Annotated in this window: 56 protein-coding genes (2 of these 56 cut by a window edge); 34 read left to right on the top strand and 22 right to left on the bottom strand. The window is 68.4% G+C overall.

All coding sequences use genetic code 11. The features are described from left to right. Both ABIC66_RS06200 and ABIC66_RS06195 read left to right on the top strand, forming a co-directional pair. A protein-coding gene (locus ABIC66_RS06200) for a NupC/NupG family nucleoside CNT transporter (protein ID WP_354068619.1) crosses the window boundary here: on the top strand, positions 1-822 show its 3' portion. 459 nt of this gene lie to the left of the window's left edge; the window shows 822 of its 1,281 coding nt (coding positions 460-1,281); its start codon lies off the left edge, out of view; its stop codon occupies positions 820-822. Between the two features lie 65 nt (positions 823-887). After that, entirely contained in the window at positions 888-1,505 is a 618-nt protein-coding gene (locus ABIC66_RS06195) for a glutathione S-transferase family protein (protein WP_354068618.1), read from the top strand. Here the strand turns inward: ABIC66_RS06195 and ABIC66_RS06190 are convergent. After that, entirely contained in the window at positions 1,502-1,954 is a 453-nt protein-coding gene (locus ABIC66_RS06190; RefSeq protein WP_354068617.1) for a PaaI family thioesterase, read from the bottom strand. The genes ABIC66_RS06195 and ABIC66_RS06190 overlap by 4 nt on opposite strands. 117 nt (positions 1,955-2,071) lie before the next feature. Between ABIC66_RS06190 and ABIC66_RS06185 the strand changes: the two genes are divergently transcribed. The 5 genes from ABIC66_RS06185 (at position 2,072) to ABIC66_RS06165 (ending at position 5,520) form a co-directional block, all read left to right on the top strand. After that, positions 2,072-2,362 carry a DUF3253 domain-containing protein gene (locus ABIC66_RS06185; RefSeq protein WP_354068615.1) on the top strand — a complete coding sequence of 97 codons (291 nt, stop codon included), beginning with the start codon at positions 2,072-2,074 and terminating at the stop codon, positions 2,360-2,362. A gap of 44 nt (positions 2,363-2,406) precedes the next feature. Continuing rightward, positions 2,407-2,991, top strand: a complete 585-nt coding sequence (locus tag ABIC66_RS06180) for a uracil-DNA glycosylase family protein (RefSeq protein WP_354068614.1) — start codon at positions 2,407-2,409, stop codon at positions 2,989-2,991. After that, complete coding sequence (locus ABIC66_RS06175; protein ID WP_354068612.1) at positions 2,988-4,058, top strand: alpha/beta hydrolase; 1,071 nt, start codon at positions 2,988-2,990, stop codon at positions 4,056-4,058. Before ABIC66_RS06180 ends, ABIC66_RS06175 begins: the two co-directional genes overlap by 4 nt. A gap of 61 nt (positions 4,059-4,119) precedes the next feature. Further along, complete coding sequence (locus ABIC66_RS06170) at positions 4,120-5,181, top strand: Leu/Phe/Val dehydrogenase (RefSeq protein ID WP_354068611.1); 1,062 nt, start codon at positions 4,120-4,122, stop codon at positions 5,179-5,181. 48 nt (positions 5,182-5,229) lie between these two features. Continuing rightward, positions 5,230-5,520, top strand: a complete 291-nt coding sequence (locus ABIC66_RS06165; RefSeq protein ID WP_354068609.1) for a UvrB/UvrC motif-containing protein — start codon at positions 5,230-5,232, stop codon at positions 5,518-5,520. On the opposite strand, the gene ABIC66_RS06160 is transcribed toward ABIC66_RS06165, so the two are convergent. Beyond that, on the bottom strand, positions 5,517-6,938 hold the full coding sequence (locus ABIC66_RS06160) for an MFS transporter (RefSeq protein ID WP_354068607.1): 1,422 nt from the start codon (positions 6,936-6,938) through the stop codon (positions 5,517-5,519). The genes ABIC66_RS06165 and ABIC66_RS06160 overlap by 4 nt on opposite strands. A gap of 95 nt (positions 6,939-7,033) precedes the next feature. On the opposite strand from ABIC66_RS06160, the gene ABIC66_RS06155 reads away from it, so the two are divergent. Then, a complete protein-coding gene (locus ABIC66_RS06155) occupies positions 7,034-7,186 on the top strand; it encodes a hypothetical protein (RefSeq protein WP_354068606.1) in 153 nt (50 codons plus the stop codon). Between the two features lie 3 nt (positions 7,187-7,189). On the opposite strand, the gene ABIC66_RS06150 is transcribed toward ABIC66_RS06155, so the two are convergent. The 4 genes from ABIC66_RS06150 to ABIC66_RS06135 all read right to left on the bottom strand — a co-directional run bounded on the left by ABIC66_RS06150 (position 7,190) and on the right by ABIC66_RS06135 (position 9,935). After that, on the bottom strand, positions 7,190-8,035 hold the full coding sequence (locus ABIC66_RS06150; protein WP_354068604.1) for a hypothetical protein: 846 nt from the start codon (positions 8,033-8,035) through the stop codon (positions 7,190-7,192). Positions 8,036-8,150: 115 nt separating this feature from the next. Then, the gene (locus ABIC66_RS06145) at positions 8,151-8,297 is read right to left on the bottom strand and encodes a hypothetical protein (RefSeq protein ID WP_354068602.1); all 147 of its coding nucleotides are present in this window, start codon (positions 8,295-8,297) and stop codon (positions 8,151-8,153) included. A gap of 31 nt (positions 8,298-8,328) precedes the next feature. After that, positions 8,329-9,228 (bottom strand): transglutaminase family protein, encoded by a 900-nt coding sequence (locus ABIC66_RS06140; RefSeq protein WP_354068600.1) that lies wholly within the window; start codon positions 9,226-9,228, stop codon positions 8,329-8,331. Positions 9,229-9,266: 38 nt separating this feature from the next. After that, positions 9,267-9,935: a TetR/AcrR family transcriptional regulator gene (locus tag ABIC66_RS06135; protein ID WP_354068598.1), complete on the bottom strand. Its 669-nt coding sequence runs from the start codon at positions 9,933-9,935 to the stop codon at positions 9,267-9,269. A 132-nt stretch (positions 9,936-10,067) separates the two neighbouring features. On the opposite strand from ABIC66_RS06135, the gene ABIC66_RS06130 reads away from it, so the two are divergent. Continuing rightward, entirely contained in the window at positions 10,068-10,574 is a 507-nt protein-coding gene (locus tag ABIC66_RS06130) for a surface-adhesin E family protein (RefSeq protein WP_354068597.1), read from the top strand. Here the strand turns inward: ABIC66_RS06130 and ABIC66_RS06125 are convergent. After that, a complete protein-coding gene (locus ABIC66_RS06125; protein WP_354068595.1) occupies positions 10,571-11,065 on the bottom strand; it encodes a hypothetical protein in 495 nt (164 codons plus the stop codon). The genes ABIC66_RS06130 and ABIC66_RS06125 overlap by 4 nt on opposite strands. Before the next feature lie 58 nt (positions 11,066-11,123). Beyond that, the gene (locus tag ABIC66_RS06120) at positions 11,124-12,083 is read right to left on the bottom strand and encodes a glycosyltransferase family 2 protein (protein ID WP_354068593.1); all 960 of its coding nucleotides are present in this window, start codon (positions 12,081-12,083) and stop codon (positions 11,124-11,126) included. A 156-nt stretch (positions 12,084-12,239) separates the two neighbouring features. Here ABIC66_RS06120 and ABIC66_RS06115 point away from each other — a divergent pair, with 156 nt between their 5' ends. Both ABIC66_RS06115 and ABIC66_RS06110 read left to right on the top strand, forming a co-directional pair. Beyond that, positions 12,240-12,587 (top strand): helix-turn-helix domain-containing protein, encoded by a 348-nt coding sequence (locus ABIC66_RS06115; protein ID WP_354068591.1) that lies wholly within the window; start codon positions 12,240-12,242, stop codon positions 12,585-12,587. A gap of 10 nt (positions 12,588-12,597) precedes the next feature. Then, positions 12,598-14,043, top strand: a complete 1,446-nt coding sequence (locus tag ABIC66_RS06110; protein ID WP_354068589.1) for a calcium-binding protein — start codon at positions 12,598-12,600, stop codon at positions 14,041-14,043. A 4-nt stretch (positions 14,044-14,047) separates the two neighbouring features. Here the strand turns inward: ABIC66_RS06110 and ABIC66_RS06105 are convergent, their stop codons facing one another. Beyond that, the gene (locus ABIC66_RS06105; RefSeq protein ID WP_354068587.1) at positions 14,048-15,226 is read right to left on the bottom strand and encodes a vWA domain-containing protein; all 1,179 of its coding nucleotides are present in this window, start codon (positions 15,224-15,226) and stop codon (positions 14,048-14,050) included. A 67-nt stretch (positions 15,227-15,293) separates the two neighbouring features. Further along, a complete protein-coding gene (locus ABIC66_RS06100; RefSeq protein ID WP_354068585.1) occupies positions 15,294-15,821 on the bottom strand; it encodes a GNAT family N-acetyltransferase in 528 nt (175 codons plus the stop codon). 17 nt (positions 15,822-15,838) lie between these two features. On the opposite strand from ABIC66_RS06100, the gene ABIC66_RS06095 reads away from it, so the two are divergent. The 5 genes from ABIC66_RS06095 (at position 15,839) to dxs (ending at position 20,644) form a co-directional block, all read left to right on the top strand. Next, entirely contained in the window at positions 15,839-16,759 is a 921-nt protein-coding gene (locus ABIC66_RS06095; RefSeq protein WP_354068583.1) for a histone deacetylase family protein, read from the top strand. Then, positions 16,756-17,415: a histidine phosphatase family protein gene (locus ABIC66_RS06090; protein ID WP_354068582.1), complete on the top strand. Its 660-nt coding sequence runs from the start codon at positions 16,756-16,758 to the stop codon at positions 17,413-17,415. The genes ABIC66_RS06095 and ABIC66_RS06090 overlap by 4 nt, the downstream gene beginning before the upstream one ends. A 97-nt stretch (positions 17,416-17,512) precedes the next feature. Continuing rightward, a complete protein-coding gene (locus tag ABIC66_RS06085) occupies positions 17,513-17,767 on the top strand; it encodes an exodeoxyribonuclease VII small subunit (RefSeq protein WP_354068581.1) in 255 nt (84 codons plus the stop codon). Between the two features lie 37 nt (positions 17,768-17,804). Further along, positions 17,805-18,689, top strand: coding sequence for a polyprenyl synthetase family protein (locus tag ABIC66_RS06080; protein ID WP_354068580.1), 885 nt, complete (start codon positions 17,805-17,807; stop codon positions 18,687-18,689). 17 nt (positions 18,690-18,706) lie between these two features. Next, a complete protein-coding gene (gene dxs, locus ABIC66_RS06075) occupies positions 18,707-20,644 on the top strand; it encodes a 1-deoxy-D-xylulose-5-phosphate synthase (protein ID WP_354068578.1) in 1,938 nt (645 codons plus the stop codon). Here the strand turns inward: dxs and ABIC66_RS06070 are convergent. The 5 genes from ABIC66_RS06070 to flgF all read right to left on the bottom strand — a co-directional run bounded on the left by ABIC66_RS06070 (position 20,641) and on the right by flgF (position 24,295). Next, the gene (locus tag ABIC66_RS06070) at positions 20,641-21,111 is read right to left on the bottom strand and encodes a hypothetical protein (RefSeq protein ID WP_354068576.1); all 471 of its coding nucleotides are present in this window, start codon (positions 21,109-21,111) and stop codon (positions 20,641-20,643) included. The genes dxs and ABIC66_RS06070 overlap by 4 nt on opposite strands. A gap of 115 nt (positions 21,112-21,226) precedes the next feature. Then, positions 21,227-21,961, bottom strand: a complete 735-nt coding sequence (gene flgH, locus ABIC66_RS06065) for a flagellar basal body L-ring protein FlgH (protein ID WP_354068574.1) — start codon at positions 21,959-21,961, stop codon at positions 21,227-21,229. 14 nt (positions 21,962-21,975) lie between these two features. Continuing rightward, positions 21,976-22,752, bottom strand: coding sequence for a flagellar basal body P-ring formation chaperone FlgA (gene flgA, locus ABIC66_RS06060; protein ID WP_354068572.1), 777 nt, complete (start codon positions 22,750-22,752; stop codon positions 21,976-21,978). Positions 22,753-22,756: 4 nt separating this feature from the next. Then, positions 22,757-23,545: a flagellar basal-body rod protein FlgG gene (gene flgG, locus ABIC66_RS06055; RefSeq protein ID WP_354068570.1), complete on the bottom strand. Its 789-nt coding sequence runs from the start codon at positions 23,543-23,545 to the stop codon at positions 22,757-22,759. Positions 23,546-23,557: 12 nt separating this feature from the next. After that, entirely contained in the window at positions 23,558-24,295 is a 738-nt protein-coding gene (flgF, locus tag ABIC66_RS06050; protein WP_354068568.1) for a flagellar basal-body rod protein FlgF, read from the bottom strand. Positions 24,296-24,521: 226 nt separating this feature from the next. Here flgF and fliL point away from each other — a divergent pair, with 226 nt between their 5' ends. The 9 genes from fliL to glk all read left to right on the top strand — a co-directional run bounded on the left by fliL (position 24,522) and on the right by glk (position 35,817). Beyond that, positions 24,522-25,136, top strand: coding sequence for a flagellar basal body-associated protein FliL (gene fliL, locus ABIC66_RS06045; protein WP_354068566.1), 615 nt, complete (start codon positions 24,522-24,524; stop codon positions 25,134-25,136). 27 nt (positions 25,137-25,163) lie between these two features. Next, positions 25,164-26,306, top strand: coding sequence for a flagellar motor switch protein FliM (gene fliM, locus ABIC66_RS06040; RefSeq protein ID WP_354068564.1), 1,143 nt, complete (start codon positions 25,164-25,166; stop codon positions 26,304-26,306). Beyond that, entirely contained in the window at positions 26,303-26,887 is a 585-nt protein-coding gene (locus tag ABIC66_RS06035; RefSeq protein ID WP_354068562.1) for a DUF6468 domain-containing protein, read from the top strand. Before fliM ends, ABIC66_RS06035 begins: the two co-directional genes overlap by 4 nt. Further along, positions 26,884-27,723 (top strand): MotE family protein, encoded by an 840-nt coding sequence (locus ABIC66_RS06030; RefSeq protein ID WP_354068560.1) that lies wholly within the window; start codon positions 26,884-26,886, stop codon positions 27,721-27,723. Before ABIC66_RS06035 ends, ABIC66_RS06030 begins: the two co-directional genes overlap by 4 nt. Positions 27,724-27,732: 9 nt before the next feature. Next, positions 27,733-30,606 (top strand): tetratricopeptide repeat protein, encoded by a 2,874-nt coding sequence (locus tag ABIC66_RS06025; protein ID WP_354068558.1) that lies wholly within the window; start codon positions 27,733-27,735, stop codon positions 30,604-30,606. A 233-nt stretch (positions 30,607-30,839) separates the two neighbouring features. Next, entirely contained in the window at positions 30,840-32,303 is a 1,464-nt protein-coding gene (zwf, locus tag ABIC66_RS06020; RefSeq protein WP_354068556.1) for a glucose-6-phosphate dehydrogenase, read from the top strand. A gap of 2 nt (positions 32,304-32,305) precedes the next feature. Beyond that, positions 32,306-32,992 carry a 6-phosphogluconolactonase gene (gene pgl, locus ABIC66_RS06015; protein ID WP_354068554.1) on the top strand — a complete coding sequence of 229 codons (687 nt, stop codon included), beginning with the start codon at positions 32,306-32,308 and terminating at the stop codon, positions 32,990-32,992. 6 nt (positions 32,993-32,998) lie between these two features. After that, the gene (gene edd, locus ABIC66_RS06010; protein WP_354068552.1) at positions 32,999-34,807 is read left to right on the top strand and encodes a phosphogluconate dehydratase; all 1,809 of its coding nucleotides are present in this window, start codon (positions 32,999-33,001) and stop codon (positions 34,805-34,807) included. Positions 34,808-34,821: 14 nt separating this feature from the next. Next, positions 34,822-35,817, top strand: a complete 996-nt coding sequence (gene glk / locus ABIC66_RS06005; protein WP_354068550.1) for a glucokinase — start codon at positions 34,822-34,824, stop codon at positions 35,815-35,817. A gap of 22 nt (positions 35,818-35,839) precedes the next feature. Here glk and ABIC66_RS06000 read toward each other — a convergent pair whose 3' ends face one another. Then, on the bottom strand, positions 35,840-36,637 hold the full coding sequence (locus ABIC66_RS06000) for a hypothetical protein (RefSeq protein WP_354068548.1): 798 nt from the start codon (positions 36,635-36,637) through the stop codon (positions 35,840-35,842). Between the two features lie 179 nt (positions 36,638-36,816). Between ABIC66_RS06000 and ABIC66_RS05995 the strand changes: the two genes are divergently transcribed. The 3 genes from ABIC66_RS05995 (at position 36,817) to pyk (ending at position 42,069) form a co-directional block, all read left to right on the top strand. Continuing rightward, positions 36,817-37,836 carry a LacI family DNA-binding transcriptional regulator gene (locus ABIC66_RS05995; protein ID WP_354068546.1) on the top strand — a complete coding sequence of 340 codons (1,020 nt, stop codon included), beginning with the start codon at positions 36,817-36,819 and terminating at the stop codon, positions 37,834-37,836. Between the two features lie 308 nt (positions 37,837-38,144). Next, on the top strand, positions 38,145-40,616 hold the full coding sequence (locus ABIC66_RS05990; protein ID WP_354068544.1) for a glycoside hydrolase family 3 protein: 2,472 nt from the start codon (positions 38,145-38,147) through the stop codon (positions 40,614-40,616). Between the two features lie 22 nt (positions 40,617-40,638). Then, complete coding sequence (pyk, locus tag ABIC66_RS05985; RefSeq protein WP_354068542.1) at positions 40,639-42,069, top strand: pyruvate kinase; 1,431 nt, start codon at positions 40,639-40,641, stop codon at positions 42,067-42,069. 64 nt (positions 42,070-42,133) lie between these two features. Here pyk and ABIC66_RS05980 read toward each other — a convergent pair whose 3' ends face one another. From ABIC66_RS05980 to ABIC66_RS05965, 4 genes are all read right to left on the bottom strand, one after another. Further along, a complete protein-coding gene (locus tag ABIC66_RS05980; RefSeq protein ID WP_354068540.1) occupies positions 42,134-42,853 on the bottom strand; it encodes a Crp/Fnr family transcriptional regulator in 720 nt (239 codons plus the stop codon). Between the two features lie 286 nt (positions 42,854-43,139). Beyond that, positions 43,140-44,273, bottom strand: a complete 1,134-nt coding sequence (locus ABIC66_RS05975; RefSeq protein ID WP_354068538.1) for an acyl-CoA dehydrogenase family protein — start codon at positions 44,271-44,273, stop codon at positions 43,140-43,142. Continuing rightward, a complete protein-coding gene (locus ABIC66_RS05970; protein WP_354068536.1) occupies positions 44,273-44,884 on the bottom strand; it encodes a 2-hydroxychromene-2-carboxylate isomerase in 612 nt (203 codons plus the stop codon). Before ABIC66_RS05970 ends, ABIC66_RS05975 begins: the two co-directional genes overlap by 1 nt. 4 nt (positions 44,885-44,888) lie before the next feature. Further along, positions 44,889-46,094, bottom strand: a complete 1,206-nt coding sequence (locus tag ABIC66_RS05965; protein WP_354068534.1) for an acyl-CoA dehydrogenase family protein — start codon at positions 46,092-46,094, stop codon at positions 44,889-44,891. 187 nt (positions 46,095-46,281) lie between these two features. Between ABIC66_RS05965 and ABIC66_RS05960 the strand changes: the two genes are divergently transcribed. After that, the gene (locus ABIC66_RS05960) at positions 46,282-47,931 is read left to right on the top strand and encodes a phosphatidylglycerol lysyltransferase domain-containing protein (RefSeq protein ID WP_354068532.1); all 1,650 of its coding nucleotides are present in this window, start codon (positions 46,282-46,284) and stop codon (positions 47,929-47,931) included. A gap of 7 nt (positions 47,932-47,938) precedes the next feature. Here ABIC66_RS05960 and ABIC66_RS05955 read toward each other — a convergent pair whose 3' ends face one another. Then, positions 47,939-48,154, bottom strand: a complete 216-nt coding sequence (locus ABIC66_RS05955) for a hypothetical protein (protein ID WP_354068530.1) — start codon at positions 48,152-48,154, stop codon at positions 47,939-47,941. 208 nt (positions 48,155-48,362) lie between these two features. Between ABIC66_RS05955 and ABIC66_RS05950 the strand changes: the two genes are divergently transcribed. The 5 genes from ABIC66_RS05950 to ABIC66_RS05930 all read left to right on the top strand — a co-directional run bounded on the left by ABIC66_RS05950 (position 48,363) and on the right by ABIC66_RS05930 (position 53,929). Then, a complete protein-coding gene (locus tag ABIC66_RS05950) occupies positions 48,363-51,281 on the top strand; it encodes a peptidoglycan-binding protein (protein ID WP_354068528.1) in 2,919 nt (972 codons plus the stop codon). A gap of 74 nt (positions 51,282-51,355) precedes the next feature. Next, positions 51,356-52,279 (top strand): sulfite exporter TauE/SafE family protein, encoded by a 924-nt coding sequence (locus ABIC66_RS05945; protein WP_354068526.1) that lies wholly within the window; start codon positions 51,356-51,358, stop codon positions 52,277-52,279. After that, positions 52,276-53,052, top strand: coding sequence for a TIGR02186 family protein (locus ABIC66_RS05940; protein ID WP_354068524.1), 777 nt, complete (start codon positions 52,276-52,278; stop codon positions 53,050-53,052). The genes ABIC66_RS05945 and ABIC66_RS05940 overlap by 4 nt, the downstream gene beginning before the upstream one ends. Positions 53,053-53,055: 3 nt before the next feature. After that, positions 53,056-53,517, top strand: coding sequence for a DUF3429 domain-containing protein (locus ABIC66_RS05935; protein WP_354068522.1), 462 nt, complete (start codon positions 53,056-53,058; stop codon positions 53,515-53,517). 70 nt (positions 53,518-53,587) lie between these two features. Next, the gene (locus tag ABIC66_RS05930; RefSeq protein WP_354068520.1) at positions 53,588-53,929 is read left to right on the top strand and encodes a VOC family protein; all 342 of its coding nucleotides are present in this window, start codon (positions 53,588-53,590) and stop codon (positions 53,927-53,929) included. On the opposite strand, the gene pdeM is transcribed toward ABIC66_RS05930, so the two are convergent. Further along, positions 53,926-54,222, bottom strand: the end of a protein-coding gene (gene pdeM / locus ABIC66_RS05925; protein WP_354068518.1) for a ligase-associated DNA damage response endonuclease PdeM. 411 nt of this gene lie beyond the right edge of the window; 297 of the gene's 708 nt are visible here — the last part of the coding sequence; its start codon lies off the right edge, out of view — the gene reads right to left on this strand; it ends in the stop codon at positions 53,926-53,928. The two genes, ABIC66_RS05930 and pdeM, sit on opposite strands and share 4 nt — an antisense overlap.

Here is a 54,222-nt window from a genome sequence, read left to right as displayed (position 1 = left end):
ACCATCTTCATGGGCCAGGTCGAAGGCCCGATCTTCATCCGCGCCTATCTCGACAAGCTGTCGCGCTCGGAACTCTTCATGCTGATCGCGGTCGGCATGGCCTGTGTCTCGGGCTCGACCATGGTCGCCTACGCCACGATCCTGCACGATGTGCTGCCCAACGCCGCCGCCCACGTGCTGACCGCCTCGATCATCTCGGCCCCGGCCGGGGTGCTGCTGGCCCGGATCATCGTGCCGTCGGATCCGATGGAGAAGGGCGGGGACCTGGATCTCGCCGCCGAGGACAAGACCTACGGCAGCGCGATCGACGCGGTGATGAAGGGCACCACCGACGGCCTGCAGATCGCGCTGAACGTCGGCGCGACCCTGATCGTCTTCGTGGCCTTGGCCACCATGGTCGACAAGATCCTGGGCGCCATGCCCATGGTCGGCGGCCAGCCGCTGAGCATTTCGCGCGGCCTGGGCGTGGTCTTCGCGCCGCTGGCCTGGTCGATGGGCATCCCCTGGAAGGAAGCCGGCACGGCCGGCGGACTGCTGGGCGTGAAGCTGATCCTGACCGAGTTCACCGCCTTCATTCAACTGTCCAAGGTCGGCGCGACCCTGCTGGACGAGCGCACCCGGATGATCATGACCTATGCGCTCTGCGGCTTCGCCAATATCGGCTCGGTCGGTATGAACGTGGCCGGCTTCTCGGTGCTGGTGCCCCAGCGCCGCCAGGAAGTGCTGGGCCTGGTCTGGAAGGCGATGATGGCCGGTTTCCTCGCCACCTGCCTGACCGGCTCGCTGGTCGGCCTGATGCCCCGGGCGCTGTTCGGGCTTTAAGCCCACACTTCCGTTCCGTCGCGGAATGAGATCATCCTCCCGGTCACAAGCCGGGAGGATTTCTTTTGAAACTCTACGACAGCCGCCGCGCGCCCAATCCTCGCCGGGTCCGCTGGTTCATGGCGGAGAAGAGGATCGAGGACGTCGAGATCGTCGACGTGTCGATCTTCGACGGCGATCACAAGACGGCCGTCTACCTGTCGAAGGCCGGCCTGCCGCACGTGCCGGCGCTGGAGATCGACGCCGAGACCACGATCACCGAGTCGGTCGCCATCTGCCGCTATCTCGAAAGCGTCTATCCCGAGCCCAACCTGTTCGGCCGCGACGCCAAGGAGATCGCCGTGATCGAGATGTGGATGCGGCGCGTCGAGATGATGGTCTCCACGCCGATGATGATGGCTGTGCGCCACAGCCATCCGGCTATGGCCGGCATCGAGACCCAGGTCCCGGAGGTCGCCCAGAACAATCTCGGCATGGCCGAGCGGGCGCTGAAGGTGCTGGATCGCCGACTGGCCGAGAGTCCGTTTATCGCCGCCGATCGCGTGACCATGGCCGATATCCTGGCCATCACCGCCATCGACTTCGCGCGGATGATCCGCTTCCGACCGCCCAAGGAGCTGGCGCACCTAGCCCGGTGGCGCGAGGAGATGATGGCTAGGCCGGCGGCGGCGGGGGGGATCTAGCGCGCCCGGATCTTCTTGATCACGCCCGAGAAGTTCAGCATCGGCCCGGTTCCGGTCGAGATCAGGCCGCGCACGAATAGCAGCGAACCGCCCGCCTTGATCACCTCGCCGGTCGAGGTGACCAGGTCGCCGGGGCGGGCGGGGCCGATGAACTCGCCGTTCAGGCTGACCGTCACGGCGCGGCTGTCGCCCAGCGCCTTCCAGCCGATCGCGAACAGCGAATAGTCGGCGAAGGTCATCATGCAGCCGCCGTGCATGAAGCCGCCGCCGTTCATGTGCTTGGTTTCGGCGCGGAAGGCGGCGGTCACCCGGCCGTCGGCGTCTTCCTGGAAGTAGAAGGGCCCCGACTGGTCCTCGAACGGGTCCATGCCGGCCCAGGTGCGCCAGCCGGCCCACTCGCCGGTCTCCACCAGCTTGGGGCCGCTCCAGATGTCGTTGCCGCCGTCCATGGCCGATCCCCCTTCTTGTTCTTGATCGTTGTCTTTGAAGATCAGCTAGAAGGCCGGAGGGGCTGGCGCAAGTCGTCGGTCTCGCCTCTGCTGACAATCCGTGGCAAGGGAGCGCGCATGACCACCCCGATCCAAGACACGATCCTGTCCCAGCTGGCGGCTCTGCCCGAGGGCAAGTCGATCGATCCGATGAATGTCGCCAAGGCGATCCAGCCCGAGCGCTGGCAGCAGATCCTTGGCCACGTGCGCACCAACGCCATCGAACTGGCCCGCGAGGGCAAGATCGTCGTCCTGCGCCACAACAAGCCAGTCAATCCCGAGAAGTTCCGCGGCGTCTACCGCCTGCGCCTGCGCATGGACGGCGATCCGACCAGCTTCGATGAAACGGCCGACGACGCCGAGGATTGATCGGCTACGCTTGGCGCCGGCGCTGGCGCGCCTAAATCCCGCCCATGCCGCTCGACGCCCTTCTCGCCGACATCGCCGCCTGCCGGGCCTGCGCGCCGTACCTGCCCCACACGCCCCGGCCGGTGACGCGGGTCCGGCAAGAGACGCGGATCCTGATCGCCGGCCAGGCCCCGGGCCGGATCGTCCATGAGACCGGCCTGCCGTTCAACGACCGCTCGGGCGACCGCCTGCGGCAGTGGATGGGGATCGACCGCGAGACCTTCTACGGCCGGCCCGAGATCGGCGTCGCGGCCATGGCCTTCTGCTTTCCCGGAACCAATCCCAAGGGCGGCGACTATCCGCCGCCGCCGCGCTGCGCGACCCTGTGGCGATCGCGGCTGCTCGCTGAGTTGCCGAACATCGAGCTGACCCTGCTGGTCGGCGGCTATGCTCAGAATTGGGCGCTGCCGGGACGGACGGGCCGGACCATGACCGACACCATCGCGGCTTGGCGCGATTTCGGGCCGAACGTCCTGCCGATGCCCCACCCGTCGTGGCGCAACACCGCCTGGCTGAAGCGAAATCCATGGTTCGAGGCCGAGGTCACGCCCTATCTTCGCCGGCGCGTCGCGGACATTCTGGACCGATGAATCGCCGCGCCCTGATCCTGACCGCCTCGGCCGCCGTGCTCGGCGCCTGCGCGCCTCTGAGGCAGAGACCGGATCTGGCGGCGCTGGGCTTTCGGGGGCCCAGGATCACGGACGACGCCTTCGTCAGCTTCGACGGCGCCAAGCTGGGGCTGATGCGCTGGCCGCCCTCCAGCGAGCCAGCCAAAGAACCGGATTGGGTCGTGGTCGGGCTGCACGGCATGAACGACTACGCCAACGCCTATCACCTGGCCGCCGACTGGTGGGCGGGACGGGGGATCGCCACCTACGCCCTCGATGTGCGGGGCTTTGGCCGCTCGCCCGAGCGCGGCGTCTGGGCGCCGACCGACCTGGTCCTCGAGGACGTCCGCCTCCTGGTCGAGGCGGTGCGCGAACGGCATCCCCGCGCCAAGGTCGCCCTGGCCGGGATCAGCATGGGCGGGGGACTGGCCATCAGCGCGATGGCCGCGCCGAACCCGCCGGCGGTCGACAAGCTGATGCTGTTCGCCCCAGCCGTCTGGGGCTGGTCGAACCAGCCGCTGCCCAATCGCATGAGCCTCTGGATCACCGCGCACACGACCGGGAGCTGGGTCGTCAAGCCGCCGGACTGGCTGGTCCGCAACGTCATGCCCAGCGACAACATCGACGAGCTGCGCCGCATGGGCCACGACCCGCTGATGATCTGGGGCGCGCGCTCGGACACGATCTACGGCCTGGTCGGCCTGATGGAGCGGGCCTGGAAGTCGCCGGGCGCCATCTCGGTCCCGACCGCCTGGTTCTACGGCGCCAACGATCACATCATCCCGCGCGAGCCGACGGTCGAGGCCGTGGGCCGGCTGAAGCCCGGGGCGAAGACCGCCTACTACGCCAAGGGGTACCACCTGCTGCTGGTCGACAGGCAGGCCGAGAAGGTCTGGGCCGACGCCGAGGCCTTCCTGCGCGACACGCCCGGACCCTGGCCGCCGTCGGGCGCGCCGGCCATCCCGGCGACGGTCGCGGCCATGACAGCGTTGGACCCGCGCAAAGCGCCAAAACGCAAGATGTCGCAAGGTCAGGGTTCGGGCTTGTGAGGCGCGGCGAGGGGGCGTACACCGCCGCCACATTCATCCCGGCTGAGGCGAGACCGACAGCATGACCTTGTTCGATTCCCCCGATTTCGAGGGACACGAAGGCGTCCACGCTTTCTTCGACGAAAAAACTGGTCTGAAGTCGATCATCGCGATCCATTCGACCGCTCGCGGCCCGGCCGCCGGCGGCTGCCGCATGTGGGACTATTCCAGCGCCGACGCGGCGCTGACCGACGCCCTGCGCCTGTCGCGCGGCATGTCGTACAAGAACGCCATGGCCGACCTCGACTTCGGCGGCGGCAAGGCCGTGATCATCGGCGACAGCCGCAGCCAGAAGACGCCGGCGCTGTTCGAGGCCTTCGGCCGCGCGGTCGACAGCCTCGGTGGTCGGTACTGGACGGCCGAGGACGTCGGCGTCTCGCCGTCGGACCTGGAAAGCACGCGCAAGACCACCCGCTTCGTCGCCGGCCTGGAGGGCCACGCGGCCGCTTCGGGCGACCCGTCGCCGGTCACCGCCGAGGGCGTGTTCCGCGGCGTGCGCCTGTGCGTCGAGCGGGCCCTGAAGCGCGACCTGAAGGGCGTCCACGTCGCCATCCAGGGCGTCGGCCACGTCGGCGCCTATCTGGCCGAGAAACTGCACGCCGCCGGCGCGGTTCTGACCATCGCCGACGTCAACCAGAACGCCCTCAACGCGGTGGCCGCCAAGACCGGCGCGACGATCGTGCCGACCGACGCCATCTTCGACGTCGAGGCCGATGTCTTCGCGCCTTGCGCGCTCGGGGGCGCGATCTCGGCCGCGACCCTGCCGCGCCTGAAGGTCAAGGTGATCGCCGGCGGCGCCAACAACCAACTGGCCGACGCCATGATCGGCCAGACCGTGTTCGATCGCGGCATCCTTTACGCCCCCGACTACGTCATCAACGGCGGCGGCATCATCAACGTGGCCGCCGAGATCCGCGCCCTGGAAGCCGGCGGCGCGTTCGACGGCGACTGGGTGTCGACCAAGCTGGACCGCCTGGCCCAGACCCTGGCCGAGGTGATCGACCAGTCGATCGCCGAGAAGCGTCCCGCCAACCTGGTCGCCGACGAGATCGCCCGGGCCCGCATCGCGACGGCGCGCGGCTAAAGGCGACTTCATGCGTTCTCCGTGGGCGCCGATCCCACGGAGACCGTCATGTCGCATGTCGATGACTTGAAACAGCAGATGGAAGAGGCTGTCGCCGCTCAGGACTTCGAGACAGCCAGCAGGTTGCGTGACCAGATCGGCGATATCCAGCACAGCGCGCTGGTGCGCAACGTCGAGGATCCGCCCCAGGCGTCCTACTTCCAGCGTCAGGTTCCGGGCCGGATGGGCTTGGGAACCGATCAGCCGACGCCCAAGGCGCCCGAAGGCTGGGTTCCGCCGTCCAAGCCGGATCCGATGACCGCTGGCCATTCCAGAGGCGGCCGCCGCCGGAAGGCTTAGGCTGCCCGGTTCCGACCGCTGATCGCCGAGCCGGCGTCCTTGTCCAGCGCCAGATAGACCGGCAGGGCCAGTAGGGTCATCACGCCGATCGCCACGAACGGCATGACGAACCGATCCGGCGTCAGCGCGCCGTCCGCGCCGCGCGCCCAGTGCAGCATCATGCCGCCGAAGCTGACCCCTAAGGCCAGGCCGACCTGTTGGGTCACAGCCGACAGGGTCGAGGCGGCCGCCGTCGAGCTTTCCGGCACGTCGGCATAGGCGATCGTGTTGGCGGCGATGAACTGGTTCGAGCGGCAGAACCCGCCCAGCGTCAGAACCGCCATCATCAGGGCCATCGGCGTCGCCGGGCCGAAGAAGCCGGGCGCGGCGGTGAATAGCGCCGTCAGGGTCACGAACACGGTCAGCGAGGTGCGGAAGCCGAAACGCCTCAGACCGGCGGCGGCGAACGGGCGAGCGACCAGCACGCCGACGCCGGTGGCCAGGGTGACGAAGCTGGCCTTCAGCGGGCTCCAGCCCAGGGCGACCTGCAGCAGCAGCGGCATCAGGAATGGGCTGGCCCCGATGCCGAGTCGCACCAGGGTCCCGCCCAGCAGGCTGGCGCGATAGGTGGGATAGCGCAGCAGGCCCAGATCCAGGATCGGGCGTCCCGTGCGCTTGGCGATCCGCAGATAGATGACGCCGCAGGCCGCGGACAGCGCCAGCAAGCCGATCTGAACCCAACGAGGCAGCAGGTTCACCCCCGACGTCTCGGCCACGACCACCAAGCCGCTGATCGCCAGGGCCGACAGGATGAAGCCCGGGGTGTCGAAACGGCCGAGGTCGCGGCGCGGCTGGCTCTTCGGCACGAAGCGCATCACCGCCGTCACACCCAGCAGGCCGACGGGCAGGTTGATGTAGAAGATCCACGGCCAGTCGGCGACACTGAGCACCAGGCCGGCGATCGGCGGACCGATCAGCGGGCCAATCAGGGCGGGCATGGTGAACCAGCCCATGGCGGCCAGAAGCCTGTCCTTGGGCGTGGCGCCGACCACGATCAGCCGCGCCACCGGCGTCATCATCGCGCCGCCCAAGCCCTGGACGATCCGCGAGGCCACCAGGCCTCCGAGGTCACGCGACAGGCCGCACAGGGCCGAACCCAACAGGAAGACGGTCATGGCCGACAGGAACAACCGCCGCGCGCCGAACCGCTCGGCCGCCCAGCCGCTGGCCGGGGTGAACACGGCCAAGGCCAGGATGTAGGAGGTCAGGGCCAGCTTCAGGTGGATCGGGTCGACCGCGAAGGCCCGCGACAAGGTGGGCAGGGCGGTCGACAGGGCCGTGGAGTCGATGAACTCCATCAGGAGCGCGCTGGCCACGGCGATCGAGACGAGACGGGTCGAGAACGGGGCGGGCGCGGACGCTGAGGGCTGATCGGACACGAGCGGGCTTTACGCCCAAGGGCGGCAAGGGTCCAGACGCGCGCCGGTCACATCCTTTCAAGACCGAAACACCCGACCGCGGCGAAGCTGGCGGCATGAACCGACGCCAGCTTTTCCTGTCCGCCGCCGCCCTGATGGGGGTTTCCGCCACGCCGGCCCTCGCCGCGCCGATCCGCACCCAGTGGAAGGTCGGCCTGTCCGAGGGCTTCGACGCCCTGTGCTTCCTGTGGCCGCCGCCGAAGGCGTAGAGCCTACTTGCCGCGCATCGAGACGGTGACGCCGACGACCGTGTCCTTGTCGGAATAGTCGATCGAATTGAGCTTGCGGCGCGTGGCCGACAGCGAAACCTGGTTGTTGCCCTTCCGATAGCCGATCCCGATCTGGCGGCTGCCGAAACGGGCCAGCTTCTCCTCGCTGTAGCCGGCGTTGCGCCAGCTGCCCAGGCTGTCGCGGATCAGGTTCAGGCCATAGGCCTTGCCCGAGCTGGCGGCGAACAGCATCCACCGGCCGCGACGCAGGTCCTCGACCGAAACCCGGGTCTTGGACATGAGATTCGAGGCGCTCAAGGTCAAGCGCTTCACCGCGCTGGACTGCAGGCCCATCGGCGTGAAGGCCAGCGGCTGGTCGTTGACCTCGACTTTCAGCACCTTGCCGTAGGGACGGATCTCGTGGACCCGGGTCAGGCCCAGCACTGGCCCGCGATGCTGAGCGGGCGCTTCGGCCAACAGGCGCGCGACCGGGCGCGACGGCTCGGCCGTGGCGGGAACGGCGATCGCGACGGTCTGGATAGCGGGCGCCGGAGCCGCGCCGGCCAGACCCGTCTCCGCCGGACCGCCGGCGAGCGCCACCGTGGCGGCGGCCGGAGCGGCGTAGGGCTGCGCCGCGGCCGCGCGAGACCGCTCGCCGCCATACTTGGCCGTGGCGATCGGTGCGTCGGGATCGTCGACGGGAAGCGTCGCGGACGCCGCGTCGGGGCCGCCGGCCAGGGTCAGGGTCTGGTTGAATTCCTCGGGGGCGTGAGTCGACAGGGCGGTCGCGGCGCCTACCACCGCGAGACCAGCCGTCGCCAACAGACATCCGAGCGCGACGCGTCGCATGCTCGTTCAGCTCCCCATTCCCCTGGCGTCAAGGTTAATGGCGCCTTACGCGCCTGTATAGGCGCCTCGCGTGACAGGCGTCAGCGAGCGGGGCATCGGTCGGCGTCTAGGCGCCTCAGTGGCCCGGCTTGGGTTCGAAGGCCCGTTTTTCCTTCACTTTTAAACAGGCCTCGTCGGGCTTCTGACCATGCTGGGCCTTTGGCTCCGACTTCGGAAAGTTCAAATTGGTCATCGGGTTCTGGTTCTGGAAGCCGCTGGTCATGGGCTTTTCCTCCCGCACGCTCCTGAAACTATCACGCCGCCCGGTCGATTTCGTCGATCAAACGCACATCTACGGAGACGTGAAGACGCGACGATCCGGGGTCGCCGATGATCGCGCCCGACACAGGTAACGCCTGGGCCGGCGTTCGGGTGGCGGCGACGCGGATCAGGTCCGGCGACTCGACCAAGCCGTTGGTGGGGTCGAACTCCAGCCAGCCCAGGTCGGGCAGGAACACCTCGCACCAAGCGTGGGTGGCGCCCGCGCCGCGGATGTGAGCGCCAGGGGAATGGATATAGCCGGTGGCGAACAGGGCCGCGTAGCCGAGGCGACGCAAGCCCTCGACCATCAGCCAGGCCAGGTCGCGACAGGCGCCGGTGCGCTTCTGCAAGGTCTCGACCGGCGTCTGCACGCCTTCCTCGGTGCGGGTGCAGTATTGGAATTGCTGATGGATCAGCTCATTGACCCGCAGCAGGAAGGCCAGGGCCGGTTCGTCGCGATGGCCGTGCAGGCCGCGCAGCCAACGCAGCAGCACCGCGTCTGGGTCATCGGTGACCGGCGCGATGAACGGCTCGAGCGTCGCGCGATCCTCGCGGGAATAGACGATCGGCGTCAGGGTGTCGGGGTTCTCGATCCGTTGCGGCGCCAGAGGGGCGGGGTAGCGGTCGATGACCAGTTCGCTAGCCACCCGCATGGCGTCGGCCTTACCGTCGGGCTGGAAGATGCAGACACAGTTGCCGTTGGCGTCATAGCTCCAGCGGGTGCCGCCGGGCGGGAACAGCCGCAGCGAGGCCTCGACGATGCGCAGGGCGTGGCTGTCGCGCGGGCGGATCATCAGCCGTTGCGGCCCGAACCGCACCGGCTTCTCGTAATAGTACCGCGTCTCGTGAAGGATGCGCAGCCGTCCCATGCCCGAGCGACAACGCGCCGGCATGGCTCAGGTTCCAGGACCTCCCGCCACCCTGGCGAGGGTCAGGCCAGGAAGCCCGCTTCGGCGAAGGCCAGCATGCGGTTCAGCAGGGCGACGACGTCGGCCTCGCTGGTCTGGCCTTCCGACAGCACGTTCAGGCGGTCGAACTCGGCGAAGCGGTTGTTGTGCAGCATGCCCAGGGTGAAGTGCAGGCGCCAGTACACCTCCTCCGGCGACAGGTCTGGGCGGGCGCGCAGCAGGGCGTCAGAGAAGCGGCGCAGGTGCGAGACGTCGGTCTTCAGCACGGCGCGGATCTCGTCGGTGCCTTCGCTGCGGGCGCGGATCAAGAACTGCAGCGAGATGCGGCGCTCGTGGTCCGGGGCCAGCCAGCGCAGGGGCGGAGTCAGCAGGGCGGCCAGGATCTCGCGCAGCGGCGGCGCGCCGCCGTTCCGATCGTTGGCCTCGTGCAGCATCTTGGCGCGCTCGCGATTGAGCTCGGCCGTGCGGCGACGGAAGATCTCGAACAGCAACGCGTCCTTCGAGCCGAAGTGGTAGTTCACCGAGGCCAGGTTCACGCCGGCGGCGGCGGTGATGTCGCGCACCGACACGTTCTGGAAGCCATGCAGCGCGAACAGGCGCTCGGCGGCGACGAAGACCAGGTTCTTGGTGGCGGCTTCGGTCTCGGCGGCCTCGATCTCATGTGAAACGGCGGCGTCGGTGGTCGGACTCACTACATATTCCCCTTTACCCGTAGGGAAGTCTTACGGGCGTTCGAATTTGGCGCAAGCGTCAAGTATCGCCCATGGTAGCGCGTAACAGCGTTCGCGTTTAGGTTTCCGCCGCGAAATGGGCGGGAGCGAGCAATGATCGGCATGCTGACGGCCTTGATGTCGCTGAGCGGGCAGGCGGCAGCTCCGACCGCGACCGATCCGACCGCATCGTCCAAGGTCGACTCCGTGACCATCACCGCGCCCGGCCAAAAATCCGCGCCGCCGCCCAAGTGGTCGACTCGGATCGAAGGGATCGGCTGGCCGTATCTGGGCGTTGGCCAGGACAAGAGCATCATCACCTTCGCCAAAACGGGCAAGACGCCGGTCGGGCAGCCCTGGCAGCGTGTCTGGGTGCGTCACGAGTTCCGCGCGCCGCGGAGCGAGGCGGGCCTGACTTATCGTTCCGAGCGCATGGCGCAGGATGTGGATTGCACCGCTCGAGCCTTCCGCAGCTTGGCGGTCTATCGCTATCCCGAGAACAATCTGAAGGGCGCCGAGACGGCCTATGCCTTCGAGGATCGCCAGTGGACCCAGCCCGAGCCCGGCGCCTTCGAAGAGAGCGTGGTCGAAGCGGCCTGCATGAAACCGCTGGCCGGTTAGCGACGGGCTGTCTGGCGCTGCTGGACCTTAGTATCCACCGCCAAGTTCCACAGATAGACCTGCCGGGCCTTGGAGGCCGCCGACAGCGAGCGCAGTTCCTTGACCTGATCCTTGGTCAGGCGGAAGCGGCGATAGCCCCGCTCGCCCAGGCACTTGGCCAGTGGCTCTTGCAGCTGGCTCGAAACTTCGCGCCAGGGGCGGGTCATGCGCTGCGGATTGGGCGCGGCCGCGTCGACCATCTCGCGCATCGGCATGTCGACGTCCTTCTCGGCGCCTGGCATCGCGATGTTGGTCGAGAAGATGAGGTCGACCTCCGGATACTCGACCGGCGCGTCCTGGCCCACGCGATACGCACACTCGACCGCGTCGGTGCGGTATTGCAGGAACGAGACGCCGGCCTGTCCCCAGCTTTCGTCGTCCCGCTGCCGCTCGGCCCAGGCCGGCCGGGCCAGCAGCGTCACGGTCAAGGCTAGCAGGATCGGGCGAAGCATCGACGCTCTCTGGCGGTTCACGCCTAGAGATAGCGGTAACGCGGTTCGCCGGAAAGCCTCAGCCGGGAATGGCGGCCAGGCGCTCGACGGGACGGCCCATGCGGCCGCGCCGCAGTTGGCGCAACAGGGGCCGGGCCACGGCAACGCCCAGGATCAGCGGGGCTAGGAGCAAGGCCAGCGCCTTACGCTGCGGACTGTCGGCGCGTTTGAGGAAGTAGCGCACCAGGCCCTTGCCCTTGTGCCATTCGATGATCAGCGGGTTCTCGCGGCTGGTCGAGCCGACATGGACGATGCGGGCGTTGGGCTGGAACAGCACGCTGCCCCCCTGCCGGCGGGCGCGCCAACACAGGTCGATGTCCTCGACGTGCAGGAAATAGCCCTCGTCGAAGCCGCCCAGGGCATGGAAGTCGGACGCCGACATGTAGAAGCAGGCGCCCGAGATCGTAGGGGTGTCCACCGGGTGGGCAGGGGGGGGCTCGCCCTCCCGGTGGATCTCGAAGCGGCGCAGCGGGGGCAGAATGGCGCTAAGCTTCGAGAGGGTGAGCAGGGTGGTGACGGGCGTGATCTCGCCGCGCCGCGCGCCCCGCTGTTCGGTGCCGTCCGTATTGAACACCCGACCCCCGATGATGCAGGGCGAGGGGCGGTCGCGGGCCGCGTCGGCGAGGGCCGCGACCGCGCCGGGAGTCAAGAAGGCGTCGGGATTGAGAAAGACCAGCGCCTCGCCCTTGGCCGCCGCCGCGCCCAGGTTGGCGGCGCGGGCAAAGCCGATATTGCCCAGGCCCTGCAGCAAGCGCACGCGCGGCTCGCGTCGAGCCAGCTCGCGCAGCCAGGCGGCGTCGGCCAGGGACGAGCCGTTGTCGACGATGATGAATTCCTCGACCCGGGGCTCGGCCAGGGCATGGCGCACGCTCTCCATCAGAGCCGGGCCCGTCATGTAGACCACCATCACCAGCGACAGGCGCGGGGCTACCGCGAGCGCGGCGGCGCGAGAGTGGGCGGGGTCGATCGAGACGTACATGCTATCGCTTCGTTCAAAATAGTTGCGTTAAAACTGTATGTGCGTCGATGATGATCCGCAAGATCAATCGATCGGTCGACAACGGATTGTTGCGTTTTTACGCAATGTGTAACAACTAGGGGAGCGCCCGCCTGTGGGCGGGGAAGCGGCTTTGCGATGTCACGAACGGCGATGAACCCCGCCAAGGCGGCGTTGACCAAGACCCTCCGTCGCGAGGCGGGGCGTTGGCTGAAGTCCGCGCGCGAGTCGGCGGGCCTTACCCAGGCCGAATTGGCCGAGAAGACGGGCCTGCGTTACTACACCTTCGTTTCCCAGGTCGAGAACGGCCTGGGCCGCGTGCCGATCGAGGCCCAGGCGGTCTGGGCCGAGAGCCTGGGGCTTGATCCGGGCCAGTTCGCGCGCACATTGCTGCGCTATTACGAGCCCGAACTGCATCGCCTGCTGTTCGACGGCGCCGCTGACGAGGCCGATCCGGCTCTCGCCGAGCGGGCGGCTCAAGCCTGACGAGTCGCAGATGGGTGAGATCCTAGCCTTCAGCCCCAGGCCTCCGGCCAGTGACTGGTCCGCCAACGAGCGCGGCCTGCTGATGCTGCTCACCCAGCAGCTGGAGTCCAGCTATGGCGAGGTCGACGGCGTGTTCGGCCAGACCGATTCAGGCGACCCCTGGTACGTGGTCACCGACAGCAACCAGGAGGTGCTGGTCCATATCGCCCGTATCGACGGCCAGTTCGTGGTGCACGACGCGGCGATCGACATGTTCCACCAGGTCGGCAGCCTGTGGAGCGCGCTGCGCCAGGTTCTGGCCTCGGGTGTCGAGGATCAGGGCGGGGTCGTGGTGGCCTTCAACCCGTCCAGTCGCGAAGCCCAGTCCTTCCTGTCGCTGGTCATCGCCGTGGGCCTTTATCTGGAGCTTCGCGGCATTGATTTGGGTGAGGCGGGCCGCCTGAACTTCGAAAATCTGCCTCGCGCCGACGACCCAGCCATCGACAGCGTGGCGTCCAAGCTGATCGCCGCGCTGAACCTCGAGGCCGACCGCGTCCAGAGCCACGCCGGACTTCCGGCCGTCGTGGCCGCCGCCCCGACCAGCGATACGCCGATCAAGCCGGAAAGCGGCAAGGCCGTGGTCGTCGAGATCCCGGCGGAGGGGCAACCCGGCATCGCCGTCCCGAAAATCATCCATCTGAGCCAGGCCGAGGCGCCCGTATCCGCGAGCCAGGGCGCGACGGAAGGTCTTCCCGACCAACCGGCCAAGCCCGGCGCGGACGACAACGGCTTCGCCGGAGGCAAGTATGTGATGAACGGAACCGCCGGCGACGATGTCCTGAAGGGCGGCGTCGGCGCGGATACAATCCACGGCGGCGCTGGCGACGACTATATCGACGGCGGCGGCGTGGGGGGCGGAAACCTCGCCGCAGCCGGGTCGGGCCTGGCTGGAAGCGGCGGCGGGATCGATCGCCTGGACGGCGGCGCGGGCAACGATCATATCGTCATGAACGCGCGCGTGGTGGCCAGCGGCGGCCCGGGCGCGGACACCTTCCTGCTCTCGGCCACGCCACCGACCGAAAAGCTCGAGGCGCTGCTGGGCGTGGTGCTCGACTTTTCGGCCGCCAAGGGTGACCACCTGGCGGTGCTGGGCAAGGGGCAGATGACGGTGGTCAGCACCGCGTCGGTCAATGACGTGCTTGCCGTCCAGAGCACGACCTTGGGCGAAGCCGTCGCCCCACAGGTCACGGACGTGACCCATACCATCGCCGGCGCCCGCGTCGGCTTCGACATCAACGGCGACGGGCGCGAGGATGTTTTCATCCTGCTAGGCGGCGCCACCGCGACGACGTTCCGGGTGGGGACGACGATCGCCAACGACCACGGCGCGGCCGCCGCCTCGCCGGACGTGCCGCTGATCGGACAGTCATCGACCGACCTGGGCCACTTCGTCGATCCCACGACGCCGGCGCGCTGAGCCGTTAGCCGCGCACCAACTCTCGCATCGCCTTGTCCAGGCCCTCGATGGTCAGCGGATACATGCGGTCGCCGAGGATCTGCTTCATCACGCCGATCGACTGGGTGTAGTCCCAGTGCCGCTCGGGTGTCGGATTCAGCCAGATGCAGCTCTGGTAGATGTCGGTGACCCGCTGCATCCAGGTCGCGCCGGGCTCTTCGTTCCAATGCTCGACGCTGCCGCCCGGATAGGTGATCTCGTACGGGCTCATGGTCGCGTCGCCGACGAAGATCACCTTGTAGTCGGCCGGGAACTTGTGGAGCACGTCGAAGGTCGGGATCTTCTCGGTCTGCCGCCGCCGATTGTCCTTCCACACCGTCTCGTAGAGGCAGTTGTGGAAGTAGTAGAATTCCAGGTTCTTGAACTCGGTCTTGGCGGCGCTGAACAGCTCCTCGCAGAGCTTGATGTGGCCGTCCATCGAGCCGCCAATGTCGAAAAAGATCAGCACCTTGATGGCGTTGCGGCGCTCGGGGCGCAGCTGGATGTCGAGATAGCCCTTCTCGGCCGTGCCCTTGATGGTGCCTGGCAGGTCCAGCTCCTCGGCCGCGCCGGTGCGGGCGAACTTGCGCAGGCGGCGTAGGGCGACCTTGATGTTGCGGGTGCCCAGCTCGACCGAGTCGTCGAGGTTCTTGTACTCGCGCTTGTCCCAGACCTTCACCGCGCGGCCGTGGCGGCTCTTGTCCTGGCCGATCCGCACGCCTTCGGGATTGTAGCCGTTGTTGCCGAACGGCGAAGTCCCGCCCGAACCGATCATCTTGTTGCCGCCCTCGTGGCGCTTCTTCTGCTCGCGCAAGCGCTCCTGCAGGGTCTCCATCAGCTTCTCGAAGCCGCCCAGGGCCTCGATCTGAGCCTTTTCCTCGTCGGTCAGGAACCGTTCGGTCAGGGCCTTCAGCCACTCTTCCGGGATGTCGGCGGCCAGACCCTCGTTGACCGTCTCCAGGCCCTTGAAAACGTGGCCGAACACGCGGTCGAACTTGTCGAGGTTCTTCTCGTCCTTCACCAGGCTGGCGCGCGACAGGAAATAGAAGTCCTCGACCGAGCGATCGATGACGTCCTTGTCCAGGGCCTCCATCAGCAGCAGGTATTCGCGCAAGGACACCGGCACCTTGGCTTGGCGGAGCTCGGAGAAGAAGCGAAGGAACATCGGCGCGGCTTTCGAACGATCGTTCGAGAGAATGGAGGGTTCTCAAACGGGACGCAATGGCGCCGGATCACCCCCGCCGCAGGATGAACTCCAGGTCCCGCGTCTCGCCGACCTTGAAGTGGTATTCGCCGACCTTCGTAAAGCCCATGCGGCCGTACAGCTTCTGAGCGCCGAAGTTTTCCGAGAAGACGCCGATCCAGATCCGTCGCGGGCCCAGCCAGTCCAGCGCGGTGGTCAGCAGCGCCGAGCCGCGACCGCCGCCTTGATGGCTCTTAAGCACGTAGATCCGCTTCAGTTCGCCGTCGCCCGGCGCGACGTCGTCGTGCGGCAGCGCGCAGGGACCGGCCAGGGCGTAGCCAATGGCCTCGCCGTCCTCGTCCTCCAGCAGCCAGGTCGCCTTGTCGGGGTGGGCCAGGTCGTTGTGGGTGCGCTCCAGGCCATAGGCCTCGGCCAGGAACGTCTCGAGATCCTCGGGCGGATAGAGATGGCCGAAGGTCTCGGTGAAGGTGCGGGCCCCGAGGCTGGACACAGTGTCGGCGTCGGCGGGCGTGGCCCTCCGAAGCGAAAGGGGGCGGATGGTCGGAGCGGCGTTCACGGTTTAAGAGTCTCCCCATGGCTGTCGCGCTGTACACCCATTTGGACATGCTCGACCACCGGCCCGGCGACGGGCACGTGGAGAGCCCCGAACGGCTGCGGGCCGTGATCGACGCCCTGAACGACGACCCCAATCTCGAGCTCGAACCGGCCGAGGCGCCGATGGTCGATATCGAGGATCTGCTGCGGGTGCATCCCAAGGCTTTCGTCGAGGCCGTGCTGGCTTCCGAGCCTAAAACCGGCCGGCTAGCGCTGGACCCCGACACCGTGCTCTCGACCGGCAGCCTGGCCGCGGCGCGGCGCGCGGCCGGGGCCGGCGTGGCCGCGGCGCGGGCCCTGGCGCGAGGCGAGGCGGAGCGGGCCTTCTGCGCCGTGCGCCCGCCGGGTCACCACGCCGAGCCCGGAACGGCCATGGGCTTCTGCGTCTTCTCCAACGTCGCCGTGGCGGCGCGCGCGGCCCAGGCGGCGGGGTTGAGGCGGGTGGCGATCGTCGATTTCGACGTCCATCACGGCAACGGCACCCAGGCGGTGTTCGAGAACGACCCGACCGTATTCTTCGCCTCGATCCACCAGTCGCCGCTCTATCCCGGCACCGGCGATCCGTCCGAGACCGGCCTGGGCAATATCGCCAACGCCACCGTCGCGCCGCATGCGCCTCGCGAGGTCTGGCGCGCGCGATTCGAGGGGCTGATGGACAAGGTCGACGCCTTCGCGCCCGAGCTGCTGATCGTCTCGGCCGGCTTCGACGCTCACGTCCGCGATCCCCTGTCGGCGCAGAGCCTGACCGAGGACGACTTCGCCTGGGCGACTCGCGCGATCGTCTCGGTCGCGAACGCTCGGGCCAAGGGCCGGGTTGTGTCCTCGCTCGAGGGCGGTTACGACCTCCAGGCGCTGGGGCGGTCCGCCGCCGCGCATGTACGCGCTCTTCAGGAGGGGTGAGGGGACGGGACGGCCCGCTGGCCGACCGGCTTCTCCACAACATGGCCGACGTCACCATCGCCGACCAAGCGTCCCCGCCCGCGAAGCCGGGCGTCATCACCCTGGCTCGCCACGGCGAACCCGCCTTGTCGCGCAAGGTCCGCCTCAACGCGCCCGAATACGGCGAATGGTGGGGGCGCTACGAGCTGGGCGGCCTGAAGGAAGGCCAGACCCCGCCGGACCCGCTGATCCAGATCGCCCGCGAGGCCGACGTGATCATCGCCTCGACCCGCCGGCGCTCGATCGAGACGGCTCAGGCGGTGGTCGGCGGCCGGGCCTTCGCGACCGACCCGACCTTCATCGAAGCCCCGCTGCCGCCGCCGCCCTGGCCCCTGTGGCTGCGGATGTCGCCCAAACGTTTAGGTTTCTTCGCCCGCTTCTGGTGGTGGTTCTTCAACAATCACGGCGGCCAGGAAACCCGCAAACAGGCCGAGGCCCGCGCAGCTCAGGCCGCCGAGCTGCTGATCGAGCTGTCGGACGCCGGCCAGGACGTGCTGGTGGTGGCCCACGGCTTCTTTAACTGGATGATCGCCGACGCCCTGAAGGCGCGTGGACTGACGAAGCTGGTTGACGAAGGCCACGCCTACTGGAGCATCAAGCGCTTCCGTCGCGCCTGATCCGCCAAACCCTCTTCCCTTAACCACGCCTAGGCTCTAGGCCGTTGCCCGCGTCGGTCTAGGCCACTAGGCTGGCGCTGTTCACCTGAGAGTTGAAATGACCGACGCCTCCAGCCCCCCCGCTGACATCTCCGCCCTCAGCTTCGAGGAAGCGCTGGCGCAGCTGGAGCGGATCGTGGCCGAGCTGGAGTCGGGCCAGGCGCCGCTCGAACGGTCGATCGACATCTATGAACGCGGCGCGGCCCTGAAGGCTCACTGCGAGAAGAAGCTGGAGGCCGCGCGCCTGAAGGTCGAAAAGATCGTCCTGGGGCAGGGCGGGACCGTCGCCGCCGAAGCGGCCGAGTTCAACTGATGCCTGGCCCACGTCCGGCGACCGAGGGGAGACGCCCTTGACCGATCTTGCCCGGCGCATTGTCCAGGCCGCCGACATCGTCACCGTGGCGCTCGACGAGCTGCTGCCGCGCGCCGATGGTCCGGAAAGCCGCCTGACCGAAGCCATGCGTTACGCCGCGCTCGGTCCCGGCAAGCGCCTGCGGCCGTTCTTCGCCCTCGAGACGGGCAAGATGTTCGATCTGCCCGAGCGGCCGGTGCTGCGCGCGGCCTGCGCGCTGGAGTGCATCCACGCCTACAGTCTGGTCCACGACGACCTGCCGGCCATGGACGACGACAATGTCCGCCGGGGCCGTCCGACCGTGCACAAGCAGTATGACGAGGCCACCGCCATCCTCGCGGGCGACGCGCTGCAGACGGCGGCCTTCGAGATCATGGCCCACCCCGACACTCACGACGACGGCCATGTCCGTTCGGAGCTGGTGCGCAAGCTGGCCATCGCCTCGGGCGCTCGCGGCATGGTCGGCGGCCAGATGATCGACATCCTGGGCGTTCGCGACGACCTGGGGGCGGTGGCGCGGATGCAGCGCCTGAAGACCGGCGCCCTGATCGCCTTCGCCTTCGAGATCCCGCTGATCATCGCCCGCGCCAAGGAAAGCGAACGCGCCGCTTTGATGGCCTTCGCCCAGGACCTGGGCCTGGCCTATCAGATCGTCGACGACATCCTGGACGCCGAGGGCGACGAAAAGACCCTGGGCAAGGCCGCCGGCGGCAAGGACGCCGCCAAGGGCAAGGCCAACTACGTCACCCTGCTGGGGCTGGACGCGGCGAAAGAGCGCGTGGCGCTTCTCGCCGACCAGACCCGCTCCCATCTCGAAATCTTTGGCGAACGGGCCGAACATCTGCGCGAAAGCGTTGATTTCGTGCTGGACCGCCGCAACTGACCGCGCTTTTGTCAAACATGTCATCCAAAACGCCGCTGCTCGACACCATCGCCTCGCCAGCCGACACGCGAGATTTTTCCCTCGCCGAGCTGAAACAACTGGCCGCCGAGGTCCGCGCCGAGACGATCGACGCGGTGTCGGTGACGGGCGGACACCTCGGCGCGGGCCTGGGCGTGGTCGAGCTGACCGTGGCCCTGCACCACGTGTTCGAGACGCCCAAGGACATCGTCATCTGGGACGTCGGCCACCAGGCCTATCCGCACAAGATCCTCACCGGCCGCCGCGACCGTATCCGCACCCTGCGCCAGGGCGGCGGGCTGTCGGGTTTCACCAAGCGGGCCGAGAGCGAATACGACCCGTTCGGCGCGGCCCACGCGGCGACCTCGATCTCGGCCGCCCTGGGCTTCTGCGCCGCGCGCGACGCCCGTCTCGCAAGGGGGGAGGGCGAGGACAACAGCGTCATCGCCGTGATCGGCGACGGCTCGCTTGGCGCGGGCATGGCCTATGAGGCGATGAACGCGGCCACCGACGCCACCAAGCGCCTGATCGTCATCCTCAACGACAACGACATGTCGATCGCCCCGCCGGTGGGCGGCATGAGCGCCTATCTGGCCAACCTGGTCTCGGGCGGCGCCTATCGCTCGGTGCGCAAGCTGGGCAAGACGGTGGTCGAAAAGCTGCCGACCCCGATGCGTGAAGCCGCCCGCAAGGCGGAAGAATATGCCCGGGGCATGGTCACCGGCGGCACCTTCTTCGAAGAGCTGGGCTTCCACTATGTCGGCCCGATCGACGGCCACGACATGGACGCCCTGGTCAGCGTGCTGAAGAACGCCAAGGCCTTCGGCGACAAGCCGGTGCTGGTCCACTGCGTCACCCAGAAGGGCAAGGGCTATGCTCCAGCCGAGGGCGCCGAGGACAAGCTGCACGCGGTGGCCAAGTTCGACGTCGTCACCGGCCAGCAGCAGAAGCCGGCCGCCGGCCCGCCCAGCTACACCAAGGTCTTCGCCCAGGAACTGGTCCGGCAGGCGACGAAGGACGACAAGATCGTCGCCATCACCGCGGCCATGCCCTCGGGCACGGGCCTGGACATCTTCCAGAAGGCGTTCCCCGAGCGGACCTTCGACGTCGGCATCGCCGAGCAGCACGCGGTGACCTTCGCCGCGGGCCTGGCCGCCGACGGCATGAAGCCGTTCGCGGCGATCTATTCGACCTTCCTGCAGCGCGGCTACGACCAGGTGGTGCACGACGTGGCCATCCAGGGCCTGCCGGTGCGCTTCGCCATGGACCGAGCCGGCCTGGTCGGCGCCGACGGACCGACCCACGCCGGCAGCTTCGACATCGGCTTCATGGGCGCTCTGCCCGGCATGGTGCTGATGGCCGCCGCCGACGAGGTCGAGCTGGCCCGGATGGTCGCCACCGCCGCCGTCATCGACGACCGCCCCAGCGCCTTCCGCTATCCGCGCGGCGAGGGCCTGGGCCTCGAAATTCCCGCGAACGTCGACCCGCTGGAGATCGGCAAGGGCCGCATCGTCCGCGAGGGGACCAGCGTCGCCATCGTTTCGTTCGGCACCCGCCTGGCCGAAAGCCTGAAGGCCGCCGACCTGCTGGCCGCGCGCGGCCTGTCGGCCACCGTCTGCGACGCCCGCTTCGCCAAGCCGCTCGACATCGACCTGCTGCTGCGCCTGGCGCGCGAGCACGAGGCTCTGATCACGGTGGAAGAGGGGGCCATGGGCGGCTTCGGCGGCTTCGTGCTGCAGGCCCTGGCCGAGCACGGCGCGTTCGATCGCGGCCTCAAGGTCCGCACCCTGTGCCTGCCGGACGTCTTCCAGGACCAGGACAAGCCCGACGTCATGTACGCCCAGGCGGGTCTCGACGCCGAGGGCATCCTGCGCGGCGCGCTGTCGGCCCTGGGCATGGACAATGTCAGCGCGGCGGGGGCCGGGCGACGGGCCTAGGCCCCGCAAGCCTTGAAGAAGGCCCGCACATAGCCTCGATCGGCGGACTCGGCCGCCAGGCTGTGGCGCTCGCCCTTGGTCAGCAGCGCCAGGTCGCCTGATTTCCGAAAGCCTTCGAGCGCCGGCGCGCTGGCCTGGCCGCGCGCTTCCAGCAGGCCGCCGTCGCTCAGGGCGTCCTCGACCGTGGCGGCGGCGAAGCGGCTTTCGGCGCGGCCCGAGGCCAGGACGATCTCACTGCCCGACAGACCGACGGCCGAAACGTTCACCCGGTCCCGCCCAGGCTGGCAGCTGATCATCAGCACGACGTCGTCGCTGTTGGGGCGGCCGTAGGCGAGGCGAGGAGCCTCGCCGCCGTCGGCGAGATAGGCCCAGCGATAGCCGTCCATCCCGACCTTCTCGTGCGCGCAGCCGGCGAGACCGGCGGCCAACAGGGTCAGGGCGGTGAAGGCGGCGATGCGGGACGCCATGGCGGTTCTCCTCGCCCGATCAACGCGGCGCGGACCTGAATGGCTCCTGAAAACGCATCGGGCGCGGCAGCCTTGCGGCCGCCGCGCCCGACAATCTTGTCGTTGGAAGCTTCGCTTAGAAGGGCGAGAACTTCTCGACCAGCGATTGGCCGGCCGGGGTCTTCTGGACGCGGCTGATGTCGCCGCGGCCGCCGTAGCTGATGCGGGCTTCGGCGATCTGGGTGTGCTTGATGGTGTTGGCCGAGGAGATGTCCTCGGGACGCACGATGCCGGCCACGGTCAGTTGGCGCAGCTCGGCGTTGGTGCGGACTTCCTGGGTGCCCTGGATGACCATGTTGCCGTTCGGCAGGACCTGGCTGACCACCGCGGCGATCGTCAGGCTGATCTTTTCCGAGCGCTGGACGCTGCCCGCGCCGGCGTTGGTGGTGGCCGAGTTGGTGTTCAGGGCGTTGGCCGGATCGAAACCGCCCGGCAGAACCTTGCCCAGGCTCGATTCCAGGCCGAGCAGGTTCGGGATGCCGGCCTTCATGTTCGAGGTGCGCGAGCTGGCGGTCTGGTTCTTGGTGCTGGCGCTGTCGTCGATGTCGATCATCACGGTCAGGATGTCGCCGACGCGGCTGGCGCGCTGATCGTTGAAGAAGGCGCGGGCGCCGACCCGCCACAGCGAGTTGGCCGAGGCCGCCTGCGGGGCCGGCTCACGGGCCGAGACGTATTGCTGCTGCATCGGGGCTAGTTCGGCGGGATAGCCGACGGGCGCCAGCTGCGGGCCTTTCACGGCTTCCTTGACGGTGGAGCAGGCGGCCAGCGGCGCGAGCAGGAGGGCGGCGGCGATGAGAGCGGGGCGACGCATGGGGTGAAGACCTCTTAGCGAGCGGCGAAACGAACGGGTTGCGAACGGGCTTGCAAGCTCTGGGCCTGCGGACCGACGGCGGCGGCGCCAGGACCGGTCGCGACCGCCTGGATGATCTTCTTCGAGAGCGTGTTCTGGACGGCGAAGACGTCGCCCGTGGCGGCCGCCGCCATGGCCTTGCCTTGAAGCGAAAGGGAAATTCCGCCGTCGTCATAGGTGACGGTGATCAGGTCGCCGGACTTGATGACCTGGGCGGCGCCCACGTCGCGCATCGAGACTGCGGCGCCTTCACGCAGGGGACGCTTGGCGGCCAAGCCGACGATGGCGTCGGAATCGCGGGGGGCGTCGGCCGGGGCGCCGGCCATCTTCGTCCAGATGAGGTCCTGCGGCTGGACGATTTCGCCGACCGTGATGCTGCGGGCGTAGGCAAGAACTTCCACATTGCCGCGCGCGGCGGCCGCGCGCGCGCCATTGGCCGAGACGCCGCCGTTGTCGACGCCTTCGCGGACGATGATGCGGCGCACGCCGTTGCTGTTGGTCCAGTCGAAGCCGGCGCGGCGGGCCGAGACCTGCACCTGGCCGGCGTCGAGCACGGCGGTGGGGCCCATGCGGGCGGCGACCACCATGTCGGCGGCCGGGCCGGTGACGCCGTCGAACAGGTCGCCCAGCGTGATGCGGCCGTCGGCATCGGTGGTGTCCATGCGCAGGCTCACGGCGGTCCCGGCGAAGGCCGGGGCGGAGAGGGCGGCGATGACGATGGTGGCGGCGGCGGCGAGCAGGAAGGTTTTCATCAGCTTACGACCGCAGTTGCGAGGTGGTTTGCAGCATCTGATCGGCCGTCGTGATGACCTTCGAGTTCATCTCGTAGGCGCGCTGGGCAGTGATCAGGGCGGTGATTTCCGAGACGGCGTCGACGTTCGACGCTTCGGTGTAGTGCTGCAGCAGGACGCCGAAACCCGGCTCGCCGGGCGCGGCGAGGTTGGCCGCGCCCGAGGCCGCGGTTTCCAGATAGAGGTTGTCGCCGATGGCCTCGAGGCCGCCCTCGTTCATGAAGTTGGCCAGCTGCAGTTGGCCGATCGTTTGAGGCGCCGTCTGGCCGTCCAGCTTCACCTGCACCAGGCCGGTCTTGCTGATCGTGATGTCGGTCGAGTTCTGCGGGACCGTGATGCCGGGCTGGACGATATAGCCGTCCTCGGTGACCACCTGGCCCTGGTCGTTGGTCGAGAAGTTGCCGGCCCGGGTGTAGGCGGTCTCGCCCGAGGGCAGCAGCACCTGCAGGTAGCCCTTGCCCTGGATCGCGACATCCAGCGGATTGTCGGTCAGGGTCGGGGTGCCTTGCTCGGTGATGCGATAGACCGAGCCGGCCTTGACGCCGCCGCCGACCTGAACGCCAGTCGGAACGACGTTGCCGTCGCTCGACGACTGCGAGCCGGCTCGCTCGATCGTCTGGTACAGCAGGTCCTGGAACTCGGCCCGTTGGCGCTTGAAGCCAACGGTGTTCATGTTGGCGATGTTGTTCGAAATGACTTCGACGTTCAGCTGCTGAGCAGCCATACCCGAAGCGGCGGTGCGGAGAGCTTGCATCGGCTAGCGTCCTTAGTTGAGCTTGCCCAGACGCTCGACGGCGCTGCGCGAGAGTTCGGCGGTGTTGTCCATCATCTTGGCGACGCCCTCGTAGGCGCGCTGGACCTCGATCAGCTTGGTGATCTCGACGACGGGTTGGACATTCGAGGCTTCCAGCATGCCCTGGTGGATCTGAGCGTCCGTGACGGGCTGCAGGGTGGTGTTGGCGGTGTTGCGGTAGAGGTTGTCGCCATCCTTCGCGAGGCTGGCCATGTCATCCGGTCGCACCAGGCCGATCTTGCCGACCCGGACCGCGCCCTGGCTGACGATGCCGTCCTTGCCGATGGTGACCGGACCCAGCTTCGGGTCGATCGTGATCTGGCCGCCGCCCTCGTCCATCACCGGATTGCCGCCCTGGGTGACCAGAACGCCTTCCGGATTGGTGGTGAAGCGGCCGTCGCGGGTGTAGCGCTCGCCGCCGCCGGCCTGGATCTTGAAGAACGCCTTGCCCTCGATGGCGAGATCGTAGTCGCCGCCGGTCTTGGTCATCGCACCCTGACTGAAGTCGCGGGCCACGCCGGTGTCCATGACGAACTTCACGGGCGACGCGCCGTCCAGGGTCTTGGCCGGCTTGGCCTGCTCGGTGCGGACCATCAGGTCCTCGACCTTGAAGCCCGTGGTGTTGGCGTTGGCGATGTTGTTGGCCACGATGTCCAGCTCGCGGCGAAGCGTCATCTGGCGCGAAAGGCCGACGTAGAGCGCGTTGTCCATGGCGAGTTAACTCGGGCGGCTGGCGCGACAAATGCGCCGCATCCCCTGAAGCAACCTTCGTGCCAGAGCCAAATCGTTATATAAAACAACGAATAGGAAGGTTAACGCGGGGGTGTTGGTCGGAGTCTGCCGGGCAGATTCAGCCTGCGACCAAATGGCCTCCAAAACACATCGTTAACCATGCCCCGGGCATGAGTACGGGTATAGATTCCAAGGAACCGCGCGCGTGGCCAAGAAACCCGAAAAGGAAGCTCCCGCTCCCGAAGGCGAAGACGGCGCCGAGGGCGAAGCTCCCGCGAAGAAGAAGCCTCCGATCCTGATCATCGCGATCGCGGCGGGCGTCCTCGTGCTGGGCGGCGGCGGGGTCACCGCGTTCCTGCTGATGAAGCCGAAGCCCGAAGCGGCCGCCGGCGAACACGGCAAGGAAAAGAAGAAGGAAAAGAAGAAGGAAGAGGGCGGTCACGGCGAGAAGAAGGAAGGCGAGGGTGGCGCGGCCGCCGGCGGTCCGGCGCCCGTGATCAAGGAAGGCCCCGACGGCGTGGTCTTCTACACCCTGCCCGACATCGTCGTGAACATGCAGACGGCCGACGGCAAGTCGACCTTCCTGAAGCTGAAGCTGACCTTCGAGCTGCCCGACGAGGACACGGCCGAGGCGCTGACGCCGAATCTGCCCAGGTTGCAGGATATGTTCCAGACGTTCCTGCGCGAACTGCGTCCCGAAGATCTGAACGGCAGCCAGGGCACCTTCCAGCTGCGGGTCGAACTGCTGCGCCGAGTGAACCTTGTCGCCGCGCCGGCCAAGGTGAACGCGGTCCTCATCGAGGAGATGCTGATCAACTAGGTCTCCGGACCTGTTGGGCGAACGATCATGGCGGAAGAACTCGACGATCAGGCGGCGATGGCCCAGTGGGCCTCGCAAAATCCCCCCGGCGCCTTCGGTGAAGGCGACGCCGCCGCTGGCGGCAACGAATTCGGCGACTTCTCCGGCGGCATGGGCGGCTGGGACGACGGCGGCGGCGAGGGCGGCTCCGAGCGCATCCTGAACCAGGACGAGATCGACAGCCTGCTGGGCTTCGATCTGTCCGGCGACGGCGGCGAGGACCGCACGGGCATCCGCGCCATCATCAATTCGGCGCTGGTCTCGTACGAACGCCTGCCGATGCTGGAAATCGTCTTCGACCGCCTGGTGCGGTTGATGACGACGTCTTTGCGGAACTTCACGTCCGACAACGTCGAGGTCAGCCTCGACAACATCAGCTCGATCCGCTTCGGCGACTATCTGAACTCGATCCCGCTGCCGGCCATCCTGGCGGTGTTCCGGGCCGAGGAGCTGGACAATTACGGCCTGCTGACGGTCGACTCGAACCTGATCTACTCGATCGTCGACGTGCTGCTGGGCGGCCGTCGCGGCACGGCGGCGATGCGCATCGAAGGCCGGCCCTACACCACGATCGAGCGCGTCCTGGTGCAGCGGATGATCGAGGTCGTGCTGCACGACCTGAAAAGCGCCTTCGAGCCGCTGCATCCGGTCGGCTTCTCGCTGGACCGCCTGGAAACTAACCCGCGCTTCGCCGCCATCGCCCGGCCGGCCAACGCCGCCATCCTGGTCAAGCTGCGCATCGACATGGAAGACCGCGGCGGTCGCATCGAGCTCTTGCTGCCCTACGCCACGCTGGAACCCATCCGGAAGATGCTGCTGCAGCAGTTCATGGGTGAGAAGTTCGGCCGCGACAACATCTGGGAAGGCCACTTGGCCACCGAGCTGTGGACCACCCAGATGGAGGTCCGCGCCGTTCTCGATGAGCAGCAGGTGCCGCTGTCGCGGGTGCTGAACATGCAGATCGGCGACACCCTGATGCTGAACGCGACGCCCGATAGCCTGGTCGAGTTGCGCGCCGGGGCCATCCCGCTGACGCGCGGCCGCATGGGCCGCCGCAACCACTCGATCGCCGTGCGGGCCGAAGCGCCGCTGACGCCCGCCGCCAAGAAGGCGGTGCAGAAGCTGAAATGAGCCTCGTCGCCTTCGCCATGAACGGGTTCCTCGCGGTGCTGCTGATCGCGGCGCTGGTCTTTGGCTGGCGTCTCGAGCGCCGCCTGAAGGCCCTGCGCGACAGCCACGAGGGCTTCGCCAAGGCGGTGACGGAACTGGACCAGGCCGCGGCGCGCGCCGAACAGGGCCTCGCCGATCTGCGCGCGGCCACCGACGAGGCGGCCGAGACTCTGGCGGTGCGCATTGAGCGCGCCCAGGCCTTGGCGGCGCAACTAGACGAACGGGTCAATCGCCCGCTGGCGGCGCCCGCGCCCCGGGCCGCCGAACGTGTGGAGCGCGCCGAGCGCGAGGCCCCGCCGCTCGCCCGTCCGAGCCGCGATCCGCAGGCCGCGCCGCAGCCGGAGCGCCGCCTGAAAGCCGAGGATTTCGAGCGTCTGCTGGAGCGGGAAGACCGCATCCCACCAACCGCTCGCCCTACCCTGGGAGCGCCCAGCGCCTCCCGCGAACCGCCGCGCTCCCGGGCGCGGATCGACGATGACCTCTTCGACGGACCGACCGATGGCTCGCGTCCCGGAAGCAACCCCCGAGATCCCCGCCGATGAAGAACGTTCCGCGTATCCTGCCTCTGGTCGGCGTCGCCGTCGGCGGCGTGCTGGCGATCAACGCCTTGGCCGGCGCCAAGTCGCTGCCGGACCTGCTGGGCGGGGCTAAGGCCTTCGCCGAGGGCGTCGTCAAGCCGGAGGGCAAGGGCGGTCCCGCCAAGGGCGGCCAGGAAGCCGCCTCGGCCGAAGGCGCCGCCCAGCCGGCGGCCGCCAACGCCCCGCCGCCGCGCGTCTGCGCGCCATCGGCCGACGCCCTGGCCAAGGAAGCCGGCCTCTCGCCCGCCGAGCTGCGCGTGCTGCAGAGTCTGGGCGCCCGTCGCGGCCAGCTGGACCAGCGCGAGCAGGACATCGACGTCCAGCTGCAGCTGCTGGCCGCCGCCGAAGCCAAGCTCGACGCCAAGATGAAGGCCCTGACCGGCTTGAAAGGCGACATCCAGGGTCTGCTCGGCCAGGTCGACAGCCAGAAGCAGGCCGAGGTCGACCGCCTGGTCACCGTCTATGCCGGCATGAAGCCCAAGGACGCCGCCGCCCGCATGACCCTGCTGTCGGACGAGGTCCGCCTGCCGATCGCCGCCAAGATGAAGGAACGCACCCTGGCGATGATCCTGGCCAACATGTCGCCGGGCGACGCCAAGGTCCTGACCGAGCGCCTGGCCTCGCGTCTGACCAATCCCGCCGTGGAAAAGGGCAAGGCCGCGATCGCCGACAACGCCGCCCCCAGCGGCTCTGGCGCCGCCGCCCCCACGCAGCAGGCCGACGCCGGGCTGGCGGGCGCGGATCCCGCCACGCCGAAGGCCGCCAAGCGCGGCAAGGCTTCGCCCAAGAAGGTCGGTTAAGGGAGGCCCATGACCCTTCGCCAGCTCCTGCGCTCCAGCGTCGCCGCCGCGTGTATCGCGGGGACGCTGGCGCCGTCCACGTACGCCGCGCCGCCGCCCGTCGCGGCGCGCGGTTCGTTGGACGTGCGCGTGGCGCAGGCGGCGGACTTCTCGCGTATCGAGTTCCACTGGGCCGGCGGCGCGAAGATGGTCTCGCACCGCGAGGGCCAGACCCTGGTGATGCGGTTCAGCCGCGACGCCAATCCCGACCTGTCCAGCCTGAAGATCGCGCCGCCTCGCTGGGTGAAGGCGTCCGAAGCCCGCCACGTCAACGGCGTGCTGGAGATCGTCGTCACCCTGACCGATGACGCCGACGCGCGGTTGGGCAATGGCGACGGCGTCGACTTCGTCAACATTTTCGCCCGACCGGGCGCGCCGCCCGCCAGTCAGACCGCCGCGCCCGCGGCGCCCATCGGCCGTCCCAATCCGATGCCCGCCGGTGGGGTGGTCAAGGTCGAGTTCGAGCGCCAGGACCAGCAGGTCACGCTGGCTTTCAACTGGGCCGCTCCCGCCGGAGCCGCCGTCTTCCGGCGCGGCGAGGCGGTCTGGATCGTGTTCGACACGCCCGCGCGCTTGGATATCGGCAAGCTGCCGACCTCCAGCATGCGCTATTCGAAGATCCAAGCCTTCAAGGGCGCGGACTACAGCGCCCTGCGGATCGTCACCCAGGCCGGCACGCCCTACGTCGCCGAAGGGCAGGGCGGTCTGTGGAAGATCAGCCTGGGCCCAGGAAATCAGGAGACGCCGGACGTCATCAAGGTGGCGCGCGACGAGAGCGTCCACCCGGCCACCCTGTCGGCCACGGTCTCGGGCGTGACCAAGGCCGTGTGGGTCGACGACCCAGCCGTCGGCGACAAGATGGTCATCGCCCCGGCCCTGGCTCCGTCCAAGGGCCTGCCGTCGCGCCGTGAATATATCGAGATGGCGCTGCTGCAGTCCGTGCAGGGCCTGGCCGTCGAGACCTACGCCACCGACCTGCTGGTCCAGGCCGACGGCGACCTGCTGCGCATCGGCCGGCCCAAGGGTCTGGTCCTGTCGCCGATCTCTGCTTCGACGCCACCGGAAGAGGCCGCCGCCGGCGCGCCCCAGCCGATGTCGATGCCGGCCCTGATCGATCTGGACAACTGGCCCAAGACCGGCTCCGGCGGCTTCCTGACGCGCTACAACGCCCTGCAGGGCGCGATCCCCGCCGCGCCAGAGGGGGAGGGCAAGGACAGCGACACCGGCGCCCGCATGGCCCTGGCCCGCTTCCTGGTCGGCTCGCAGATGTCGTTCGAGGCCATTGGTGTCCTCAACGCGGCGGGCCGCAAGCACCAGACCCTGCTGGGCGACGCCGAGTTCCGCGGCCTGCGCGGCATGGCCAAGGTCATGGCCGGACGCCTGACCGAGGCCGACGCCGACTTCTCCTCGCCGGTCCTGGCCGACGATCCTTCGAGCGCGCTGTGGCGCGGCTATATCTCGGCCAAGCAAGGCCAATGGGCCGATGCGCGCAGCAAGTTCGTCGGCGGCGGCCGGGCGCTGGACCTGTTCCCGCCGCTCTGGCGCGCGCGCTTTCTGCATGCCGAGGCCCAGGCCGCCCTGGGCGTCGGCGACCTGACCGGCGCGATGCAGCTGATCACCAAAGCCCTGGCCCTGCCCCAGATCCCGATCGAGGATCAGCTGGACACTCGGCTGACCCAGGCCCGCATCTTCGAGGCCAAGGGCGAGAAGGTCCGCGCCCAGCGCATGTTCCAGGCCATCGCCAGGGCGCCGATCGACCGCATCGCGACGCCGGCCCTGCTGCACGCCACCGAGATCGGCTACGCCAAGGGCCAGATCAGCGCCGCCAAGGCCGCTGAGACTCTGAACCAGCTGCGCTACCGCTGGCGCGGCGACGGCGTCGAACTGGAAGTCATTCGGGCGCTGGGCAAGCTGTTCATCGACCAAGGCCGCTATCGCGAGGCCTTGGAAGTGCTGCGCTCGGCCGGCCGCCAGCTGCCGGACCGTCCCGAGGCGCTGGCGCTGCAAAACGATCTCTCGAACACCTTCCGTCAGCTGTTCCTGCAAGGCCTGGCCGACGGCATGCAGCCGATCCAGGCCGTGGGCCTGTTCTACGACTTCCAGGACCTGACCCCGATCGGCGCCGACGGCGACCAGATGGTCCGCAACCTGGTGCGCCGACTGGTCGACGTCGACCTGCTGGACGACGCCGCCAAGCTCTTGAAGTATCAGGTCGACAATCGCCTGAACGGCGTGCCCAAGGCCCAGGTCGCCACTGACCTGGCCTGGATCTATCTGATGAACAAGAAGCCCGAGGATGCGCTCACCGCGATCAACGACACGCGGACGACCATTCTCCCGCCGGCCCTGAACGTCGAGCGCCGCCTGGCCACGGCCCGCGCGCTGATGAGCCTGGGCCGTTACGACGACGCCCTCGAGCTGATCGAGAAGGACAACAGCCGCGACGGCCAGGAGATCCGCGCCGAGATCGCCTGGAAGCAGCACACCTGGCCGGCGGCCGGGGCGCTGTACGAGCGTTCGCTGGGGGATCGCTTCAAGACCCCGGGCGCGCTGGCCCCGAGCGACGAGGCCCGTCTGCTGCGCGCCGCCGTGGCCTACAGCCTGGCTGACGACGACGCCGCGCTGGGACGCCTTCGCCAGCGCTGGAGCGGGTTCATCGACACGGCGGGCAACCCGGACGGCTTGCGCGTGGCGCTGCAGGGCATGAACGTCGAATCGCTGTCGGCCTCGGACTTCAGTCGCGTCACCGCCGACAACGAGGCCTTCAACGGCTGGATCGGCCGGATGAAGGACAAGTTCCGGACCGGCCAGCCGGCCGGGTCTCCCGCGCGAGCAGGGAAATAGGGCAGGGAATTTCCGAGACCGTCGGAATCCTTCGCCCTTCGAGGCATGAGCATCCTCGAAGCGCTTTCAAGCGCCCGAAAAATACCCGCCGAAACCTGATTGGTCTTATGGCGGGCTCCAGACGTTTAGCCTAGTTAGGGCCCGCTGATCGTTCCACAAGGACCATCGGCTCGCGGGTGCTTGCCATTCTGACGCAGGCATGTCATGACAACGTTGTCATAGGGTGGACGACATTGGCTAAGAAGAACGACGACGGCGAAAACGGCCGCGAAGTGTTGGTGCTATTGGGCGGCGCGGGCGATCTGGCCCTGCGGATGCTTCTGCCTTCGCTCTACTTCCTGGAAGTCGATCGCCTGCTGCCGCACGACCTGCGGATCGTCGGCGTGGCTCGCGCGGACCATGACGCCGCCAGCTACAAGGCCCTGGTGCGCGAACAGCTGGCCAAGCGCGCCACGCTGGAGGAGGCGGCCTGGAACCGCCTGGCCGCGCGTCTCGACTACGTCGCCGTCGACATCACCAAGGAAGAGGACACCAAGCGCTTGGCCGACCGGATCGGCCCGCATGGCAGCCTGGTGATCTTCTTCTCGCTGTCGCCCAGCCTGTACGGCCCGGCCTGCGCGGCCCTGCAGGCGGCCGGCCTGACCGGCCCCGAGACGCGCCTGGTGCTGGAAAAGCCGATCGGCCGCGACCTGGAAAGCTCCAGGAAGACCAACGCCGCCGTCGGCGCGATCGTCGACGAGAGCCAGATCTTCCGGATCGACCACTATCTGGGCAAGGAGACGGTCCAAAACCTGACCGCCCTGCGCTTCGCCAACGTGCTGTTCGAGCCCCTGTGGGATCGCAACACGATCGACCACGTGCAGATCACCATCGCCGAGACCGAGAAGGTCGGCGACCGCTGGCCCTATTACGACGAGTACGGCGCGCTGCGGGACATGGTGCAGAACCACATGCTGCAGCTGCTCTGCCTGGTCGCCATGGAGGCGCCGTCGGGCTTCGACCCCGACGCCGTCCGCGACGAGAAGGTCAAGGTTCTCCGCAGCCTGCGTCCGTTCACGCGCGAGACCGTGGCCCACGACACCGTGCGTGGCCAGTACGTGGCCGGCGTGGTCGAGGGCGGCGCGCGCGCGGGCTATGTCGAGGAAGTCGGCAAGCCCACCAAGACCGAGACCTTCGTGGCCATGAAGGTGGCGATCGACAACTGGCGCTGGGACGGCGTGCCGTTCTTCCTGCGCACCGGCAAGAACCTGCCGGACCGCCGCACCCAGATCGTCGTCCAGTTCAAACCGCTGCCGCACAATATCTTCGGCATGGCGACCGACAACGACCTGTGCGCCAACCGGCTGGTCATCGACCTGCAGCCGGACGAGAACATCGTCCTGACTCTGATGAACAAGCGTCCGGGCCTGTCGGAAGAGGGCATGCGGCTGCAGTCGTTGCCGCTGTCGCTGTCGTTCGGCCAGAGCGGCGGCCGTCGCCGCATCGCCTACGAGAAGCTGTTCCTGGACGTCTTCCGCGGCGACCGCACCCTGTTCGTGCGGCGCGACGAGGTCGAGCAGGCCTGGAGGTTCATCGACGCCGTCTCGGCCGCCTGGGCGGACGCCGGCATCGAACCCGCGCCCTATGCGGCGGGCACCTGGGGACCGCAGTCGGCGCAAGGTCTGATCTCGCCCGGCGGCCGGTCCTGGAAGGCCTGACCATGCCCAAGCTGGAAGCCTTCGGCTCGCGCGAAGCCCTCTATGACGCGGCCGCCTCGATCCTGGTCGGGGCGCTGACCACGGCCGTGGCGACCCACGGCCGTGCGGGCTTCGCCGCGACCGGCGGCACGACGCCGGCCCCGGTCTATGACCGCCTGGCCACCCTGACCGCGCCCTGGGACAAGATCACGGTCACCCTGACCGACGAGCGCTTCGTCCCGCCGACCGATCCCAGCAGCAACGAGGGTTTGGTCCGTCGTCACCTGCTGACCGGGGAGGCGGCCAAGGCCCAGTTCGCGCCGCTGTTCTTCGAGGGCGTCAGCCACGAGGAGAGCGCGCTGAAGGCGGAGGAGGGCGTGAACGCCGCCGCGCCGTTCGGCGTCGTTTTGCTGGGCGTCGGTCCCGACGGCCACTTCGCCTCGCTGTTCCCGGGAAACCCGGTGCTGGCGCGGGGCCTGGACCTCTCGTCCGAGCGCTCGGTGCTGGCCGTGCCGCCCGGCGATCCGGCCCCGGACATCCAGCGCCTTAGCCTGACCCTCGCCGCCCTGACCCGCACCGATCTGATCGTGCTGCTGGTGACCGGCGTGGCCAAGAAAGCGTTGTTGGAAGGCGACGTCGATCCGGCCCTGCCGGTCGCCGCTATCCTGAAGCAGGACCGCGCCAAGGTCCGTATCCTCTGGGCGGAGTAGATCGCCATGAGCCTGAACCCGGTCATCGCCGAAGTCACCGCCCGCATCGTGGCGCGCAGCAAGGACAGCCGCGCGGCCTATCTCGCCAACATGCAGCACGCGATCGAGAGCCAGCCAGGCCGGGCCAAGCTGTCCTGCGCCAACTGGGCCCACGCCTTCGCCGCCTCGCCGGGCGTCGACAAGGTCCGGGCGCTGGATCCGAACGCGCCGAACATCGGCATCGTCTCGGCCTATAACGACATGCTGTCGGCCCACCAGCCGCTGGAAGAATATCCGGCGCTGATCAAGGCGGCCGCGCGCGAGGTCGGGGCCACCGCCCAGTTCGCTGGCGGCGTGCCGGCCATGTGCGATGGCGTCACCCAGGGCCGTCCGGGCATGGAGCTGTCGCTGTTCTCGCGCGACGTCATCGCCATGGCCACGGCCGTGGCCCTGACCCACGACGCCTTCGACTCCGCGCTCTATCTGGGGGTCTGCGACAAGATCGTGCCGGGCCTGGTCATCGGCGCCCTGACCTTCAGCCACCTGCCGGCCCTGTTCGTGCCGGCCGGCCCGATGACCTCGGGCCTGCCCAACAGTGAGAAGGCCCGCATCCGCGCCCTCTACGCCGAGGGCAAGGTCGGCCGCGCCGAACTGCTGGAGGCCGAGAGCGCCAGCTATCACGGCCCGGGCACCTGCACCTTCTACGGCACGGCCAACACCAACCAGATGCTGATGGAGCTGATGGGCTTCCATCTGCCCGGCTCGGCCTTCGTCCACCCCAACACGCCGCTGCGCGAAGCCCTGGTCAAGGAAGCCGCGCGCCGCGCCGCCGCCGTGACCAACAAGGGCAACGAGTTCATCCCGGTCGGCCGGATGATCGACGAGAAGTCGATCGTCAACGGCGTGGTCGGGCTGATGGCCACGGGCGGCTCGACCAACCTGGCCCTGCACATCGTCGCCATGGCTCACGCGGCCGGCGTCCAGCTGACGCTGGAGGACCTGGACGACATCTCCAAGGCCACGCCGCTCTTGGCCCGCGTCTATCCGAACGGCTCGGCCGATGTGAACCACTTCCAGGCCGCCGGCGGCATGGCGTTCGTGATCCGCGAGCTCTTGAAGGCGGGTCTGGTCCACGAGGACGTCCAGACGATCGCCGGTCCGGGCCTGTCGCTGTACGCCCAGGAGCCGCACCTCGAGGACGGCGTCCTGACCTGGCGCGAGGGGACTCAAGAGAGCCTAGACACCGCCATCGTCCGCCCGGTCTCCGACCCCTTCAGCAAGGAAGGCGGACTGCGCCTGCTGTCCGGCAACCTGGGCCGCGGCGTCATGAAGATCTCGGCCGTGAAACCGGAACACCACGTAATCGAAGCGCCCTGCGCCGTGTTCCAGGAGCAGGAAGACTTCATCGCCGCCTTCAAGCGCGGCGAGCTGGACCGCGACGTCGTCGTCGTCGTCCGTTTCCAGGGCCCGTCGGCCAACGGCATGCCCGAACTGCACAACCTGTCGCCGTCGATCTCGGTGCTGCTGGACCGCGGCTACAAGGTCGCCCTGGTCACCGACGGCCGCATGTCCGGCGCCTCGGGCAAGACCCCGGCCGCCATTCACGTGACGCCGGAAGCCGCCAAGGGCGGGCCTCTGGCCTATGTCCAGGACGGCGACGTGATCCGAGTCAACGCCGAGACCGGCGAATTGAAAATTCTGGTGGACGAGGCGGCGCTGCTGGCTCGCACGCCGGCGAACGTTCCGGCGAGCAAGCCGGGCTTTGGTAGGGAACTGTTCGGATGGATGCGGTCGGGGGTCGGCGCGGCCGACGCCGGCGCCTCCGTCTTCGCTTGAGGAAGCACTCGGTCATGGACGGCAATCACAGCGGGGGTCTCGGCCTCGTCGGCGACATCGGCGGCACCAACGCCCGCTTCGCCCTGGTCGAATTCGACGGTCAGGATCCGCGGCTGATCGAACCCACCACCTACAAGGGTGAGGACTACAGCACGGCCGAGGACGCCATAGCCCACTATCTGCAGAAGGTCGGGGTCAGGCATCCCGACCAGGCGGTGGTCGCCGTGGCGGGCCCGATCGAGCACGGCTCGGTCCACATGACCAACCTGGATTGGCGGATCTCGGAGGACAGCCTGCGTCGCGCGGGCGGCTTCCGCACCGCCAAGCTGATCAACGACTTCACGGCCCAGGCCCTGGCCGCGCCGCGGCTGACGCCGAAGGATCTGCGGCAGATCGGCGAGCTGCCGACCTCGGGCGAGGGGGATCTGGCCATCCTCGGCCCGGGCACCGGCTTCGGCGTCGCCGGCCTGGTGCGCCGTCACGGTCAGGAGATTCCGCTGGCCACCGAGGGCGGTCACGTCGCCTTCGCGCCGGTCGACGACATCGAGATCGAGGTGCTGCGCGCTCTGACCAAGCAGCTGGATGGCGGCCGCGTCTCGGTCGAGCGCATCCTGTCGGGCCCGGGTATGGAGGACCTGCACGTCGCCCTGGCCGCCGCCGAGGGCCGCAAGGTAGAACCTCTGCTGGCCAAACAGATCACCGAACGCGCGGTCGAAGGCTGCGCCGACAGCCTGGCCACCGTGAACCGCTTCTGCGCGGTGCTGGGTGCGACGGCCGGCGACATCGCCTTGACCCTGGGCGCGCGCGGCGGGGTATTCATCGCCGGCGGCATCGCGCCCCGGATCATCGACATCCTGGAAAAGAGCCCGTTCCGCGAACGCTTCGACGCCAAGGGGCGGCTGTCGGGCTTCACCCAGGCGATCCCGACCCACGTGATCCTGCACCCGCACACGGCGCTGATCGGCGCGGCCGTGGCGCTGACGCCGGAGGGCAGGGCGGCGGTCTCGTAAGAGACCGCCTGGGTTGGTGGACTTAGCGCTTCGCCTTGGCCGCCGCGGGTTTCGGCGTGGCGGCCTTCAATGCGGCGGCGCGCGTGGTCAGCAGCCGGTTACACTGTGTGGCGTCTAGATCAGTATCGGCGGCCATTTCGCGACCCTTCTGCTTCCAGAAATCGAGATATTCCCGCGCCTTGTCCCTGATCGCCGGTGGGAAGCGGTCAGGCGCGTAAAGGCCCGCGAGGTAGGCGTCGGCCTGGTCACGGTCCAGATGCCCGGCGCAAACCGCCACCGCCTGAACCATGTCCGCGCCCGCGCGCATGTACGGCGTCTGCCAGCTGGCGTAACCCGTAGGCATCAAAACGGCGTCGGTGGCGTTGCGCAGCAAGATGTCGTCGCTCAGGACGGAGTCGGAAAGGATACTGCGCCCCGCCGGATCGTGGGCCACTTCACGGCAGCCGGTGATGATCTTGCGGGCCTTCGCGCGGACATTCTGCGCCAGGCTGGCTTCGTCATCGTGGCTTCCGCCGGCCATTTCCTTGATGTCAATTTGGGCCAGGCGCATGGCGTCGTCCATGGCGCTCTTGACGTAGCCGTATGCCAAGTCCTCCGAAAGGCCAGCGCGCTGACCTAACGCTATGGCGTTGTTGGCATACCCCTCGACCCTGTCTTGGTGAACCTGAAAGCCAAAGTGCTCGCAGATCGTGGCGTGGCCCGCGTACCGGCCCAACTGGTTCAGCCGCGCGACGGTATCGGTCTCCACTTGAGCCGCGGCCGAATTCGCGCATATCCCCCCAAGCGCGGCCGCCATGGCCGCGATCTTCCAGTTCAACATACAAAGCCCCCGCAGACGTCGACGTGACGCACAACCATGGATAATGGCGTCGATTTTAGATTGTAAACCCCCGCCACTTTGACGTTTTGGACGATCCGGCGCTTGGGGCTCGCCATGACAACCCTGTCATGGCTTAGTATCGGCCGTAACCGACCGAATCAGGGCGGCGAGGGACGGAATTGAGCGCCAAGATCACGATCCACGACGTCGCCCGCGAGAGCGGGGTCTCGATCAAGACCGTTTCGCGGGTCCTCAACCGTGAGCCCAACGTCAAGGCCGACACCCGTGATCGGGTGCAGGCGACGGTGGCGGCGCTGAACTATCGGCCCAACATCTCGGCTCGCAGCCTGGCGGGCTCGAAGGCCTATCTGATCGGCGTCTTCTTCGACAACCCCAGCCCCGGCTACGTCACCGACGTGCAGCTGGGCGCGATCGCTCGGTGCCGGCAGGAGGGCTATCACCTGATCGTCGAGCCGATCGACTCGACCGGCGATGTCGAGGCGCAGGTCGCGCCGATGCTGGCGACGCTGCGCATGGACGGCGTGATCCTGACCCCGCCGCTCAGCGACCATCCGGTGGTGCTGGCCGCGCTGGAGCGGGAGGGCGTGGCCTATGTCCGCATCGCGCCGGGCGGCGAGATCGATCGCGCGCCGTGGGTCAGCATGGACGACCGCCTGGCCGCCTACGAGATGACCAAGCATCTGATCGGGCTGGGCCACAAGGATATCGGCTTCATCATCGGTCACCCGGACCACGGCGCCTCGGCTCGCCGCCATCAGGGCTTCATCGACGCGATGCGCGACGCGGGCCTGCCTATTCGCGACGACCGCGTCGAGCAGGGCTGGTTCTCGTTCCGCTCGGGTTTCGAGGCCGCCGAGAAGCTGCTGGGCGGCGCGGACCGTCCGACCGCGATCTTCGCCTCGAACGACGACATGGCCCTAGGGGTCATGGCCGTGGCCAACCGGATGCGCCTGGACCTGCCGGCCCAGCTGTCCGTCGCCGGTTTCGACGACACGCCGGGGGCCAAGATCACCTGGCCCCAGCTGACCACAGTGCGTCAGCCGATCGCCGCCATGGCCGGCGCGGCCGCCGACATGCTGATGCGCGGCGTCGAGCAGGAGGAGGGGGCCCCGCCGCCGTCGCGCCTGCTGGATTTCGAGCTGGTGGTGCGGGAATCCACCGGACCAGCGGCGGTTTAGGTCGTTTCAGGGGCGTCGCTGACATGGTAGCGCAATCATATTGTACTTGACAGCGCTGTCCAATCGACGTGAGATCACTCTGATCAAGACGGTCGCCCACGGAAAGGCGGCGTCAGGAGGAAACGCCAAATGACCTCGTCTGGCCAGTCCAGCGCCCGTCGCGCCCTGTGCGCACGATCACTCCCCTCCAAGCGGACCTGACCGCTTTTCTTTCGCTCGGCGCGGTCACCCCGCAAGCGCCGCGCCGGGCGTCTTTTCTAGACATTTCGCAGGGTCCGTCGGGGGGCGGACCTATGCTGGGAAGCATCATGTCCGTATCCGGTCGTCTCGTCCGCGTCTCCGCCGTGGCTCTCATCCTGGCCGGCGGTCTGGCGGGGACGTCCCTGGCCCAGGCCTCGTCGGCCGCGGTCGCGCACCCTGACGTCTGGCCCAAGGCCGCCAGTCCCGCGGCGATCACCGACGCCAAGACCGAGGCTTTCATCACCCGGCTGATGGGCCAGATGACGGTGGAGGAGAAGGTCGCCCAGACTATCCAGGCCGACGGCGCGTCGATAACGCCGGAAGAGCTGAAGCGCTATCGCCTGGGTTCGGTGCTGGTCGGCGGCAACAGCGCGCCCGACGGCAACGACCGGGCCACGCCCCAGCGCTGGGTCGAATGGATCCGCGCCTTCCGCGCCGCGGCGCTTTCGAGCCGTGGCGGTCACCAGGAAATTCCGATCATCTTCGGCGTCGACGCCGTGCACGGGCACAACAACGTCGTCGGCTCCACGATCTTCCCGCACAATATTGGCCTGGGCGCGGCCCGCGATCCCGACCTGATCCGGCGCATCGGCGCGGCGACGGCCGAGGAGATGGCCGCCTCGGGCGCCGACTGGACCTTTGGCCCCACGGTGGCCGTGCCGCGCGACGAGCGCTGGGGCCGGGCCTACGAGGGCTACGCCGAGGATCCGGAGGTGGTGAAGACCTATTCCGGCCCGATGACCCTGGGGCTGCAGGGCGCGCTGGTCGCCGGCAAGCCACTGACGCCCGGCCACGTGGCCGGCTCGGCCAAGCACTTCCTGGCCGACGGCGGCACCGAGAGCGGCAAGGATCAAGGCGACGCCAAGATCTCCGAGGCCGAGCTCGTGCGTCTGCACGCGGCCGGCTATCCGCCGGCCATCGACGCCGGCATCCTGTCGGTGATGGTCTCGTTCTCCAGCTGGAACGGGGTCAAGCACACCGGCAACAAGAGCCTGCTGACCGACGTGCTGAAGGGACGGCTGGGCTTCCAGGGTTTCGTCGTCGGCGACTGGAACGCCCACGGCCAGGTCGAGGGCTGCACCAACACCAACTGCGCCCAGGCCTACAACGCCGGCATGGACATGATGATGGCCCCCGACAGCTGGAAGGGCCTCTACGACAACACTCTGGCCCAGGTGAAGGCCGGCCAGATCCCGATGGCGCGGATCGACGACGCCGTGCGCCGCATCCTGCGGGTCAAGGTCAAGGCGGGTCTGTTCGAGGACAAGCGTCCACTGGAAGGCAAGTACGAGCTGCTGGGCGCCCCCGCGCACCGCGCCGTGGCCCGCGAGGCGGTCCGCAAGTCGCTGGTCCTGCTGAAGAACGAGGGCGTGCTGCCGCTGAAGAGCTCGGCCCACGTGCTGGTGGCCGGCGATGGGGCGGACGACATCGGCAAGGCGGCCGGCGGCTGGACCCTGACCTGGCAAGGGACCGGCAACAAGAACAGCGACTTCCCGCACGGCCAGTCGATCTATGCCGGCGTCGCCGAGGCGGTGAAGGCGGGCGGCGGCAGCGCCGAACTGTCGGTGTCCGGCGACTTCAAGCAAAAGCCGGATGTCGCGATCGTGGTGTTCGGCGAGAACCCCTATGCCGAGTTCCAGGGCGACATCGCCACGGCCGAATATCAGCCGGGCGACAAGACCGACCTGGCGCTGTTGAAAAAGCTGAAGGCCGCCGGCATCCCGGTGGTGTCGGTGTTCCTGAGTGGCCGCCCGCTGTGGACCAACCCAGAGATCAACGCCTCGGACGCCTTCGTCGCGGCCTGGCTGCCGGGCTCGGAAGGCGGCGGGGTCGCGGACGTGCTGATCGGCGACAAGGCCGGCAAGCCGCGCCACGACTTCCAGGGCAAGCTCTCGTTCAGTTGGCCGAAGCGCGCCGACCAGGAGCCGATCAATGTCGGCGACAAGAACTACGACCCGCTGTTCGCCTACGGCTACGGCTTGAGCTACGCCAAGCCGGGCAAGGTCGGAGCGCTGTCCGAGGATCCGGGGACGGCGTCGGCGGCGGTCAATGTCGATCGCTACTTCGTCGCTGGGCGCGCGCCCGCGCCGTGGACGATGAACGCCGCCGGGGCCGTCTCGGTGAAGACGGTCGACGCCGGCGCCCAGGAAAACGCGCGCCAGGCGACATGGAGCGGGGAAGGCTCCGGCGCGTTGAACATCATGGGCCAGCCCGTCGACCTGTCTCGCCAGACCACCGGCGACATGGCCGTGATGATCCGCTACCGCGTCGACGCCTCCCCGGAGAAACCCGTTTCCCTTGGGATAGGCTGTGGCGAATCCTGCGGGGCGGCTGTAGACGTGACGTCAGCGTTGTCAGGTGCGAAAATCGGCGAATGGCGTACGGCCAAGATCAAACTTTCCTGTTTCATGGCCAAGGGGGCGGACATGACGCATGTTTCCTCCCCATTCGCGCTGTCCACCACCGGGCGGCTGACGTTGTCGTTCACGGAAATTCGGCTGGCGTCCAACGAGGGCGACGCCTTCTGTCCGCCAAGCTGATCCAACAAGAAGGAGCGACGGCATGATCCGCGCCCGTCGCTCCCGCATCGTCGCCACGATCGGTCCCGCCTCCAGTTCACGCGACATGATCGTCACCCTGGCCAAGGCCGGGGCCGACGTGTTCCGCCTGAACTTCAGCCACGGAGCGCACGAGACCCACGCGGCGGTCTACGCGGCGATCCGCGAGGCCGAGGCGATCGTCGATCGCCCGCTGGGCATCCTGGCCGACCTGCAGGGCCCCAAGCTGCGCGTCGGCAAGTTCGCCAACGGCCCGGTCGTTCTGAAGGCCGGCCAGGCGTTCCGCTTCGATAGCGACCCGGCCCCGGGCGACGAGACGCGGGTGCATCTGCCGCATCCCGAGATCCTGACGGCCATGCGGCCCGGCGCGACCCTGTTGCTGGACGACGGCAAGCTGCGCATGACGGTGACCGAGGCTGGTCCCGGCTACGCCAACACCACGGTCGTCAATGGCGGCAAGCTGTCCGAGCGCAAGGGCGTGGCGGTGCCCGACGTGGTCATCCCGATGTCGCCGCTGACGGCCAAGGATCGCGAGGACCTGGCCTTCGCCCTGCGCCTGGGCGTCGACTGGATCGCCCTGTCGTTCGTGCAGGCCCCGGAAGACATGGCCGAACTGCGCCGCATCGTCGAAGGCCGCGCCGCCGTGCTGGCCAAGATCGAGAAGCCCCAGGCCCTGAAGGTGCTGGGTCCAATCCTCGACCTCTGCGATGGCGTCATGGTGGCGCGCGGCGACCTGGGCGTCGAAATGGCGCCCGAGGAGGTGCCGGTGGCCCAGAAGGTCATCTTGCGGGCGGCGCGCGAGCGGGGCATCCCGGTGATCGTCGCCACCCAGATGCTGGAATCGATGATCAGCTCGCCCACGCCGACCCGGGCCGAGGCCTCGGACGTGGCCAACGCCGTCTACGAGGGCGCGGACGCGGTGATGCTGTCGGCGGAATCGGCGGCCGGCGAATATCCGGAAGAGTCGGTCTCGATGATGAACCGCATCATCGAGCGGGTCGAACGCGACCCCCGTTGGCCCGAACTGATGCAGGCCGAGCAGCGGCACGACGACGACGACGCCGACGTGCTGGTGGTCGCCGCCGCCGGCGCGGCCAAGGCTGGTTCGACCAAGTGCCTGGTGGCCTTCACCACCACCGGAGCGACCGCGCGCCGCCTGGCCCGCGAACGGCCGCTGCAGCCGGTGCTGGCCTTGTCGCCGGACATCAACGCCGTGCGCCGCATGGCCCTATGCTGGGGCGTCGAGCCCCGCGTCAGCGCCCAGCCCGACAGCCTGGAGGTTGTCACCACCGACGCCTCGAGCAAGGCCCTGGAACTGGGTCTGGTCGCGCCGGGCGAGCGCCTGCTGGTCGTGGCCGGGACACCGTTCGGCGCGCCGGGCGCGGCCAATCTGCTGCGCCTGGCCCATGCGCCCGCGCCGGCTCGCCGGCGCTAGTCAAGAAAGAGAGCCGCCGGCTCGCCGGCGCTAGTCAAGAAAGAGAGCCGCCGGCTCGCCGGCGCTAGTCGGCGAACGAGGCCGGCAGCAGTCGCTCGTAGCCGCGGCGCACTGCGCCGTAGCACTCGCAGGCCATCGCTTCGAGGCCGCCGCGGTCCAGGATGTCGACCACGCCGCGGCGGTAGCGGATCAGGCCCTTGGCTTGCATCGAGCCGGCCACGGCCGTCACGGTGGTTCGCTGGACGCCCAGCATGTCGGCCAGGAATTCCTGCGTCAGGCTGACCGTATTACTGTCGATGCGGTCGTGACACGAGAGCAGCCAGCGGCAGAAGCGGGCCTCGACCGCGTGCAGGGCGTTGCAGGCGACCGACTGGATCGCATGGCCGAACAGCGCCTCGTTATGGCGGTCGGTCAGGTCTCGCAGGGCCGGACTGCGGTTCCAAGCGTCATGCAGCGGACCCGAGGCGATGCGGAGCGCCGAGCCGGGGGCCTGGACGATGGCGCGGCTTAGCGACTGACGGGGGGCGACGGCGGCCATGAGGCCCAGGGCCCCCTCGCGGCCGATGGTGGCCGACTCGATCGCCGCGCCGTTCTCCATCAAGGTCAGTAGCGAGATCAGGCAATCATTCGGAAAATACACGTGATCGATCAGGTCGCCTGGATCGTAGAGCAGGCGGCCTTTCTCGAGTTCGACCGTGGTCAGATGAGGCGTGAGCAGGGCCCTGTCTTCGGACGGCATCGCGGAAAGCAGGCGGTTCTTCAAGGTCGCTAACGGCCCAGTCATGCGGAATCGAACGCCGTCTTACGGCAAGGGTTGCAAGATATAGGTGGGCCACGAAAGGCGCGCCGTCGCTTAGCCGACACAATCCAGTCAAGAGCGCCGCAAAAATAGTAGAGTCGAAGAAACTCGCTGTTTTAGGTCATCATTTGATACGCCATCGGTTTGTCGGCTTCCCGACATAACTACTCATTGAGAGCGTGGCGCAACTTAGGGTGAGCTGACGTTGATAAGAAAAAGGCCGCCGAAGATCGGCGGCCTTTCGAAATATTTGACTAGCGCCTGACGACGATCAGAAGCCCATCAGGCGGGCGTAGCGGTCGCGATGGAAGCTGGCGCCGCCGAACAGGGCCTCGGTGACGCGGGCGCGTTTCATGTAGAGGCCGGCGTCGTGGGCGTCGGTCATGCCGATGCCGCCATGCATCTGCACCATCTCGTTGGAGGCGAGATGCACGAGTTCGCTGGCTTTGGCCTTGGCGAGAGAGGCGAGGGCGCGGGTGTCCCCGCCCGCATCGACGGCTTCCAGGGCGGCCTCGACGCATGAGCGCGTGGTCTCCAGATCGGTGAACCACTTGGCGGCGCGGTGCTGCAGCGCCTGGAACGTGCCGATCACCTGACCGAACTGGGTGCGGGTCTTCAGATAGTCCAGCGTGATGTCGAAGGCGGCGCTGGCGCTGCCGAGCATTTCAGCGGCGAGACCTGCATAGGCGCGGTCCAGGGTCGGCTCCAGCACCGCCCAACCCTTGTCGACCTGGCCCAGCACGGAGGCCATGCCGACCTCGACACCGTCGAAGGCGATGCGCGCCGCGCCGCGCGAGTCGACCAGCGCCAGGTGCGTGCGGGTCACGCCGGGCGCGTCGCCCGGAACCAGAAACAGGGTCAGGCCATCGGTGTCGCCGGGCTTGCCGCCGGTGCGCGCGGCGACGATCAGCAGGTCGGCGGCCTCGCCGTCCAGCACGAAGGTCTTGGTTCCATTCAGGACATAGCCGCTGGCGCCCCTGGTCGCGGTCAGCGCCGTGCGCGCCGGCGCGTGGTGCGAGCCTTCGTCGATCGCCAAGGTGGCGACGGCCTCGCCGGTGGCGATCCTGGGCAGCCAGGCTTGCTTCTGGTCGTCCGACCCGCCCAACTGCAGGGCCGAGGCGGCGATCATGGCGGTGGAGAGCAGGGGCGAGGCGGCCAGGGTCCGGCCGGTCTCTTCGAGGATCAGACCCAGGCCCAGATAGCCGAAGGCCGAGCCGTCATAGGCTTCGGGCACGACCACGCCGGCCCAGCCCATGGCGCCCATCTCGGCCCAGGCGGCGGGATCGAAGCTCTGTCCGGTCTTACCGTCGCGCAGCTTGCGCAGGGCGCCAACGGGCGCGCTTTGGCTGGTCCAGCCCTTGGCGGCGTCACGCAGCATGGTCTGTTCTTCGGTCAGGACGGCCATCAGGCGTGCTCCCTGGATTGATGACGGACGGCCCAGTCGAGGGCCTGTTCCAGACGGTCGTTGCCCCAGAAGAGCTCTCCGTCGGCGGTGAGGAAGCTGGGCGCGCCGAACAGGCCGCGCTCCTTGGCCATGCGGACATGATCCTTCAGCCTGGCCTTGATCGGATCGGACTGGGCGGCGGCCAGGACGTGCTCGGGACCGGCGCCCACCGCCGCGATCAGCGGCGCGAGCACCTCGGGACTGCCGATGTCCTGGTCGTCGACGAAATTGGCCTGGTAGACCGCGCGGCTGAACGCCGGAGTCCAGCCATCCTCCAGCCCGACGATCGCCACGCGGGCGGCCAGCAGGCTGTTGCGCGGGAACTGGCTGGGATGACGAAGCGGCAGGCCCGAGTCCGCACAGACCCGCTCCAGGTCGCGCCACATATAGTCGCCTTTCACGGGGAAGGCGTTGAAAGGACTGTCGTTCAGCCCTTGCTGCTCATGGAACAGCGGTCCCAGCAGGAAGGGCCGCCAAGCCACCGCCACGCCCCGATCGGCGGCCAGCCGCTCGATGCGCATGGCCGCCGGATAGGAATAGGTCGAGGCGAACTCGTACCAGAACTCGATCATCGGACTATTGGTGATCCAGGAGGCCGAGAACGCGCTTGGCGACGACGTTGAGGTTCACCTCGCTGGTGCCGCCCTCGATCGAATTGCCCTTGGCGCGCAGCATGGCGCGCGGGGCGGCCAGCTCCTCGGCGCTGAAGCCTTCGCCCTCCCAGCCGAGACCCTGGAGGCCGAGCGCCTCGACCAGGAGTTCAGTGCGTTCCTGGTTCATCTTGGCGGCCGCGTACTTGATGATTGATACGGCGGCGCTGGGGCCCGAGCCCTGCTTGGATTCCGCCTCGGCCCGGCGCACGGTCAGCATGAAGGCGTGGGCGTCCATCGAATGGGCCGCCAGGCGGGCGCGGAAGTCGCCGTCGGCGATCCGCCCTTCGCTGTCGACGCCGATCTCCTTCTTGGCCGCCTCGACGGGGCTCAGTCCGCCACCGCCGCCGAAGCCCGAGGCGCTGATGTTCTGGCGCTCATACTGAAGCAGGCGCTTGGCGATGTCCCAGCCGCCGTTCAGCTTGCCGACCAGCTGGTCCTTGGGGACCTTCACATTGTCGAAGAAGGTCTCGCAGAATGGCGAGGAGCCGCTGATCAGCTTGATCGGCCGGGCCTCGACGCCGGGCGAGGTCATGTCGAACAGCACGAACGAGATGCCCTCGTGCTTCTTCGAGGTATCGGTGCGCACCAAGCAGAAGATCCAGTCGGCCTGGTCGGCGTAGCTGGTCCAGACCTTCTGGCCGTTGATCAGGTAGTGGTCGCCCTTGTCTTCGCACTTGGTCTGCAGGGCGGCGAGGTCCGAGCCCGCGCCGGGTTCGCTATAGCCCTGGCACCAGCGGATCTCGCCCTTCACGATCTGGGGCAGGAAGCGCTGCTTCTGCGCCTCGGTGGCGTATTCCAGCAGCACCGGGCCCAGCATCCAGATGCCGAAGCTCATCAGGGCGGGGCGCGCCTTGAGCCGGCGAAGCTCCTGCTCCAACACCTTGTTCTGCGCCTTGGAGAGACCGCCGCCGCCGTATTCCTGGGGCCACATCGGCGCGGTCCAGCCCTTGGCGGCCATGCGGTCCAGCCAGAGCTTGGCGTCGGAATTCTTCCAAACCATCTTGCGGCCGCCCCAAGGGGCCTCGTCCTCGCCCATCGGGGCGCTTAGGGACGCGGGATAGTTGGCCTCCAGCCAGGCGCGGGTCTCGGCGCGGAAGGCGTCGAGTTCGGTTCCGCCGAAGTCGGCCATCGTCTCATCTCCCTAGGTGGCCAGTCCCAGAAGGACGGCATTTTCCGACACACTACGCCACGCGGCGGCGGCGGCAAGTCGATTCAAACGGTCGTTCGCATCTTGGCCCGCGACCGGTCCGGGGTTTGCGCTGTATAGGAGGGGCCGCTGCTGGATCCCGCGAGGGATTCGTCCTTTCGGGATCTGGATGTCCTCGACCGTTTTCAGGCCCGCGGCCCTGGCGATCGCGCCGACCCTGGCGGCGATCCTGGCCGCGTCGGCCGGGGTCATGCTGCTGGCCTCGGGCGCGACGCCCTCGGAGCCCACCCGCTTCCTGCTGCTGCTGGCCTTCGCGCCCGACCTGCTGATCGAGATCAGCCACTTCTTCTCCTCGATCCTGGGCCTTGTGCTGCTGCTGCTGGCGTTCGGCCTGCGCGCGCGGCTGGGCGCGGCGTGGTGGGCGGCTCTGATCGTGCTGGCCGCCTCGGCGGTGCTGGCCATCTTCAAGGGCCTGAACTGGGAGGAGACGGCGATGCTGTCGGTCTGCTTCCTGGGCATTTTGCCGTTCCACGAGGCCTTCCCCCGTAAGGCGGCCTTGACCAAGATGGAGATCACGCCCGGCTGGTTGCTGTCGGCCGGCGCGGCCGTGGCGGGCGCGGGCTTGCTGGGCTGGTGGTCATTCAACCACACCGAATTCGCCGACAAGTCCTGGATCCGGGTGCTGCAGGACCATGACGAGGCCGCCCGGGCCATCCGCTCGTCGGTGGCCGCCGCCATCGTGCTGCTGGCCGTCGGGGTCTGGCGGCTGGTCGCCACCGCCGCCACCCCGGCCGTGGTCGACGACACCGATCCCGACTTCGACCGTGTCCGCGCCATCCTCGCCAAGGCCGAGGACGCCGAGCCCAGCGCCAACCTGGCCCTGCTGGGCGACAAGCGCTTCCTGTTCTCGGCCTCGGGCGACAGCTTCCTGATGTTCGGCGTACGGGGACGGTCCTGGATCGCCCTGGGGCCGCCGGTCGGCAAGAGCGAGGAGCGCATGGAGCTCTTCTGGCGCTTCCGCGAGCTGGCCGACGCCCATGCGGCGCGCGCGGGCTTCTACGGCCTGGGTCCCGAGGACCTGCCCGACACCGTCGATCTCGGACTGGCCATTCAGAAGACCGGCGAGAGCGCCGCCGTACCGCTGGACGCCTTCAGTCTGGTCGGCCGCCGCCGCGAGGTCCTGCGCCGCAACTGGCGCAAGGCGGGGGAGGGCGGGGCGGCCTTCGAAGTCCTGCCCGTGGGCGCGGCCGTGGCGATCATGGACGAGCTGAAGGGGATCTCGGACTCTTGGCTGAGCCACCACGCCGGCGGCGAGAAGAGCTTCTCGATGGGCGGCTTCGATCCGCGCTACGTGGCCGAGTTCCCGGTGGCGGTGGTGCGCAGCGAGGGCAAGATCGTCGCCTTCGCCACCCTGTGGACGACGTCCAGTAAGACCGCGTTCTCGATGGACCTGATGCGCTACTCGGACGAGGCGCCCAAGAACGTCATGGACTACCTGTTCGTCGAACTCCTGCAGTGGGGCAAGGACGAGGGCTACCAGGCGTTCGAGTTCGGCGTCGCGCCCCTGGCCGGCCTGCAGGACCGCCCGCTGGCCCCGATCATGTCGCGGGTCGGCCGGCTCCTCTACGAGCGCGGCGAGGAGATCTACAATTTCCAGGGCGTTCGGCGGTACAAGGACAAGTACGACCCCGTCTGGCAGCCGCGCTACATTGCCGCGCCCCAGAAGTGGGCCATCCCTTTTCTGCTCGCCGACATCGGTCTGCTGTCCTCGGGCGGGGTCTCCGGGCTCGCGAAACGGCCGAAGAAGGCCTCCAGCTAGGCGCGACCTAGTAGCGCGGCTGGCCGCCGGTCTCGACCCCCAGAAGGTTCACCAGGTGCACGACCATCAGCATCAGGCCGACCACGCAGACCATCATCAGAGGGCGCCACGGAACCATGCGCGGGCCCTTTAGGACATTGATCGGGCGCGCGCCGAACCAGCCGCAGACGACGGCGAGGACGAGAAACGTGGCCGTCAGGGCGATGGTGATGGCGAGGTCCATGGCGCCTTCTAGGCCTGCGACAATCCGCCTGGCAAATGGTTAACGTGCGTTAACCCTCTTGCATTTGAAGCGCGCTACAGAACCTTGGGACTCTGTCCCGATTCCTCCACAGTGAATCGGTAAGGCGCTAGATCTAGCGTTTTCGTCGCGTTTACACCCCAGGAATCGGTGACTAGCGTTTTCCACAGATGTGTGGAGATCGATTCGCATGACGGCGGCTTCGCCATGGAGCGTAAAGGGGATCGACCCCAAGGCACGTGAGGTCGCCAAGGACCTCGCGCGTCGCTCCGGCATGACTCTGGGCGAATGGCTCAATCGAATGATCATCGAAGGCGATGGTCAGGGTTCGGAGCAGAACGCCAATTCCGACAGCGCGCCCAGCCGCGCCTATCTCGAGATCGTCAAGGACGATGCGCCCCCGCGTATCGAGATCGCCGAGCATCCGGCAGATGAGGTCGGCCGCGTCGCGATCGCGCTCGACCGTCTGACCCAACGCATCGAGGCGGCCGAGGGCCGCAACGCCGCCGCCATTTCCGGCATCGACCACTCCGTCCGCGACGCGCTCACGCGATTGGGACAATCCGAGCGTGAACAGATCGCCGTCGCCGCTCGTTTCGAAGGCGCTGTGGACGAGCTTAAGACCGAGCAGGCCCGCGCCGTGGAGCGTGTGCGCCGCATCGAGACCGAGGCGGCTGGGCCGCGTTCGGCCGAAGCGCTGCGCGCGCTGGAAGGCGCGCTCGGCAAGGTCGCCAGCCATCTTTATGACGGCGAGGCCCGCACCCGCGAGGCGATCGCCGCGCTGGAAGCCCGCATCAACGAACAATCGGCGACCCCGCAGGATCCCGCCGCCTTGGTCGACGCCGTCGTGGCGCGTCTGGGCGAGCGCCTGGAAGCCGCCGAGACCCGCACCAGCGAAGCCCTGCGCGAGCTGGGCTCGTCGTTCTCGGCCCTGGACAGCCGTCTGGGCGCCGTCGAAGGCGCCAATCCGGCCGCCGGCGTGCAGGAGCGCCTGGACACCCTGGCCGCCACCCTGGCTCAGCGCATGGAAGCCGCCCGGGTCGAGATGGCCGCCAAGCTGCGCGAAAGCGCCGACGGCCGCTTCGATCGCATGGAGCGCAAGCTGGGCGAGATGGCCGCGCACGTTCAGGCCGCCGAGCAGCGCTCGGCCCAGGCCATCGAGCGCATGGGCCGCGAAGTGGTCGGCGTCGCCGACGCCTTCAATCGCCGCGTCCAGGCCGCCGAGCAGCGCAACGCCACGGCCATTGAGCAGGTCGGGGGCGAGGTCGCTCGCATCGCCGCGACCGTCGAGCACAAGCTGAACCGCGCCGACAGCGTCCAGGCTCAAGCCCTGGAAAAGCTGGGCGGCGAGATCGCCCGCATCACCGAAAAGCTGGCCGAGCGCATCGGCAGCGCCGAACGTCGCAACGCCCTGGCCATCGACGATGTCGGCGAGCAGGTCGCTCGCGTCACCGAGCGTCTGAACCAACGCCACGAACGCTCCAGCCAGGAGTTGGTCGACCGCATCCGCCAGAGCGAGGAGCGCACGCTCCGCATGCTGGAGGAAGCGCGCGAGAAGATCGACACCCGCCTGCACGACGCCCAGCGCAAGCTCGAGGCCGCGCCGCCGCCGGTCGTCGCCGCTCCGGCCCCCGCGCCGACCCGCCCCGCGCCGGCCATCTCGCCGTTCGAGGATAGCTATTTCGGTCAGGCCGCGTCGTTCAGCGGCCACGACACGCATGAGGACGAGGACGTCTTCGAAGCGCCGCCGGCGCCGTCGCGCGCGCCGGCCTTCGAGGTCGCCGAGTTCCCGGCCGCCGAGCCGGAAGAGCCTTCCTTCGCGCACGACGACTATGCGATCGCCGACGGCTTCGAGCCGGAAGCGCCGCGCTACGAGATCGAGCCGGAGGTTTCCGACTTCGCCCCGCCCGAACCGCCGCGCCCGCTGTCGACTCGCGACATCATCGAGCAGGCCCGCGCCGCCGCGCGCGCCGCGGCGGCCGCCGACGCCAAGGGCGCTGGCAAGGCCAAGTCGGAAAAGAAGGCCAAGGGCGAGAAGTCGGGTTCGCTGTTCAGCGGCTTCGGCGGTTTCACCTCCAAGAAGCAGAAGCGCCGCCTGGGCGCGACCGTCGCCACCGCCGTCACCGTGTTCGGCGCCGCCGGCGCCCTGGGCGCGGGCGTGGGCGGCCTGCTGCTGCTCAATACCGACGGTTCGGGCGCCGCGCCCAACCGCGTCGCCGCCGCCATCGCCGGTCGCAAGGCCGATGTCGTGGTCACCAGCCCCGAAGCCGACACTACCCCCGGATCGCCGCGCGCCGCCGTGGCCTTGACCGCCGGCCAGGCCACGCCGGTCGACGCGCTCACCCCGGCCCAGCCCGCCGACAACGCCAAGGCCCTGTTCGAGGATGGCGTCCGCAAGATCGAGACCGGCGACCGCTCAGGCCTGGACACGCTCAAGCAAGCCGCCAACGGCGGTTACCCGGCCGCCCAGTTCTACCTCTCGAAGCTGTACGAGAGCGGCAAGGGCGTGAAGCAGGACATGCCGGAGGCCCGCCGCTGGAGTGAGCGCGCGGCCGCCGGCGGCGATCCGCGCGCCATGCACAACCTGGCGCTCTACTACTTCAAGGGGGAAGGCGGTCCGCGCAACGTGACCACCGCCGCCACTTGGTTCCGCAAGGCTGCCGACCTGGGCCTGGTGGACAGTCAGTTCAACCTGGCCCAGCTCTACGAAGGCGGTTTCGGCGTCAGCCAGAACCCGGCCGAGGCCTACAAGTGGTACGTGATCGCCGGCCGCGCCGGTGACGCTACAGCCCGCGGCCGCGCCCAGGCCCTGCGCGCCCAGCTGACGGCCGAGGCACAGCAGACCGCCGATCGCTCGGCCCTGGCCTTCCGTCCGCAGACCCAGGCCCAGACGGCCAGCCTGTCGACCGCCGCCCCGGCCGCCAACGCCAATCTGGGCCTGGCCCAGAAAGTGCTGTCGCAGCTGGGCTATTACCAAGGTCCGCGCGATGGCGTCGCCTCGCCGGCCCTGCGCATGGCCATCGCCGCCTACCAGCGCGACCAGGGCCTGCCGGCCTCGGGCGCCATGGACGGCGAGACCCTGAACCGTCTGGCGGTCTACGCGCGCTGATCGCTTCGCGTTGACGCGCAAGGCCCCGACCGGCAATCAGGGATATCCCTGACGCCGCAAGGGCCGCGCGAGCTTTGCACTTCTACCTTCCCATCGCCGAGGTGTCGGTGAACGCGCTGCTGCTGGTGGTGCTGGGAGGGCTCGTCGGCTTCATTTCCGGCATGTTCGGCATCGGCGGCGGTTTCCTGATGACGCCGGTCTTGGTGTTCATGGGCATCCCGCCGGTCGTGGCCGTGGCCAGCGAGGCCAACCACGTCGCCGCCTCGTCGGTCTCCAGCGTCATCGCCTACAGCAAGAAGCGCGCGGTCGACTTCCGCATGGGCGCGGTGCTGGCCAGCGGCGGGGCGATCGGCTCGTTCGCCGGGGTCGAGGTGTTCCGCTGGCTGCGCCTGATTGGCCAAGCGGACTTCGCCGTCTCGGTCTCGTACCTGCTGTTCCTGGGCGTCATCGGCGGGCTGATGCTGACCGAGTCGGTCGGCGCCATCCTGCGTCGCCGCAGCGGCCAGCCGCCCAAGCCGCGCCGTGATCGCCGGCCGCTGCTGCTCTACGCCTTGCCGTTCAAGGTCCGTTTCCCGCGCTCGCGGCTCTATATCAGCGTCATCCCGCCGATCTTGTTGGGCGTCTTCGTGGGGATCCTGTCGGCGGTGATGGGCGTCGGCGGCGGCTTCATCCTGGTGCCGGCCATGATCTACCTGCTGCGGATGCCCGCGCCGGTCGTGGTGGGCACCAGCCTGTTCCAGATCGTCATCACCACCTCGCTGACCAGCGTGCTGCAGGCCGGCCGCAATCAGACGGTCGACATCGTGTTGGCGACCCTGCTGCTGCTGGGCGGGGTGATTGGGGCCCAACTGGGCGCGCGGGCCTCGGGCCGGTTCCGCGCCGAGGAGCTGCGGGCCCTGCTGGCCTTGCTGGTGCTGCTGGTCGGCCTGCGCATGGGCGCGGGCCTGTTCCTGAAGCCCGAGGAAGCCTTCGTCCTGATGACGGGGACGCCGCGATGACCGCGCCCGCGCAGGTTCCTTTGGTTCAGGCCCCGCCGGCGGCCGCTGTGTCGGCGGCCCTGACCGACACCGAGATCCGGGTCAGCTCCGGCTTCCGGGGCGCGCGGATCGTGCTGTACGGCGCCGTCTTCGACCCCAAGGATCGCCCCAGCGACATCGTCGTCATCGTACGCGGTCCCGACCAGCCGCTGCGCATCGCCCGCAAGACCCAGGTCGCCGGTCTGTGGTTGAACAGCCGGCCGGTGGTGTTCCGGGGCGCGCCCGGCTTCTACCGCGTGGCCTCGACCCGGCCTTTGCAGGAGATCGCCGGCTTCGCACCTCTGCGACATCTTGGCGCGGGCCTTGAGCACCTGGCCATCGCCGCGCCGCTGGAGCAGCGGGTCGAGACCACCTACGGCGTCCGCGACGTCGTGGTCAGCCGCCTGGGCGCCGACTATCTGGACTGGCGGCGCGCCGTGCTGCGCCTGAAGCAGAAGGCCGGCCTCTACGCCGCCGACCCGCGCGGGGTCCGCTTCGTCGACAAGGGCCTGTTCCGCGCCCAGCTGGACCTGCCCGCCGAGGCCCCGATCGGCCAGTACACCGCCCGTATCGTGCTGTTCCAGGACGGCAAGCCGGTCTCGATCCGCGACCGCGCCCTGGTGGTCGAGAAGGCCGGCGCCGAGCGGGCGCTCTACCTGTTCGCGAAAGATCGTCCGTGGACCTATGGGCTCGTGTCGGTAATAGTCGCGCTCGGGGCAGGGTGGGCGGCTTCGGTCGCCTTCCGAAGGAGTTGAGTCATGAACGAGTCCGCGGCGGAGCGGACGCCGGTTCCGCCGGCGGTATGGGTCTTTGGTCTATCGACCCTCATTCCCTTCTTCATCGCATCGGGGCTGTTCTGCTACGGCCCGGTCGCCATCCAGAAATCGTCGCTGCTGGGGCTGCTGGCCTATTCGGCGGCCATGGTCTCGTATTTCGGCGGCGTGCGCACGGGGCTGGAGATCGAGCACCCCAGCCCGCGCTGGTCGGTGCTGGGCATCTCGCTGTTGTTCCCCCTGGCCGGATTCGGCCTGCTGCTGGGCGAGCTGAAGTTCGAGCCGGCCTGGCAGTTGTCGGGTTTCCTGCTGGTCTTCCTGCTGCAATGGGTCTGGGACGTCACCGACCACGACGGCCCGACCTGGCGCCCGCGCATGCGCACCCTGATGACGGCCGGCGCGGCCATATCGCTGGCGTTTTCGCTGGAGCAGGCGCTGCATATGTAGCCCGTGATGGGCTTGTTAAAATAAATGCGACCCGATCAGTGAGGTCCTGGCAACCGAAGATCGGAACGACATGGACCTCGCCCTCAAACGCATCATTCTCTTTTCGTCAGACGTGCCCCGGCTGGCCGCCTTCTATCGCGATGTCATCGGGCTGCCGGTCATCGGAACCGAGGAAGGCTGGGTCGAACTCGACGGCGGGGCTTGCGCCATCGCGATTCACGCCGGCCGTTCGAAGGTCGGCGCCAGGCCGCCAAAGCTGGTCTTTCACGCAACGGACGTCGGGACGGCGCGGGCTAATCTGATCCTGCGAGGCTTCAAGGCTCTGGGCCCGGTCAAGTCCTCGGCCAAGTTCGACATCTGCGACGGGCGCGATCCCGACGGCAACGCCCTGCAGATCTCCAGTCGGTCCTAGTCCGGTCGCAGCGACTTGACGCCAACCGCGTGAACCCGCTTGGGCCCCAGCGCGCCCGCCAACAGCGGGCCGGCGAACAGGTTCGAGAACGCCTCGTCCAGGATATTCAGCCCGCCCGTAAAGGCGCCGAACGCCGGCAGCACCAGCCGCTGGCCGTCGGTGACGAAGCAGCGGCGGCGGATCGTGGCGCGACCGCTGGTGACCTTGGCCGCCGGATGCAGGTGGCCAGCGACCTCGCCCAACTGCACGCCGGGCAGGGGTTCGTGGCGCAGGGTCAGGCCCGCGATCACGGC

Source organism: Caulobacter sp. 1776 (assembly GCF_040545685.1).
Lineage (GTDB): Bacteria > Pseudomonadota > Alphaproteobacteria > Caulobacterales > Caulobacteraceae > Caulobacter.
This window is presented reverse-complemented; position numbering and strand designations above follow the sequence as displayed.

What these genes read in the sequence shown, in the direction of transcription:
- edd (WP_354068552.1), top strand. Translation starts at nt 32,999, where the DNA reads ATGAGCCTGAACCCGGTCATCGCCGAAGTCACCGCCCGCATCGTGGCG.
- ABIC66_RS06170 (WP_354068611.1), top strand. Translation starts at nt 4,120, where the DNA reads ATGACCTTGTTCGATTCCCCCGATTTCGAGGGACACGAAGGCGTCCAC.
- ABIC66_RS05980 (WP_354068540.1), bottom strand. Translation starts at nt 42,853, where the DNA reads ATGACTGGGCCGTTAGCGACCTTGAAGAACCGCCTGCTTTCCGCGATG.
- ABIC66_RS06165 (WP_354068609.1), top strand. Translation starts at nt 5,230, where the DNA reads ATGTCGCATGTCGATGACTTGAAACAGCAGATGGAAGAGGCTGTCGCC.
- ABIC66_RS06175 (WP_354068612.1), top strand. Translation starts at nt 2,988, where the DNA reads ATGAATCGCCGCGCCCTGATCCTGACCGCCTCGGCCGCCGTGCTCGGC.
- ABIC66_RS06110 (WP_354068589.1), top strand. Translation starts at nt 12,598, where the DNA reads ATGGGTGAGATCCTAGCCTTCAGCCCCAGGCCTCCGGCCAGTGACTGG.
- ABIC66_RS05970 (WP_354068536.1), bottom strand. Translation starts at nt 44,884, where the DNA reads ATGATCGAGTTCTGGTACGAGTTCGCCTCGACCTATTCCTATCCGGCG.
- ABIC66_RS06085 (WP_354068581.1), top strand. Translation starts at nt 17,513, where the DNA reads ATGACCGACGCCTCCAGCCCCCCCGCTGACATCTCCGCCCTCAGCTTC.
- dxs (WP_354068578.1), top strand. Translation starts at nt 18,707, where the DNA reads ATGTCATCCAAAACGCCGCTGCTCGACACCATCGCCTCGCCAGCCGAC.
- ABIC66_RS06070 (WP_354068576.1), bottom strand. Translation starts at nt 21,111, where the DNA reads ATGGCGTCCCGCATCGCCGCCTTCACCGCCCTGACCCTGTTGGCCGCC.
- ABIC66_RS06130 (WP_354068597.1), top strand. Translation starts at nt 10,068, where the DNA reads ATGATCGGCATGCTGACGGCCTTGATGTCGCTGAGCGGGCAGGCGGCA.
- pyk (WP_354068542.1), top strand. Translation starts at nt 40,639, where the DNA reads ATGATCCGCGCCCGTCGCTCCCGCATCGTCGCCACGATCGGTCCCGCC.
- flgH (WP_354068574.1), bottom strand. Translation starts at nt 21,961, where the DNA reads ATGCGTCGCCCCGCTCTCATCGCCGCCGCCCTCCTGCTCGCGCCGCTG.
- ABIC66_RS06095 (WP_354068583.1), top strand. Translation starts at nt 15,839, where the DNA reads ATGGCTGTCGCGCTGTACACCCATTTGGACATGCTCGACCACCGGCCC.
- ABIC66_RS06155 (WP_354068606.1), top strand. Translation starts at nt 7,034, where the DNA reads ATGAACCGACGCCAGCTTTTCCTGTCCGCCGCCGCCCTGATGGGGGTT.
- ABIC66_RS05965 (WP_354068534.1), bottom strand. Translation starts at nt 46,094, where the DNA reads ATGGCCGACTTCGGCGGAACCGAACTCGACGCCTTCCGCGCCGAGACC.
- ABIC66_RS06185 (WP_354068615.1), top strand. Translation starts at nt 2,072, where the DNA reads ATGACCACCCCGATCCAAGACACGATCCTGTCCCAGCTGGCGGCTCTG.
- ABIC66_RS05935 (WP_354068522.1), top strand. Translation starts at nt 53,056, where the DNA reads ATGAACGAGTCCGCGGCGGAGCGGACGCCGGTTCCGCCGGCGGTATGG.
- fliM (WP_354068564.1), top strand. Translation starts at nt 25,164, where the DNA reads ATGGCGGAAGAACTCGACGATCAGGCGGCGATGGCCCAGTGGGCCTCG.
- ABIC66_RS06140 (WP_354068600.1), bottom strand. Translation starts at nt 9,228, where the DNA reads ATGCCGGCGCGTTGTCGCTCGGGCATGGGACGGCTGCGCATCCTTCAC.
- ABIC66_RS06115 (WP_354068591.1), top strand. Translation starts at nt 12,240, where the DNA reads ATGTCACGAACGGCGATGAACCCCGCCAAGGCGGCGTTGACCAAGACC.
- ABIC66_RS06180 (WP_354068614.1), top strand. Translation starts at nt 2,407, where the DNA reads ATGCCGCTCGACGCCCTTCTCGCCGACATCGCCGCCTGCCGGGCCTGC.
- ABIC66_RS06190 (WP_354068617.1), bottom strand. Translation starts at nt 1,954, where the DNA reads ATGGACGGCGGCAACGACATCTGGAGCGGCCCCAAGCTGGTGGAGACC.
- ABIC66_RS06125 (WP_354068595.1), bottom strand. Translation starts at nt 11,065, where the DNA reads ATGCTTCGCCCGATCCTGCTAGCCTTGACCGTGACGCTGCTGGCCCGG.
- pgl (WP_354068554.1), top strand. Translation starts at nt 32,306, where the DNA reads ATGCCCAAGCTGGAAGCCTTCGGCTCGCGCGAAGCCCTCTATGACGCG.
- flgF (WP_354068568.1), bottom strand. Translation starts at nt 24,295, where the DNA reads ATGGACAACGCGCTCTACGTCGGCCTTTCGCGCCAGATGACGCTTCGC.
- ABIC66_RS06120 (WP_354068593.1), bottom strand. Translation starts at nt 12,083, where the DNA reads ATGTACGTCTCGATCGACCCCGCCCACTCTCGCGCCGCCGCGCTCGCG.
- ABIC66_RS06150 (WP_354068604.1), bottom strand. Translation starts at nt 8,035, where the DNA reads ATGCGACGCGTCGCGCTCGGATGTCTGTTGGCGACGGCTGGTCTCGCG.
- flgA (WP_354068572.1), bottom strand. Translation starts at nt 22,752, where the DNA reads ATGAAAACCTTCCTGCTCGCCGCCGCCGCCACCATCGTCATCGCCGCC.
- ABIC66_RS05960 (WP_354068532.1), top strand. Translation starts at nt 46,282, where the DNA reads ATGTCCTCGACCGTTTTCAGGCCCGCGGCCCTGGCGATCGCGCCGACC.
- ABIC66_RS05990 (WP_354068544.1), top strand. Translation starts at nt 38,145, where the DNA reads ATGTCCGTATCCGGTCGTCTCGTCCGCGTCTCCGCCGTGGCTCTCATC.
- ABIC66_RS05955 (WP_354068530.1), bottom strand. Translation starts at nt 48,154, where the DNA reads ATGGACCTCGCCATCACCATCGCCCTGACGGCCACGTTTCTCGTCCTC.
- ABIC66_RS06030 (WP_354068560.1), top strand. Translation starts at nt 26,884, where the DNA reads ATGAAGAACGTTCCGCGTATCCTGCCTCTGGTCGGCGTCGCCGTCGGC.
- ABIC66_RS06000 (WP_354068548.1), bottom strand. Translation starts at nt 36,637, where the DNA reads ATGTTGAACTGGAAGATCGCGGCCATGGCGGCCGCGCTTGGGGGGATA.
- glk (WP_354068550.1), top strand. Translation starts at nt 34,822, where the DNA reads ATGGACGGCAATCACAGCGGGGGTCTCGGCCTCGTCGGCGACATCGGC.
- ABIC66_RS05975 (WP_354068538.1), bottom strand. Translation starts at nt 44,273, where the DNA reads ATGGCCGTCCTGACCGAAGAACAGACCATGCTGCGTGACGCCGCCAAG.
- ABIC66_RS06105 (WP_354068587.1), bottom strand. Translation starts at nt 15,226, where the DNA reads ATGTTCCTTCGCTTCTTCTCCGAGCTCCGCCAAGCCAAGGTGCCGGTG.
- ABIC66_RS05940 (WP_354068524.1), top strand. Translation starts at nt 52,276, where the DNA reads ATGACCGCGCCCGCGCAGGTTCCTTTGGTTCAGGCCCCGCCGGCGGCC.
- ABIC66_RS05930 (WP_354068520.1), top strand. Translation starts at nt 53,588, where the DNA reads ATGGACCTCGCCCTCAAACGCATCATTCTCTTTTCGTCAGACGTGCCC.
- ABIC66_RS06025 (WP_354068558.1), top strand. Translation starts at nt 27,733, where the DNA reads ATGACCCTTCGCCAGCTCCTGCGCTCCAGCGTCGCCGCCGCGTGTATC.
- flgG (WP_354068570.1), bottom strand. Translation starts at nt 23,545, where the DNA reads ATGCAAGCTCTCCGCACCGCCGCTTCGGGTATGGCTGCTCAGCAGCTG.
- ABIC66_RS06035 (WP_354068562.1), top strand. Translation starts at nt 26,303, where the DNA reads ATGAGCCTCGTCGCCTTCGCCATGAACGGGTTCCTCGCGGTGCTGCTG.
- ABIC66_RS05950 (WP_354068528.1), top strand. Translation starts at nt 48,363, where the DNA reads ATGACGGCGGCTTCGCCATGGAGCGTAAAGGGGATCGACCCCAAGGCA.
- ABIC66_RS06145 (WP_354068602.1), bottom strand. Translation starts at nt 8,297, where the DNA reads ATGACCAGCGGCTTCCAGAACCAGAACCCGATGACCAATTTGAACTTT.